The organism is Janthinobacterium sp. NKUCC06_STL (assembly GCF_019345455.1).
In the GTDB taxonomy this organism is placed as follows: Bacteria; Pseudomonadota; Gammaproteobacteria; order Burkholderiales; family Burkholderiaceae_D; genus Janthinobacterium; species Janthinobacterium rivuli.
This window is the reverse complement of sequence record NZ_JAHKQY010000013.1, coordinates 113756-171426: the sequence shown is the minus strand read 5'-3', so window position 1 is coordinate 171426 and position 57671 is coordinate 113756. Positions and strand designations below refer to the sequence as shown.

Sequence of the window (57671 nt, the reverse complement as noted above, 5' to 3'; positions counted from 1 at the left end):
TGTAGGCGTCGCACTCATTGCCCAGACGGTATTTCATGGTGTTGCCACCCAGGCCGAAGCAGCCTTGCGAACCGCCACCGCCCGAAGTATTGCTGCCGGCGCCAGCGCGCAGGTAGCCGTGGAAGCCTTCGGCGTCGGATGGGTACATGGGGTCGGCCATGGCGGAAGCGCTGGCGATGGCCAGGATGAGGGCAGGTAAGGTTTTCAATGCAGTGCGGTTCATGCGGTCTCCAGAAGAATGTAGGTGGTAGCGGTGGCGCCCCGGGGGACGGTCACCGCACGCGGTCTAATGCCGAAAACCAAGTCTAGCAGCGCTTTTTTAACCACCCTGATACAAAACGTGCAAGTGCTGATACTTTCTTTCAGAGTGTTGTTTTTGCCACATATCGATACTCTTGCGCATGGCAGGTTTGCAAAGGAGTATCGAATTGCGGTTTTGGAGTATCAGAAAGTATCAAAGTCCGGTGCTACATTGTGGTCGTGGTGCCAAGTACCTGAGCATTGCCAACGACAAAAAACACTGGAGACACACAATGAAACGTTCCGCCATTGCCGCGCTGATCGCCGGCTGCCTCAGCTCGTCCGCTTTCGCCGCTACCGACCTGGTCATCGCGACCGTCAACAACGGCCACATGATCGAAATGCAAAAGCTCAGCAAGTTCTTCGAGCAAGCCAATCCCGACATCAAGCTCAAATGGGTGACACTGGAAGAGGGCGTCTTGCGCCAGCGCATGACCACCGATATCGCCACCAAGGGCGGTCAGTTCGACGTGATGACCATCGGCCTGTATGAAACACCCATCTGGGGCAAGAAAAACTGGCTGATCCCCATCAAGCCGGACGCCAAATACGATATCGACGACTTGCTGCCCGCCATCCGCGAAGGGCTGTCCGGCGACGGCAAGCTGTACGCGTCGCCGTTCTATGGCGAAAGCTCGATGATCATGTACCGCAGCGACCTCGTCAAAAAAGCGGGCGTGACGATCGAGGACCGCCCATCCTGGAACCAGCTGCGCGACGTGGCGGCCAAGCTGCACGATCCGGCCAACGGCGTGTACGGCATCTGCCTGCGCGGCAAGCCGGGCTGGGGCGACAACATGGCGTTGATCACCACCATGGCCAATTCCTACGGCGGCCAGCTGTTCGACATGAAATGGAAGCCGCAATTTACCAGCAAGCCGTGGAAGGACGCGGTCAACATGTATGTCGACCTGATGAAGAAATACGGTCCGCCGGGCGCGGCCGCCAACAGCTTCAATGAAAACCTGGCGCTGTTCAACCAGGGCAAGTGCGGCATCTGGATCGACGCGACGATCGCCGCCTCCTTCATCACGGATCCCAAGCAAAGCAAGGTGGCCGACAAGGTGGCGTTTGCCCAGTCGCCCGTCGGCGTGACGGAGCGGGGCGCCAACTGGCTGTGGATCTGGTCGCTGGCCATTCCAGCCAGCTCCAAGCACCCGAACGAAGCGCAGCGCTTCATCAACTGGGCTACCTCGCCAGACTACGTGAAGCTGGTGGCCAAGGAAACGAGCTGGGCCAACGTGCCGACGGGCACGCGCAAGTCGACGTATGCGAGCCCCGAGTTCCAGAAAGTGGCGAAATTTGCCGCCGCCGAAGGCAAGGCCCTGGCCACCACGCGTGCCGTGCAAAGCACCTTGCCGCCATCGCCGTACGTGGGCGTGCAATTCGCGTCGATTCCCGAATTCCAGGTGATCGGCGTGGCGGCAGGCCAGCAGATGGCGGCAGCATTGCTGGGCAAAGTGACGGTGGACCAGGCGCTGGAATTGTCGCAGCAGACGGCGGAAAGAGAAATGCGCAAGGGCGGCTACTACAAATAACGCAGCGTCCTTGTCGAGTAGTTTGCTTACCCCAACGGCGTAAAGCAGGGGTCAGACCCGCCGGGTCTGACCCCAGATTTCACCTTGTCCCAAGAGAATATTATGAAACGCATTATCCCCCGGACTTTGCTGACGCCGGCCGTGGTCGCCGTCTCCGTCATTTCCGTGATCCCGCTGCTGATCACCCTGTATTACGCGTTCGTGCGCTATTCCATGCTCGATCCGAGCGGCCATCCATTCCATGGCCTGGCCAATTTTCACTTTTTCTTTACGGATGCCTCGTTCCTGCCGGCCTTGCAGAACACGTTTACCTTGCTGTTTTCCGTCATGCTGGTCACGGTGGTGCTGGGCACGGCGCTGGGCTTGCTGATCAATGAAGCCTTCCCGGGACGCGCCATTGTGCGCGTGCTGCTGATTTCGCCCTTCCTCGTCATGCCAGCCGTGAATGCCCTGATGTGGAAAAACATGCTGCTCAATCCGATCTACGGCCTGTTCGCGCAGATCAGTCTATTCTTTGGCGCCACGCCCGTCGACTGGCTCTCGGCCCACCCCCTGTTTTCCATCATCATGATGGTCTCGTGGCAATGGCTGCCGTTCGCCTGCCTGATCTTCATGACGGCCCTGCAGTCGATGGACCGGGAACAGCTGGAAGCGGCGCGCATGGATGGCGCCACGTATCTGCAGCAGTTGCGCTACCTCTACATTCCCCACCTGGGCCGCGCCGTCTCGGTGGTGCTGATGATCGAGATGATCTTTTTGCTGTCGATCTTTGCGGAAATCTTTACCACCACGGGCGGCGGTCCTGGCTTCGACACGACCACCATCACCTTCATGATTTACCAGCAGGCACTGCTGTCGTATGACGTGGGAGCGGCCTCGGCCGGCGCCCTGTTCGCCGTGCTCATCGCCAACATCGCCGCCTTCTTCCTGATGCGCGTCATCGGCAAGAATCTGTCGAAATAAGGAGACCTTGATGCATAGCAAACTCAATCTGTATGGCCGCACAGCCGCCGCCTGGCTGGTCGCGCTGCTGCTGTTCTTTCCCATCTTCTGGCTGGGCCTGATGGCCTTCAAGACGGAAGGGCAAGCCATTTCCACGCCGCCGCTGCTGTTCTTCACGCCCACGCTCGACAGCTTCCGCGAAGTGCTGGCGCGCGACAATTACTTCGGCTACGCGTGGAACTCGCTGTTTACCAGCGTGCTCTCGACGGCCATTGGCCTGTTGATCGCCATCCCGGCCGCGTATTCGATGGCCTTCTTTCCCACGGGCGGCACCATCGGCTTGCTGAAATTTATGCTCAGTTCGCGCTACATGCCCGGCGTGGGCGCCCTGATGCCCATCTATATCTGCTACCAGTACTTCGGCCTGCTCGACACGCGCATCGGCCTGACCATCATGTTCATGCTGATGAATTTGCCCATCATGATCTGGCTGCTGTACACGAGCATGAAGGAGCTGCCGCGCGAAATCCTCGAGGCGTCGCGCATGGATGGCGCCACCGTGTGGGATGAATTCCGCCATGTCGTGCTGCCCCTGTCCGTGGGCGGCATCGCTTCCACGGCGCTGGTGTGCATGGTGTGGTCGTGGAATGAATCGTTCTGGTCGCTGAACCTGGGCGCCTCCAACGCGGGCACCCTGGCCTGGCTCATCGCCTCGTATTCCAGCCCGGAAGGCCTGTTCTGGGCCAAATTGTCGGCCGCGTCGCTGATGGCGATTGCGCCCATCATGGCGCTGGGCTGGTTCTGCCAAAAACAACTCGTGCAGGGGATGACCTTCGGCGCAGTCAAATAAACTACAAAATAGAGACCCACATCATGGCTTACCTTCAACTAAGCAATATCGAAAAATTCTTTGGCGAGCACCGCGCCATCAAGGGCATCGACCTGGAGATCAAACAGGGCGAATTCGTCGTCTTTGTCGGGCCGTCCGGCTGCGGCAAATCCACCTTGCTACGCCTGATCGCAGGCCTGGAGCCGATCGACGGCGGCAAGCTGTCGCTCGACGGGCGCGACATCACCAGCGTGCCTTCATCGAAGCGCGACCTGGCGATGGTCTTTCAATCGTATGCGCTGTATCCGCACATGACGGTGTTCCAGAACATGTCGTTCGCCTTGAAACTGGCCGGCGTCGATCCCGCCATCATCCGCGAGAAAGTCGACAAGGCGGCCGCCATCCTCGACCTTGGGCGTTACCTGGAGCGCACGCCGAAGGAATTGTCGGGCGGCCAGCGCCAGCGGGTGGCCATCGGCCGCGCCATCGTGCGCGACCCGAAAGTGTTCCTGTTCGATGAACCGCTGTCCAACCTCGACGCGGCCCTGCGCGTGCAGACGCGCATCGAGATCGCCAAGCTGCACCGCGAACTGGGCGCCACCACGATTTACGTCACGCACGACCAGGTCGAAGCGATGACCCTGGCCGACAGGGTCGTGGTGCTGCGCGATGGGCAGATCGAGCAGCATGGCTCGCCATTGGAATTGTATGACCGTCCCGCCAACCGCTTTGTCGCGCAATTCATCGGCACGCCCAGCATGAACGTGGTGCCGGCCGATGCGGCGCCGCAGCTGCTGGCGCAGGCGGGCAGCGCGGCGCAGGCCGACGGCTTTGTCGGCATCCGCCCGGAACACGTGCACCTGGGCGCGGCGCAGCCGGGTAGCGTGCCCGTCACCGTCGACCTGGTGGAGTCCCTGGGCGTGGAAACCCTGACCTATGTGCGCTTGCCGAACAATGTGCAGGTGGTGTCGCGCGGCGCCGAGCGCAGCAGCCTGCAGCCGGGCCAGCAGACGCATCTGACGTTCGAGCCGGGCTTCGTCCATTATTTTGACCGCGCCGGCAAGACCTATGCCGCCGCCAAGGGAGTTTGAAATGAGCGCCATTGAACTGAAACAGGCGAACCTGGCCAAGCTGCCAGGGAACGTGACCGTGCCCGCGTACGTGCGCGAGACGCTCGTGCCCAGCATCGTGCACATCGGCGTGGGCGGTTTTTTTCGTGCCCACCAGGCCGTGTATCTCGACGATTTGCTGGCCTTGCCGGGCCAGGAACACGCGCAGTGGGGCTATTGCGGCGTGGGCTTGCTGGCGCACGATGCGGCCATGCGCGACGCCATGCGGGCGCAGGATGGCATATACACGGTGGTCGAGCGCAGCGCGGCCGGCGATACGGCGCGCATCGTCGGCTGCATCGGCGACTACCTGTATGCGCCCGACGAGCCGCAAGCCGTGCTGGACAAGCTGGCCGACCCTGGCACGCGCATCGTCGCGCTGACCATCACCGAGGGCGGCTATTATGTGAACCAGGGCACGGGCGAATTCGATGCGGCTCACCCCGATATCGTCTACGAACTGGCGCATCCGGAATCGCCGCGCTGCTCGTTCGGCTACCTGGCCGCCGCGCTGGCCCTGCGCCGCGAGCGGGGCCTGGCACCGTTTACCATCATGTCCTGCGATAACCTGCAAAATAATGGTGACGTGACGCGCAAGATGCTGCTGGCCTTTGTCGCCCTGCGCGACCTTGAGCTGGCGCGCTGGCTGGCCAGCGATGGCAGCTTCCCCAACAGCATGGTCGACCGCATCACGCCGGCCACCACGGATGAACACCGGGCGCTGGTGCGCGACAGCTTTGGCATCATCGACGCCTGGCCCGTCGTGTGCGAGCCGTTCCGCCAGTGGGTCATCGAAGACGAATTCCCGCAGGGCCGGCCGGCCTGGGAGCTGGTGGGCGCGCAGATGACGCACGACGTGCTGCCGTATGAAAAAATGAAGCTGCGCCTCTTGAATGCCAGCCACCAGGCACTGTGCTACATCGGCATGCAGCTCGGTTACACGTTTGCGCACGAAGCGATGGACGATCCTGGCATCCGCCTGCTCGTGCGGCGCATGATGGACGAGGAAGTGACGCCCTTGCTTGACGAAGTGGAAGGCATCGACCTGGCGCGCTATAAAGATACCCTGATCGAGCGCTTCTCGAACCCCGCCGTGCGCGACCAGCTGGCGCGCATCGGCACGGAAGGCTCGGCGCGCATCCCGAAATTCGTCCTGCCGTCTGTGCGCGAAGCGCTGGCCAAGGGGGGCGCCATCGAGCTGCTGGCATTTACCGTGGCGTGCTGGTTCCGCTACCTGGAAGGCCATGATGAAGCGGGGCGCGAGATGCCCTTGAACGATCCGTATGCGGCGCGCCTGCGCGCGCTGGCGCTGCAGGGCGGGGCGGACGCTGCGGCCTTGCTGTCCTTGCGCGAGCTGTTCGGCGAGTTGAGCGACACAGCCGCGTTCACGCAGGCGGTGAGCGATGCGCTGGCCAGCCTGTATGGGCTGGGCGCGCGCGCGGCGCTGGAACAGATCGTCGCCTGACGGGGAGGGTGCGCCATGCCACGCAAAGCCGATGCCTCGTTGCCGCAGATGGAGCTGGAACAGCAGCGCGACGCCACCCCCGGCTTCGAGCCGAAAGGCAGTTTTGGCTTCATCCGCTATCTGGAGCACGGCTTTCCGAATGCGCTGGTGCGCTGGCACTACCACGAGGAGTACGAACTGCACCTGATCGTCGAGACGAGCGGCAAGGTGTTTGTTGGCGACTACATCGGCCAGTTCACGCCTGGCCACCTGGTGCTGACGGGGCCGCGCGTGCCGCACAACTGGGTCTCGCTTGGCACGCCGCCGCAAGGCGTGGCCTTGCGCGACATGGTGATCCAGTTTTCGCATGCGCCGCTGGCCTCGATGGCCTCCGCCATTCCCGAACTGAAGGATATTTTTCCGCTGCTGCAGCGCGCCTTGCACGGCGTGGAATTCTTTGGCGTCAGCGAACAGTCGCTGCGCCGTTTCCGGCGCATCCGCGACAGCAGCGGCCTGCCGCGCTTCATCGAATTTTTGACCCTGCTGGGAGAACTGGCGCAGACCAGCGACTACCAGCTGCTGTCGACGGTGCCGATGCAATCGAGCGACGACGACGTGGCGCTGGCGCGCATCAGTTCGGCCATCAATTACATCGTGCACAATTACAGCAGCCAGTTTTCGCTGAGACAGCTGGCCGAGCAGGTGGACATGCCCGAGCGGACGTTTTCGCGCTTCTTTCGCAGCGCCACGGGCAACAGCTTCACGGACTTCGTCAACCGCCTGCGCATCAACAAGGCTTGCCAGCTGCTGATGGAGACGGAGAGGTATGTGAGCAACATCTGCTACGAGTCCGGTTTCAATAACGTGGCCAATTTCAACCGGCGTTTCCTGGAACTCAAGGGCATGACGCCGAAGGAGTTTCGCCAGCAGGCGCTGGGCCGTTTTGGCGCCTGAGGTTTTTTGAGGTACATTCGAGGGCGCAGGCGGGGACAGCCTGGGAGAGACTAGCATGGAACACCTATGGCAGAGGGACAGCGAGCGCAAGGCGCCCGAACTGGAACGCGAAAGCTACGATGGCATCATCAATTACCTGGAACATGGCTACCCCAGCTCGCGCGTGCGCTGGCACTGCCACGAGGAATATGAGCTGCACCTGATCGTCGCCACCAGCGGGCGATTGTTCGTGGGCGACTATATCGGCGAATTTTCGCCCGGCCACCTGGTGCTGACGGGCCCGCGATTGCCGCACAACTGGATTTCCAACGTCATGCCGGAAGGCGGCGTGGCCCTGCGCGACATGATCGTGCAGTTCGCCCACGCGCCCTTGGCGGGCGCCGCGCGCCTCATCCCCGAATTGCGCGAACTGCTGCCGCTGCTGGAACGCTCCAGCTATGGCGTGGAGTTTTTCGGGATGGGCGCGGAAGCGGAGCAGCATCTGGCGCGCATCCGCGCCACGCATGGCGCCGAACGCTTTGCCGCATTCGTGCAATTAATGAGCAAGCTGGCGCGCACGGCCAATTACCGCTTGCTGTCGAGCGCCTCCCTGCGTTCCTACGACGATGACGCCACCCTGGCCAAGGTCAATTCCGTCCTCAACTACATCACGGACAATTACCGCGAGCCGATTTCGGCGGAAATGCTGGCCGAGCAGGTGGGCATGTCGCTGAGTAAATTCTCGCGCTTCTTCCGCAAGGCGACGGGCAACAGTTTTACGGATTTTCTCAGCCGTTTGCGCATCAACAAGGCTTGCCAGCTGCTGATGGACACGGATCAATACGTCTCCAACGTTTGCTACGACGTGGGTTTCCAGAACGTGGCCAACTTCAATCGCCGCTTCCTGCAGGTGAAGGGCGTCACGCCGAAGCAATTCCGGCGCCAGGCCGATGGGCGCTTTGGCGGCATCGGCGGGCCCGTGGCGGATATGCCACAGGCATGAGGACTGTCACGGGCTTGTCACGTTGACTGGTTATGCTCCACGGCTTCAATCCCACCTTAGCCGAGGAATGCATGAACACTGCCGTAACGTCGATCCCGAAACTGACCCTGCTGGCCATCGCCGCCGGCCTGACCCTGGCCGCCTGTGGCGGCAGCGATAACACGCCGGCGGAGCCTTCCAGGCCCGTGGCGCAAACGGGCGTGTTCCTCGACGGCGCGGTGGAAGGACTCGATTACGTGGCCGGCAGCGCGGCCAAGGCCAGCACCAATGCCAAGGGCGAATTCATTTGCAACCCCGGTGATACGGTGGCCTTCAGCGTGGGCGGCCTGGCCCTGGGTTCTGCCCCATGCGGCGCCATCGTCACGCCGCTGGCGCTGGCCGCCAGCACCAATGTGGCGGACGACAAGGTCGTCAACCGCCTGCTGGCACTGCAATTGCTGGACGAGGACAGCGATCCGTCGAACGGCATCAGGCTGACGGCGGAAGTGAAGGCCGCGCTGGCCGGCAAGACCCTGGACTTTGCCGCCGCCCCGGCCGTCTTCAATGCGGCCCTGTCCACGCATCTGACTGCCGTGGGCGCGAAATTCGCCGGCCGCACGGTCGATGCGGAGCGCCGCGCCCTCGTGCGCGAGCATTTCGAAGACACGCTCGCCTCGAAAGCTGGCGCGCCCGTCAACGAGGTCCTGACGCAAGCCAATCCGGTGGGCGAAGTGAAAGTGACGGTGACGCGCTACCAGATCCAGGCGGCTGATAAATTCTACGTGCCGTACGAAGGCGCCAACGCCAAGATCAAGGGCGAATTCCCGAACGGCTTCCTGCCATCGTACGGTTCCGGCCTGGCTTACAAGGGCAAAAACGCGGCGGGCGACCTGGAATTCTACGGCTTGACGGACCGTGGCCCGAACGGCGACGGCCCGATCGTGCCCGACCCTTCGGGCAAGGGCACGATCGGCAGCAAGATCTTCCCGTCGCCCAGCTTCACGCCCTCGTTCGGCGTGCTCACGGTGGGCAAGAACGGCGCCGTCCTGTCATCGAGCACGCCGATCAAGGTATCGGCCACCGTTAACAGCTCGGGCTTGCCCGTGCCCGTGGGCGCCGTCGGCAACTCGGCCGAGATTCCCGTCATGGATGCGATGAAGTTCGACGCAAGCGGCAAGGCCGTCTTCAACGCGGGCGGCCTCGATTCGGAAGCCATCGTCGTCGATACGAAGCGCAATGCGCTGTGGGTGTCCGACGAATACGGCCCCTTCATCGTCAAGATCGATGCCGCCACGGGCATCATCCAGGCCAAATACGAGCCGGGCAAGGGCTTGCCGGCGCTGTTCGCCAAGCGCCGCGCCAATCGCGGCATGGAAGGCATGACCTTAGATACCAGCAACGACAAGCTGTACGCCTTCCTGCAAAGCCCCTTGTCTGACGGCACGGCGCCGTACACGGTGACGAAGAAGAATGAACAGGTCGAGCGCTTTGCCCGCTTCACGCGCTGGATCGAATTCGATCCGACGTCGGGTACCAGCGGCAAGATGTATGCGTATCCGCTCAATGCGGCCGACTACCAGGATGGCCGCACGGGCAACGCCAAGCTGGGTGACATGGTGGCGCTGGGCGGCGGCAAGTTCCTCGTCATCGAACAGGGCGCCGCGCCGTCGGGCAAGGTGTTCAATAAATTGATGCTGGTCGAACTGAAGGGCGCCACGGATATCGCGGCGGCCGCTTTCAACGCGGCGACGTCCGACCTGGAAAAGAGCAGCATGGGCGGCGCGGCCGTCAATGGCGCCGACTGGGCCGCCGTCACGCCGTTGAAGAAAACCCTGCTGCTGGATTTGAACGCCATCGGCTGGGCGGCGGAAAAGGCGGAAGGCCTGACCCTGATCGACGACTCCACCATCGCGCTGGCCAACGACAATGACTTCGGCCTGAAAACCAAGATCTTTGACGCGAACGGCGTGGAAGTCGATGGCGCCGACGTGACCAAGTGCACGGTCGATGCGAGCGGCACCATCGTCACGAGCAGCGCGGCCGGCTGCAACGCGGCCAACACCATCCGCGTGGCGCGCGGCGACGACCGCGAGCGTCCTAGCCGTTTGTGGATCGTGAAGTTTGCCAAGGCGCTTAATACGTATTGATGTGCTGCTGTGTCGGATTACGCGGCGCTGCGCGCCGCTAATCCGACCTACCATCCACTTGCACGATAAAAAGCCGCGCGGTGCATCTCTGCACCGCGCGGCTTTTTTACGTAGGTCGGATTAGGCCGAAGGCCGTAATCCGACATGTATCCGCTTACTTCTTTGTGTAGGTATTCAACCAATCCAGCACCGTGTGATGCCACAGCAGCGAATTGGCCGGCTTCAGCACCCAGTGGTTTTCGTCCGGGAAGACCAGCAGCTTGCTCGGGATGCCCTGGCGCTGCAGCGCCGTGAAGGTGCCCAGGCCTTGTGCGGTGGGGATGCGGAAGTCCAGGTCGCCCTGGACCACCAGCATCGGCGTCTTCCAGTTTTTCACGAAGTTGACGGGGTTGAACTGTTCGTGCTTGGCTGGCGCGTCGTAGTACGGGCCGCCGTTTTCCCATTCCGTGAACCACAGTTCTTCCGTCGCGTAAGCCATGCCGCGCTGGTCGAACACGCCGTCGTGGTTGACCAGGCATTTGAAGCCGTCCGGCCAGTTACCGGCGATCCAGTTCATCATGTAGCCGCCATACGACGCGCCCAGCGCGCAGCTGCGCTCGCGGTCCAGCCATGGAAACTTCTTGGTGGCCGCTTCCAGGCCCTTCTGCAAGTCGACCAGCGGCTTGCCGCCCCAGTCGCCGCTGATGGAGTCCGTGAACTTCTGGCCATAGCCGGTGGAGCCATGGAAGTCGATGAAGACGGTGGCGTAGCCGGCGCCTGCATACACTTGCGGGTTCCAGCGGTAGCTCCAGCTGTTGCCAAAGCTGCCTTGCGGGCCGCCGTGGACGAGGAAGGCGACCGGATACTTTTCGCCCGCCTTGGCATTCCACGGCTTCATGACGTGGCCGTAGACGGTTTCGCCATTCGCGCCGGCGAACGAGAACTGTTCATATTCGCCGAAACGCACGTCGGCCAGAGCCGCCGCATTCTGCTTCGTCAGCTGCACCATCGGTGCGTTTTCCGACTTGGCGTCGAGTTTGCGCGTGTACAGCTGCGCGCCCGACGTCAGGCTCGCTTGCGCCAGCACGATGGTATTGCCGCGCACGTCGAAGTCGCCCACGGCGCCCTTGCCCGTCAGCGCAGCGACCTTGCCGCTGGCCGCGTCGATGTGGAACAGACGGTGCTGGCCCACATCGTCGGCGGCGACGAGGAAAGCCTTGCTGTCCGGCGTCCAGCGGAAGTCGGCCACGGAACGGTCCCAGTCGTCGGCCACGGTGCGTTTCTTGCCGGTGGCGACATCCATCAGCACCAGGTGGAAACGGTCCGCTTCGAAGCCGGGCTTGGTCATGGCGACATAGGCCAGGGTGCGGCCATCGGGCGACCAGGTGGCTTTCGCATCCCAGGCCGGATTGTCGGCCGTGAGGTTGCGCGGCGCCTGGCCGCCAGTGGCAGGAATCGTGTAGACGTCGAAGTTGGTCGACCACGATTCCGTGCGGCCAGCCACGCGCACGGAGAAGGCGACCGTCTTGCCGTCCGGGCTGAAGTGGTATTCGCCGTTGTCGCCGAACGGTTTCGATGGCGCGTCGCCATCGAGGGTGCCGCTCAGGCTCACGGGCATGGCGCTGACCTTGCCGGTGGCATCGATCGGCGCCGAGTACAGCGCGTTGCGGCGGCCATCGGCCCAGGTATCCCAGTGGCGCACGAACATCTGGTCGTAGACCATGCCGCTCGCCTTGTTCTTGGCTTTTTCATCGAGGCGCTTTTTCGTGCAGGCGATGTCCGCGCAATCGAGGAAGACGCCCATGCTGAAGGCCAGGCGGTCGCCTTGCGGCGACAAACGGTAGGTGTCGACGTCCAGTGCCAGGTCGGTGACCTTGGCTGCTTCGCCGCCGTTCAGGGGCAGTTGCCATACTTGCGAGGAGCCGGAACGGCCCGAGAGGAAGTAGATGGCGTCGCCGTTCGGCGACCATTGCGGGTCGCTGGCGCTGGCATCGCCGCGCGTGAGCTGGCGTGGCGCTGCATTCGGTGCGCGCAGGTCGATCATCCACAGCTGCGTGTTGCCGCGGTTTTTATCCAGGTTGGTGGTGCGTACCGTGTAGACGACGCGCGTGGCGTCCGGCGACAGCACGGGGCTGCCCACACGTTCCATGGCCACCATGTCTTCCACGGTGAACCCGCGCGGCGCGGCCAAGGCCGGCACGGCGGCAGTGGTGGCCAGGGCGGCACTGAATGCTCCCAAGAGCAGCAGACGTAAACTCATTCAAACTCCCAATGTTATTGCGACGTTGTTGATGTGATATGAACGTGGCCGGCTGTACCGCCGGCAGGCCGACATCATAGCAATAAAGACGCGCCTGCTGCGGGAGTTGACCGCCGGTTAGCCGGCCGCCATTGCCAGTTGGTCGAGCGCCACGTGGCCCCGGAAACCGCCCTGGCTGGTGGCCGGCAAGCCAGCTTCGATGGCGTGGGCGAAGCGGATGCCGGGGTCCTGTTCCAGCGCGGCCAGCACGCGCGCCGTGTTCGGATAATCGGCCAGGCTGGCCAGCTGCAGCGGTTCTGCCCAGCGTGCCGTGGCCGCCAGGTAGGCGTCGGCGATGGTCGGCGCGTTATCGGAGGCGAGCCAGCTGCGGCCAGCGAGCAGGCGCTCCAGGTGCGCCAGGCTTTTGTTCACCTTCTCGATGGCCATCTCGCGCCAGACGGCCGCGCGCGCATCGTCCGGTGCCGCACGCGCGGCCTGGAAGGCGGGCATGAAGGCCGCGTGAAACGTCGTGTGCAAAAAGGACAGCACGCTGTTCAGGCGGTCGTATTGTGGCGTGCCTTGCGCAAAACCCAGGCTGCTGCCTGGCGCGCGGGCGGCCAGGTGCAGCAGGATCGCCATGCTTTCCAGCAGCGGCGCACCCGCGTGCGTGAGCAGGGCCGGCGTCTGGCTCAGGGGATTGATGGCGAGAAAGGCCGGATGCTGCTTGCTGGCCGGATCGCGCGCTTCCACGCGGGCCAAACGATACGGCAAGCCGCTCCATTCGAGGGCGGCAATGGCGGCAAACGAGCAGCCGAACGGGACGCTGTAGATCAGGGTGGTTTCCAAGTCGAAACTCCAAGTTGGGTGGGGAAGGGCAGTCTAAGGGCAATGGTTACTATTTGGAAGAAGGCAGAATAATGTGGTATAGGTACATTTTTTATACCAGGCGGGAAGCAAAGCATGAAAGACAATGTCTCCGGCTGCGCCGTGGAAGAAGCCATGCGACTGCTGGGCGGGCGCTGGAGAACCGTGCTGCTCAGCTATCTGATGGCGGGGCCGAAGCGCTTCAGCGAAATCCGCCGCGCCGTGCCGAATATCTCGCAGCGCATGCTGACCCTGGACTTGCGCGCGCTGGAAGAGGCCGGTTTGCTGACGCGCACGATTTATGCGGAAGTGCCCGTCAAGGTGGAATACCGGCTGACGGACGAGGGTTTGCGTCTGCGCGAACTGGTCGAGATGCTGCGCGGCATCGGCCTGCGTTTGCGCGGGCAGGCGGACGCGGGTGGCGCCTTTCTCGCGCCCGATGGCGAGGATCATTCTCAATAGAAACAGCTGTTGTTATGCAAAGTGCTAGACTGCCGGCCTTAGCTCACTACTCCCGATACCCATGCGCCTGACTTCCCTCGCCCTGACCGCCGCCGCCCTGTTCGCCGCCCTGCCGGCCCAGGCGGCCACCATGCCGACACTCGAACAAATCCACGCCGCCGTGCAGGCGGGCGTGGCCAAGACCCAAGCCAAGATGCAATCGGCTATGCCGGTACCGATCGCCGTCAAGGTGACCAGCCTGCAGGGCTGCCAGGAGTCGCAGGAAGTGCCGGGCGAGGTGGTGTGCCTGGTGGGCATGAGCGCCGGCATGCGCGATGCTTTTAATGTACTGCCATTGCGTAACGAGGGCGGCACCTGGGTCGGCGTCGAACGCAAGAACGCCAAGTTCACGGGGCCGTCGCCGGCCGAGGCGCAAGCGATGATACGCGCGTGGGCCAAGGAAGAAGTGGCGCGCAATCCGGAAGCGGCCAAGGACGTGCAGATGCAGGAAGCGCAAAGCACCATGCAGGTCAAGGCCGTCAACGAGTGCGATGTCAAGCGCAAGACAGGCTACCTCGTATGCGATACGGAATTGAGCGTGCCGAGCCGTCCGGAAGCCATCAAGACGGAACTGACCTTTATGCTGGAAAACGGCGCCTGGCGCTACGTGCCGCGCTAAGCCGCCGTTCGCGACGCCGTTCGCGCGTCCGCCTGATACTTCTTTCTCCATAGCGCCAGCCCCACGTCGGGGCGCCGGCGCTGGCACACTTCCCTTCTGCACAGTATGCCCAAGCGGCGGCCCATGAGGCCGCTGGCAGGCATGCGCCGCCATCATCGGCAGAATGCATGCAAAACTGTAAATTCTGCATGGTTTAATTGATATATTTATTGATTTAATATTTATTTGAGTGAAAGCGATAGAATTGGTGATTATTGTTGTATTTATTGCGATTCTGCCATATAAAATAAATATTCGGTTTAATCATTATTTTTCAGCGTATGATATTGATAATGCGCAAGTAAATGCCGCGATCTGACTGTGTGGAGAACCGTCGTGCTGAAAAAAATAACGAGTAGTGAACTGGTGCTGGGAATGTATGTCGAGCGCCTGGGCCGTTCCTGGCTCGATAACCCGTTCTGGACGCGTTCCTTCCTGCTCGAGTCGCCGGCTGACCTGGAACGTATCCGCGCGGCACGCCTCTGCGAGGTATGGATCGATACGGCGCGGGGGCTGGTGCCGCCGGTTGCCGTGCCGCCTTCCGCGCCGCCTGCCGTGCCGCTGGCTGCAGCTGCGCCGGCAACAGGTAGCGGCCCCGTCCCGAATGCGGCGCCAGCCAGGTCGCGCGACGAGGAACTGGCGCACGCCCGGCGCCTGATCGAACGTTCGCGCCAGGCCGTGCAGACCATGTTTGACGAGGTGCGCATGGGCAAGGCCTTGTCTGCGGCGCAGGCCTATACACTGGTCGACGATATCGCCGCGTCGGTGCTGCGCGGCGGTAACCTGCTGCTGGGCCTGGCGCGTCTGAAAACCGCCGACAATTACACGTATATGCATTCGGTGGCCGTGTGCGCGCTGATGACGGCGCTGGCCAGGGAGCTGGGCCTGGCGCCCGAGCAGGTACGCTCGGCCGGCCTGGCGGGCTTGCTGCACGATATCGGCAAGATGGCCGTGCCGACCGCCATCCTCAACAAGCCTGGCAGCCTCAGCGAAGCGGAATTTTCTTCCGTGCGCGCCCATCCGGCCGCCGGGCACCGCATGTTGCGCGAAGTGGGCGAGATCGATCCGGTGGCGCTCGACGTGTGCCTGCACCACCATGAAAAGCTTGATGGCAGCGGTTACCCGGAGGGGTTGCGCGGCGAGGAAATCAGCCTGTTTGCGCGCATGGGCGCCATTTGCGACGTGTACGATGCGATCACCTCGAACCGGCCGTACAAGCAGGGCTGGTGCCCGGCCGATTCGCTGCGCCGCATGGCCGCCTGGCGCGGCGGGCATCTCGACGCGCAACTGTTCGCCGCCTTCGTCAAATGCCTGGGCATCTATCCGCTGGGCACCCTGGTACGGCTGCAGTCGGAACGTCTGGCCGTGGTGGTGGGACAGGCGCCGGGCAAGCCGCTGACCGCGCCCACCGTGCGCGTCTTTTTTTCCATCCGCGCCGGCACGTGCATCGCGCCAGCCGTCGTCGACCTGGCCGCGCCGGGTTGCCAGGAGCGTATTGTTTCCACGGAAAGCGCAACCGATTGGCGCTTGCAGGACGTCGACCGTTACTGGGCCGGCGAAGCCGCCATGGCATGACGGCTGGCACAGCCGTAATAAAGTGCATTTTGTTAATAATAAAATATTAAAATAATGGTGCCAGTGCCGTGTCCGCTTTCCTGGCTGGCGACCGTTCCTTGTCCGCATACCCGTCACCGTACGGGCTACTTCTGAGGATGTGACCATGCGACTCAATCTTCCCGTCAGCGATACCGAAATCAATCTGAGCGATACCGAGACCATCGTCTCGACTACCGACTTGCAAGGCAATATCACGTATGCCAACCCGTATTTCATCGCCGTCAGCGGTTACAGCGCGGAAGAATTGATCGGTGCGCCGCAAAACATCCTCCGGCATCCGGACATGCCGGTCGAAGCGTTCGCCGATTTCTGGGCCACCATCCGCTCGGGCCGGTCGTGGAGCGGCATGGTGAAAAACCGCTGCAAGAACGGCGATTGCTACTGGGTGCTGGCGAACGTGACGCCCGTGGTGGAAGACGGCGTGGCTGTCGGCTACATGTCCGTGCGCACCAAGCCCACGCGCCAGCAGGTGGCGCAGGCGTCCGCCCTGTACGCGCGCATCAAGGCGGGGCAGGCCGATGGCATCGTCATCAGCCAGGGCGCTGCCGTGCGCACGGGTTGGCTTGCCAAGTTCGCGAGTCTGCGCGACTTGCCGCTGGGCAAGCGCATCGGCTGGAATCTGAGTTTGCTGACGGCCGTTCTGCTGCTGCAACTGGCGTGGAATGCGGGCGTGTTGCCCGATGCAAGCCACGGCTGGCTGACGGGCCTGTCCGTGATGGCCGTGTGCGCCACCCTGTATTTCTGGCACAGCTTGCACCGCGCCGTGCTGCAACCGTTGCAGCAGGCGCGCCAGGCCTGCGACGTGATGGCGGGCGGCGACCTGACGGGCGAACTCGATACGACGCGGCGCGACGAGATGGGGCAGCTGCTGCGCTCGCTGCGGCAGTTGCGCGTGAACCTGCATTCCATCGTCGGCGACGTGCGCGGCAATTTCTTGCGCATCAGCATGGCCAGCCAGGAAATTGCCGCCGGCAATATGGATTTGTCGGGCCGCACGGAAGCGCAGGCGTCGGCCCTGCAGCAGACGGCGTCGAGCATGGAGCAACTGGCGGCCACGGTGCAGCAAAACAGCGGCAACGCCGTGCAGGCCAGCGACATGGCGGGCAAGGTGCACGGCCTGGCCGGGCGCGGCGGCGAACTCGTCGGCCAGATGGTGGCGATGATGGCGGACATTAACGCTTCATCGAAGAAGATCGGCGACATTACAGGCATTATCGAAGGCATTGCCTTCCAGACGAATATCCTCGCCTTGAACGCGGCCGTGGAAGCGGCGCGCGCGGGCGACCAGGGGCGGGGATTCGCCGTCGTGGCGGGCGAAGTGCGCAGCCTGGCCCATCGCAGCGCGTCGGCCGCCACAGAAATCAAGCAATTGATCACGGCATCGCTGGCGCAGGTGCAGGCGGGCGCGAAGCTGGCGCAGCAGGCGGGCGCCAGCAGCGCGGAAATGCTGGGCGCCGTGCAGGGCGTGCACGGCATCATGGAAGAGATCGCCTCCGCTTCGCGCGAGCAAAGCCACGGCATCGGTCAAGTGAATATGGCCGTCACGCAAATGGATGAAGTGACGCAGCAGAACGCGGCGCTGGTGGAAGAATCGGCGGCGGCGTCCGCGTCGCTGCAAGACCAGACCTTGCAACTGGAGCAGGCGATGGCCCTGTTCAAGCTGGAACGGCGCAGGGGCGGCCAGGCTACCCCTTCGCGCGCGCCCGAGCGTCGCCGCGCTACAGCAGGCGCTCTGACAGCGCCTTGAAGGCAAGCTTGGGCACGACAAAGGCAAACGGTGCTGACACGGGCGGCAGTTGCCCCAGCAAGCCGCAGTCGGCGCGCACGGCCGTCAGCGCTTGCACCTGATCCACATCAACGGGCAAGTCGATTTCGCCAAAGACCAGCTTGCCGTTGCGTGGCACGGGGGCGATGGCCGCATCCTGGCAGGCGAGGAAGGCGACGGCGTCGCGCCAGTTGCCGAACAGCTGCTGCCAGCCGGCATCGAGGCCATGCTCCGCAACGATGTCCGCCTGCACGTCGAGCAGCGGCGCGCTGCCGGCGCCGCTGGCAATGCTGCAGCGCGCTTGCGTGGCCGTGACTTCCAGCGCCATGCCGGCGGCCAGGTGGGTCGGCAGGATGTCGCTGAACAGCCGCGTGCCCAGCGCATGGGGCAGGCTGTCCATGATATTTTTCAAAAAATACACGCAAGGCACGTCCGGCGCGCCCGCTGGCGTGTGGTCGAGGTACAAGCGCCAGTTGCTTTGCAGGGGAGACGGCAGCAGGCGGCGCAAGGGACCGAGCAGTGCCGGGCCGAAATGCCCGTGGCGGTAGGTCAGCACGGTGAACGGCGTCTTGCCGTCGCGTTGCCACAGGGTTGCGCCGGCGGGCAGCAGCCGCTGCGCGGCAGCGGCGTCGACCAGCCAGCTCACGTAGATGACATCGCGCACGTCGCTGTGCAGGGTCAGGAAGGGCAGGCGCGACATGACAGCCTGGCGTAGGTTGGCGAAGCGCGTGCTATTGGCGAGCGCGGCAAACAATCGCCCCGGCCAGCCCGCGCGCGGGTGACGGTAAGTGTTGTCTTGCAATTGGGAGCTTTCAGATGCGGTGATGCAGGCGGACGGCGCCGCCTGCCGGATGCCTTACGTGTTTACTGCATGTGCCAGCCGTGGCTGACCACAATCGACTGGCCGCTCAAGGCGTTCGATGGGAAGGCCGCCAGGAATACGGCCGTTTGCGCCACGTCCTGGGTGGTGGTGAATTCGCCGTCGATGGTGTCTTTCAGCATCACTTTCTTGATCACGTCTTCTTCGCTGATGTTCAGCTGGGCCGCCTGTTCGGGGATTTGCTTGTCGACCAGTGGCGTGCGCACGAAGCCGGGGCAGATGACGTTGGCGCGGATGCCGTCTTTCGCGCCTTCCTTGGCTACCACCTTGGCCAGGCCCAGCAAACCGTGCTTGGCGGCCACGTAGGCGCTCTTGAACGGCGAGCCTTCGTGCGAGTGCACGGAACCCATGTAGATGATGGCGCCGCCGCGGCCCGCCTTGATCATTTCGCGCATGCAGGCGCGCGTGGTAAGGAAGGCGCCGTCCATGTGAATGGCCAGCATCTTTTTCCATTGCTCGAACGGGTAGTCGACGACGGGGCTGATGATCTGGATGCCCGCATTGCTGATCAGGATATCGATGCCGCCGAAGTGGGCCGCGGCATCGGCCACGCCCTTGTCGACTTGCTCTTCGCTCGAGACATCCATGGCGACGGCAAACGCCTGGCCACCCGACTGTTTGATTTCCTCGGCCGTCTTGCTGGCCGCTTCCAGGGCCAGGTCGGCGATGACCACCTTGGCGCCCTGTTTTGCGTATTCAATGGCCATTTCCTTGCCGATACCACTGGCGGCGCCGGTAATCAGTGCGACTTTGTCTTTGAGTTGCATATTAATCCTTTGCATTGCGGGTTGGAGTGATCGTGGAAAACCTGACTATGGCAGTATAGCGAGAAAACGGGCTGTGCATGCCCCGCGCACGGCTAAACGGCTTGCTGCCTGTCAAGGATTTCCTGTAGCCGCCAGGCGCCGGGATTGGTGCCCGCCCAGGTGCGAAACGCGTGATTGAACGCGCTTTGTTCCTGGTAGCCGAGCAGGAAGGCGATGTCGACCAGTGACAAATGGGGCTCGCGCAGATAGTCGCGCGCCAGGCCGTACCTGGCCTGATCCAGCAGGGCCTGGAAACTGGTGCCCGCGTCGGCCAGCTTGCGTTGCAAGGTGCGCGGCGTCACGGCCAGGCTGGCGGCAACGGTGGCCAGCCGCGCGGAACCCTGGCGCAAGCCCGCCACGATGGCCGCGTGCACTTGCGCGTCGATGGCGCCGCCGGTGTCCGCTTCTGCCTGGCGCTGCGCCAGCAACTGTTCCGCATGCTGGCACAGCACGGGGTACAGGCTGACGTCGGCGTTTGGCACGGGCCAGTCCAGCAATTGCGCATCAAAGGTGGCCGTGTTGGCGGCGGCGTTGAAATCGGGCAGGCTGCCCAGCACGCGCACGTATTCGTCGCGGTGGGCCGCGTGGCGCAGCAAGTCGCCGCCGCCATCGTGGCTGAACGCCAGCCGGGCCGGCGGCAGTGGCATGCCGGCCAGCCAGTCGCCGCTGACTTTGACGCCGGCAAAGACGCTGTCGACCAAATGCCGGCTGGCGCCCGGGTAATTGCTGGTCCAGCCGTAATGCGCGACGGCGCCATCGCGCTGCAGGGTCGAGCGGCCCAGGTCGTGCGCCAGCCGTTCATAGCGGGCCGTCTGTTCCAGCACCTGGCCCACGTTGCTGCAACTGAGCAGTATCAAGCCATATGCGCTGTACGTGCCCATGCGCACCCGCTGGCCCACGTGCAGGCCGAAATGTGCATCGCCCGCCAGCTGCGCGCCCGCATCGAGCAGGCGCACGTAGTCGCGCGCGGGCAGGCCAGGCGCGGACGCTTCCAGATTGTGCGGCGCCACGCCGGCCGCTTGCGCCAGGGTGGCTGCCGCGATACCGTGCGCGCCGGCCGCTTCGAGCAGCGGCAGCAGATAGGCGCCGGCGACCCGGCCGTCAGTATTTGTCATGATGGAACAATGCGATTGTCATGAAAAACCAATACCCTTCGTCTGTGGCGGCATATGCTATCGGTCAAGCAAGAAAATCAAGCAAGAAAATCAAGCAAGAAAATCAGGCAGGGACAGTATAGCAAGCCGCCGTGGCGCGCAACTGGCCGAACACAGGGGATGTCGATGCAACGCTGGAATGGCTGGGGAGATGAAAGCATCACGTATGCGCTGAGCGAGGACGCGCTGGCGTTTCTGCGCGAGCGCCTGGGGCCGGGCAGCGCCATTGCCGATGCCACCTTCGACGACGCTTGCGCGCAAGTGCCCGCTTCGCGCCTGGCGCCGCATCCGCTGATCGACACTAAGCCTGCCACGCGCGTGCGCCATGCGCTCGGCCAAAGCCTGCCCGACTGGTTCAAATTGCGCCATGGCCGCATCGGCGCGGTGCCCGACGGCGTGGCCTTTCCCGACAGCGCGCTGCAGGTGCGCCAGCTGCTCGCGTATGCGCGCCAGGCCTGCGTGGCCGTGATACCGCACGGTGGCGGCACCAGCGTGGCCGGGCATTTGACGGTGGCGGCGGGGCCGCGTCCCGTGCTGGCGATCAGCCTCGCGCGCCTGTGCGCGCTGGGCCACCTGGACCGCGAAGCGCAGCTGGCCACGTTCGGCGCGGGCGTGTATGGCCCCGACCTGGAAGCGCAGCTGCGCGCGCAAGGCTACACCCTGGGCCACTATCCGCAGTCGTTCGAATATTCGACCCTGGGCGGCTGGATCGCCACGCGCTCGTCGGGCCAGCAGTCGTTGCGCTATGGCCGCATCGAGCAGCTGTTCGCGGGCGGCGAAGTGGAAACGCCGGCCGGCACCTTGCGCATCCCCACGTTTCCCGCTTCCGCGGCCGGCATCGACTTGCGCGAAATGGTGCTCGGCTCCGAAGGGCGGCTGGGCATCCTGACGCAGGCGACGGTGCGCGTCTCGCCGCTGCCGCCTTATGAGGCGTTCCACGCCGTGTTTTTCGCCGGCTGGGGCCAGGCGCAGGCAGCCGTGCGGGTACTGGCCCAGTCACGACTGCCGCTGTGCATGCTGCGCCTGTCGAACGCGGTCGAAACGCAAACCATGCTGACCCTGGCCGGGCATAAAAAACTGGTGGGACTGCTGGAACGTTATCTGTCGCTGCGCGGCTGCGGCGAAGGCAAGTGCATGCTGATGCTGGGCGTCAGTGGAGAAGCCGGCCCCGCGCGTGCGGCCCTGCGCGGCGCCCTGGCGCTGGCGCGGCGGCATGGCGGCGTGCACGTGGGACGGCACATGGGCGACAAATGGAAGCAGGGGCGCTTTCGCAACGTCTACCTGCGCAACGGGGCCTGGGAGCACGGCTATGTGATCGACACGGTGGAAACGGCCGTCGACTGGCCCCGCGTGGCCCCGATGATGGCGGCGCTGGAGCAGGCGGGTGTCAATGCGCTGGCCGCGCACGGCGAACAGGTGCACGCGTACACGCATTTGTCGCATGTGTACGCGCAGGGCGCCAGCGTCTACACCACGTATGTGTACCGGCTGGCGCCGACATTTGAAGACAACATGGCGCGCTGGCGCAGTCTGAAGGACGCTGCCAGCGCCGCCATCGTCGCCAACGGCGGCACCATCAGCCATCAGCATGGCGTGGGCACGGACCACGCGCCATGGCTGGCGGCCGAAAAAGGTGAACTGGGCATCGCCGCCATGCGCGCGCTGCTGCGCCAGTTCGATCCGCAGGGCATGATGAACCCCGGCAAACTGCTGCCCGAGGCGGGAGGCGGCTTGTGAACAGGGCGCAGTTGCCTGGCATCCTGGCGCGCGAGTGGGACATCTTGATCGTCGGCGGCGGCATCACGGGCGCCGGCATCTTGCTGGAAGCATCGCGTCGCGGCTTGACGGCGCTGCTGGTGGAACAGCGCGATTTCGCCTGGGGCACGTCGAGCCGTTCCTCGAAGCTGGTGCACGGCGGCTTGCGCTACCTGAAGCAGGGGCAGTTCGCCATGACGCGCGAATCGGTGCACGAGCGGGTAGCCTTGCTGACGGATGCGGCCGGGCTGGTCGAGCCGCAGGGCTTCGCCTTTGGCGACTACACGGGCAGGAAGCCGGGGCGGCGCCAGTTCATGCTGGGCCTGGCGATTTATGACGTGATGGCGGGCCGGCGCGCGCGCCGCTATGTCGATGCGGCGGATTTTGCCATGCTGGCGCCGCACATCCGGCGCGAAGATCTGCAGGGCGGCATGCTGTACCAGGACGCGAAGACGGACGATGCGCGCCTGGTGCTGCGCGTGCTGCAGGAGGCGCGCCGCCATGGCGGCGTGGCCGTCAATTACCTGGGCGTGGCATCGCTGTTACGTGAAGGTGGCAAGGTCGCCGGCGCCACCTTGAACGATGCGCTCGATGGCACGGTATCCACCGTGCGTGCGCGCCTGGTGATCAGCGCTACGGGCGCCTGGGCCGACGCCTTGCGGGGGCAAGTGGGAGAAGCGCCGAAACTGCGGCCCCTGCGCGGCAGCCATTTGCTGCTGCCGGCATGGCGTTTGCCGCTGGCGCAAGCCGTCAGCCTGATGCATCCGCACGATGGCCGCCCCGTGTTTGCGTATCCATGGGAGGGCGTGACCCTGGTGGGCACCACCGATGTCGACCACGGCGCCAGCCTGGACGTGGAGCCGGCCATCACGCGCGGCGAACTCGCATACCTGCTGGCCGCCTTGCGCTGGCAGTTCCCGCAGCTGGCGCTGGGCGAGGACGACGTGCTGGCCACGTTTGCCGGCGTGCGTCCCGTGATCGGCAGCGGCCAGCTTGACCCGTCGAAGGAAGCGCGCGAACATGCGCTATGGCTGGAAAACGGCTTGCTGACGGTGGCCGGCGGCAAGCTGACGACGTTTCGCGTGATCGCCCTGGATGCCTTGCGCCGCGCCGCGCCGCTGCTGCCGGGCTGGCAGGCGGATCTGCGTCCCTTGCCGATTTTCGACGCCACGCCACCGTTGTCGGGCAAGGCCCTGGCGCTCGATGGCGAGCAGCGCGAACGCCTGCTGGGCCGTCATGGCGCAGCCGCACAAGCGCTGTGTGAGGCGGCGCACGATGGCGAACTGGCGCCGATTCCCGGCACGCAGACCCTGTGGGCGCAGCTGCGCTGGGGCGCGCGCAGCGAGGACGTGCAGCACCTGGACGACTTGCTGCTGCGGCGCACGCGCCTCGGTTTGCAGCTGGCTGGCGGCGCGCTTGCTATCATGCCGCGCCTGCGCGCCATCTGCCAGCATGAACTGGGCTGGGACGACGCGCGCTGGGAAGAAGAACAGCAGCGTTACTTGGCCCTGTGGCGCCGCCATTACAGCGTACCGCAAGGCGAATAAAGCAACGATAAAAAAGGAGAGCATCATCGAGACCACCTTGTTTGGCCAGCCCCTGGCACTGGGCGACGCGCGCATCACCTACGACAGCCTGTCGCCGCTGGACTTGCGCCAGAGCGTTGACGTCCTCGTCGACGACCTGGGTGAAGACCTGCTGCAAATCACGTGCGCGAATGGCGACATCGTCGACGTGGGCTGGTATCCGGCCTGGAATGTACAGGGACGCTTGCGCGTGGTGGCAGTGCGGGGGCAGGCTTGGGAGGCGCCTGTCTTCAGCGCCCAGCCGGAAAAAGATCCGCAGGCGCTGCTGGCCGCGCTGCGCGCCGCGCTGGCCAGCCTGGGCTGAGGCCATGGCCAGCGCAGCCGGCCAGGGGCCGTACATTCTTGCCATCGACAATGGCACGCAAAGCGTGCGCGCGCTGCTGTTCGACCGGGACGGGAACCTGGCGGCGAAGGCGCAAGTGTTCCTCGAAGCGTATTACTCGGAGCACCCCGGCTGGGCCGAGCACGACGCCGACGGCTACTGGCAAGCCGTGTGCGAAGCGTGCCAGCAGCTGTGGCACAGCACGGACATCGCCAAATCGTCGGTGGCCGGCGTGGCCGTGACGACGCAGCGCGGCACGGTCGTCAACGTGGATGAAGAGGGCCAGCCCTTGCGGCCCGCCATCACCTGGCTGGACCAGCGCAGCACGCGCGATATCCCCCAGTTGGCGCCATGGTGGCGCGCGCTGTTTCGCGCCACGCGCCTTGATGGCACGATCACGTACTTTCGCCGCGAGGCCGAGATCAACTGGATCAGCGCGCACCAGCCCGACATCTGGCGCCGCACGCACAAATTCCTGCTGCTGTCGGGCTTTCTGAACCACCGCCTCTGCGGACGCTACGTCGATTCGACCGGCTCGCAAGTGGCGTATATTCCCTTCGACTACAAGCGCCATGCGTGGGCCGGGCGCTTCGACTGGAAATGGCAGGCACTTGCCGTTAAACCATCGATGCTGCCCGAGCTGGTGACGCCGGGCACGCGCATGGGCGCCATCACGGCATCGGCCGCCGCGGCGACGGGCATTTTGGAAGGCACGCCCCTGCTGGCGGCGGCCGCCGACAAGGCGTGCGAAGTGCTGGGCGCCGGCTGCGTCGAACCGCACGTGGCGTGCCTGAGCTACGGCACCACGGCCACCATCAACACGACCAACCGCAAATACGTGGAAGTGACGCGCTTCATTCCGCCGTATCCGGCCGCCATGCCGGGCGCTTACAGCACGGAAGTGCAGATATTCCGCGGCTACTGGATGGTCAACTGGTTCAAGGAGCAGTTCGGCGACCGCGAACGGGCTGCCGCGGCCGAGGATGGCACGGGCTTGTCTGCCGAAGCGCTGTTCGACCGCCTGGTCGAGGCCGTGCCGCCCGGCTCCATGGGCCTGATGCTGCAGCCGTACTGGAGTCCCGGCATCAAGGTGCCGGGGCCGGAAGCGAAGGGCGCCATGATCGGCTTTGGCGACGTGCACACGCGCGCGCACATTTACCGCGCCATTCTCGAAGGTCTCGCGTATGCGCTGCGCGAAGGCAAGGAGCGCATCGAGCGGCGCAGCGGCATCGCCATCACGGAGCTGCGCATCGCGGGCGGCGGTTCGCAAAGCGACGCCGCCATGCAGCTGACGGCCGACATTTTCGGCTTGCCGGCCGCGCGCGCCCACGTATATGAAAGTTCGGGTCTGGGCGCGGCCATCGCCGCCAGCGTGGGCCTGGGCTGGCATGCGGATTTTCCTGCCGCCGTGCAGGCGATGACGCGCAAGGGCAAGGTATTTCAGCCGCATCCCGAGCACAGCATGGTCTATGAAAAACTGTACCGGCGCGTGTACCGCAAGATGTATGCGCGGCTGCAGCCCCTGTACCGTGAAATCGCCGACATCACCGGCTATCCTGAAAAGTGACCGGCTAGCGCTGGACGAGCGCCTTGACCGTTTCCCAGGCCGCGCTGCCCGACTGTGTGACGCGCACCTGGTTGCGGCCCCCTTCCTTGGCCACATACAGGGCGCGGTCGGCGGCGACGAACAGCGCTTCGCGGTCGTCCAGCTGGTGCGGGCGGATGGTCGCCACGCCGATGCTGACGGTGATCCACGGTGAGGTGATCGATCTCGGGTGCGGCAGTTGCAGCGCCTCGATGTGCGTGCGGATGGTTTCGGCCAGGTGCAGGGCGCCTTCGGCATCCGTGTCGGCAAACAGCAGCACGAATTCCTCGCCACCGTAACGGGCCGCCAGGTCGCCCGGGCGGGCGGCGTGCGAGGCGATCGCTTGCGCCACCTGCTGCAGGCAGCTGTCGCCGGCCGGGTGGCCCAGGCTGTCGTTGTACAGCTTGAAGTGGTCGACGTCGAGCACCACCAGCGACACGGCGCCGCCGCCGCGCACGGCGCGTTGCCACTCTTTTTCCAGGAAGCTGTCGAAATGCCGGCGGTTGGCGATCTGCGTCAGCGGGTCGAGGTAGGCGGCGCGCTGCAGCGCGTCTTCCGACTGCTTGTGGTGCGTGATGTCGTGCAGCAGGCCGATATACAGGGGCTGGCGCAGGTACATCGGCGTGAGGGTCAGGTCCATGCTCAGCGCCTCGCCATTGCGGTGGCGGATCGCCACTTCGCGCGTGCCGTGGTTGTGCGCCTTTTCCGGATTGGCCGCGTGCATGGCGAAGTAATCGAGGTATTCCTGCGTCACCAGGGGGCTGAGCAGCTCGCCGATGAAGCGCCCGGACAGTTCATTTTCGCGGTAGCCCAGGTACTGGTCGCAGGCCGGATTGGTGTACTGGATGCGGCCGTCCGCCTCGATGATCAGCAAGCCCTCGGCCATGTTGTTGACGATGGTGCGCAGGCGCTCGGCCTGTTCCTGCTGGGTTTCATTGTTGCTGCGGATTTGCAGCTGCGCGCGCACGCGGGCGCACACTTCGGCCATGCGCAGCGGCTTGCTGATGTAATCGACGGCGCCGCAGTCGAAACCGGCCACCACATCTTCCGTTTCCGTCCTGGCGCTCATGAAGATGACGGGGATGCCCTGCGTCAGCGGGTGCTGCTTGAGGCGGCGGCACGTTTCGATGCCGTCCATGTCCGGCATCAGCACATCGAGCAGGATCAGGTCGGGACGGGCGCGCTGGGCGATCGCCAGCGCCCGTTCGCCGGACGTGGCAACATAGGTTTGATAGCCCTGTTCGCTCATCAGCTTGCGCAGCACCTCAAGGCTGGCCGGCGCATCGTCGACAATCAAAATGGCGGCGTCGCGCCGCTGGTAATGTTCCACACTGCCTGAACTCATTGCTTCCGGCCTTCTCGATGTACTTTGCGCTGCCAGCGTTTGCCGCACTGTCGGTGATGCTGACCGGATTCAAATCGGATACAGCGTTCAAATCATACCGCCTTGCCAATTTTTTGGGTAAAAAATCGACGTTGCGCAAGGTGGAAAGTATTATTTTTATACTATGTTTAAAAATAAATACACGCAGTTGCTGTCGTGAAGGCGGTTTTTAGGCGGAAAAGGCGCGTGCCCCCGGCGCCGGGGGCAGCTGGGACACGCCCCGCAGCTGCGGGGCGTGAAGAGGCGAGTTACATTTTTGCGGCGATCAGTTTGCCCAGGATGGCGATGCCTACACGGATGCGTTCCGGCGGCACCGTCACGAACGACAGGCGCAGGGTGTGCGTTTCCGGCGTGTTCGCGTAGAACGGCGCGCCCGGCACGAATGCCACTTTATTGGCGATGGCTTCATCGAGCAGTTTCATCGCGTCGATGTGCTTCGGCAGGGTGACCCAGATGAACATGCCGCCTTCCGGCTTGGTCCACGTGACGCCGGCCGGGAAGTGCTCTTCCAGCGCCGACAGCATGGCCTGGCACTGGTTGCCGTACAGGCTGCGGATGCTGGGGATATGGCGGTCCAGGAAGCCATCCTTGATCACTTCATGCACGACCATCTGCGTCAGCTGCGAGGTGTGCAGGTCGGCCGCCTGCTTGGCCAGCTCCAGGCGGCGCACCAGCGGCATCGGCGCCACCACGTAGCCGAGGCGGATGCCGGGGGTGAGCACTTTCGAGAACGAGCCCATATAGATCACGCCATCGGGATTCATGTTGATCATCTTCGGATACGGCTCGCCGCTGTAGCTCAGGGCGCCGTACGGATCATCCTCGATCAGCGGCAGGCCGTGGCGGGCGCAGGTTTCCACCAGTTCCACGCGGCGCGCCACGGACAGGCTGCGGCCCGTCGGGTTCTGGAAGTTCGGCAGCGCGTACAAGAGGCGCGCGCCATCGGCGACGGGATTGATCGACGACGGCACCAGGCCTTCGTCATCGGTGTCGACGGAAACGAATTCGGGACGGTAGACGGAAAACGCCTGCAGGGCGCCCAGGTAGCTGGGGGTTTCCACCAACACCTTGCTGCCTTCGTCGATCAGGACCTTGCCCAGCAAGTCCAGCGCCTGTTGCGAGCCGGACGTCATCAGCACTTGTTCCGGCATGATGGTGCCGCCATTGCCCGAGAGCGAATCGGCGATCCACTGGCGCAGCGGCAGGTAGCCGTCGGTCGGGCCGTATTGCAGGGCCACCTTGCCATTGTTCGACAGGACCTTGTCGAAGGCGGTCTTCATTTCTTCCACGGGGAAGGTGGCGGGCGAGGGCAGGCCGCCGGCAAACGAGATGATCTCGGGACGCTGCGTGATCTTCAGGATTTCGCGGATGAACGAGCTTTGCAGCTGTTCCGCGCGTTCGGCAAAGCGCCATTGGATCGGATTCGGATTTTCAATTTTCATACGAGTCTCACAGAAGATGCCGAGCTGCGCCGGCTGGATTTGTTGGCCCGCTTGTGGCGGTGCGTGCGCAAGCGGCGCCGGATAGGCGTCGCCATGGTGCTGCGGTATTGTACGGCCTGCACGCCGCCGTGCCCATCCGCACGCGCAAGGGCGTTGCAAATGGGCGTCAGGAAGCTTACTTCAGCTTGCGCCCGATCCCCACCACGGCGATCACGGCGCCGGCAAACAGCAGGCTTTCACCCGTCAGTGGCTCGTGCAGCAGCACGGCCGCGCCCACCAGGGTGAGGAAAGGCTGCAGCAGCTGCGTCTGTCCCACGCGCGCCACGCCGCCCAGCGCCATGCCCCGGTACCAGAAAAAGAAACCGATAAACATGGAAAACACGGAGATGTAGGCAAAACCCAGCCAGGCCGCGCCGCTGGCCTGCGCCATCAGCGCGCGCTGCGGCCAGGCGTTCCACAGCACCACGGGCAGTACGAAAGGCACGGCCAGCAGCAGCGCCCAGGAAATCACATGCTGGCCCGGCATGGCTTGCGCCAGGCGTCCGCCTTCCGCATAGCCGAGTGCGGCCAGCAGCACGGCGGCAAAGATCAGCCAGTCGGCCAGGTGAAAGCTGCCGCCGCCCTGGCGCAGCGCGAACGCCACCACCAGCGCCGTGCCGAGCAGGGCCATCAGCCAGAATCCCGGCGAGGGGCGTTCCTTGCCGCGCAGCACGGCAAACACGGCCGTGGCCAGCGGTAAAATGCCCACCAGCACGGCGCCGTGCGAAGCGGGCAGGCTGCGCATGGCGATCGACGTCAGCCACGGAAAGCCCAGCACGCAGCCCAGCGACACGAGCGCCAGCGGCAGCCATTGCTCGCGGCGCGGCAGTGGCGCGCGCTGCTGCCACAGCCACAGGCCGGCCAGACAGGCGGCCACCAAGGCGCGGCCCAGGGCGACAAAAGTGGGGTCGAGTTCGGCCACGGCCAGCCGCGTAAAGGGCAGGGTCAGGCTGAAGAGGGCGACGGCGATCAAGCCCAGCAACAGGCCTGTGCGGTCGGCGCCCAGGCGCAAGGGGTGACTGGAGGAGGAGGTGGTGGTGGCGTGCGATGGCATGGCTGTCCTGGTGCGGGTGTGTGAGATAAAGGCGGGCAGATGTGGATGAATGCGCCCGGTACTGCTATCCTAGGGCGCAATAGCAATACAGTACAAATACACTTCTACGCATAATTTCACATACTGTGATGGTCATATGAGCAATACACTCGCCTCTCCGTCTCTGCCCTTGCTGTCGCGCGCCTCGGGCGAAACCCTGATCGACCAGATCACGCGCTCGCTGGCGGCGCGCATCGACGACAAGCTGCTGCGCGGCGGCGCGCGCATGCCCTCGATCCGCCAGTGCGCCGCCAGCCTGAGCGTGTCGTGCGCCACGGTGGTGGCCAGCTACGACAAGCTGGTGGCGCGCGGCTACCTGGAATCGCGGCGCGGCGCCGGCTTTTTCGTGCGCGAGCGCTCGCCCCTGAACACGCCGGCGCCGCCCGCTGGCGCGCAGGACGCGGTGGCGCAGCCGATGGACGTGGTGTGGCTGATCCGTAACATGTTTCGCCAGACACCGTCCATCCCCGCGCCCGGCTCCGGCATGCTGCCCGCCGAGTGGCTCGATGGCGAACTGGTGGCGCGCGCCTTGCGCGACGTCAGCCGCCAGCCCGGCAGTTTGCTGCTCGGTTACGGCGCGCCGCAGGGTTTTTTGCCGCTGCGCCAGCAGTTGCAGCTGAAGCTGGCGGAGCTGGAAATCGCCTGCCCGCCCGAGCAGATCGTCACCACGGTGGGCGTGATGCAGGCGCTGGACCTGGTGGCGCGCGAGTTTGCCCGCCCCGGCGAGACCATTTTCGTCGACGATCCCGCGTACTGGCTGATGTTCGGTGCCTTTGCCGCCATGGGCATGCACGTCATCGGCATCCCGCGCCTCGGTGACGGCCCCGATATCGCCTTGCTGGCCGAGCTGGCGGCCCTGCACCGTCCCAGGCTGTACGTGATCAACTCGGTGCTGCACAACCCCAGTTCGACGTCGCTGTCGGCGGCCAAGGCGTTTCAGGTGCTGCGTCTGGCCGAACAGCATGATTTCCTCATCGTCGAAGACGATATTTATTGCGACATGCATCCCGGTGGCGCAGTGCAGCCGGCCACGCGCCTGGCCGCGCTGGACCAGCTGCGCCGCGTGATTTACCTGGGCGGCTTTTCCAAGAGCCTGGCGGCGAACCTGCGCGTGGGCTTCATCGCCACGTCCCCGGAACGGGCGCAGCGCCTGGCCGACCGCAAGATGCTGGCTACCCTCACCACCAGCGACATCGGCGAAAGGGTGGTGTATAAAATCCTCTCGCAGGGGCTGTACCGCAAGCATGCGGAACGCCTGCGCGCGCGGCTCGACAAGGTGCGCGACGATACCTACCGCAAGGTCGAACGGGCGGGTTTGCGCTTCGAGCCGGCATCGGCCGGCATGTTCGTGTGGGCCGATGCGGGCTGCGACACGAATGTATTGGCCGAAAAGGCGCTGGCCGAGGGACTGGTGCTGGCGCCGGGCAGCCTGTTTTCGCCGCGCCAGCTGCCGTCGACGCGCATGCGCCTGAACCTGGCCACGGTGCAGGACGAGCGCATCTGGGCGTTTTTCGACCGCACACTGGGCTGAAACAGCACATTTTTCGGGAGCTCTTGAAATCGCTTGTACCATCCCCAACTCCGTAGAATCCGTCCATCCACAAGACTATGAGGTAAAAATGGCTGTCTCCGAAAAGCAAACCCTGGGTTTTCAGACCGAAGTGAAGCAAATGCTGCACCTGATGATCCATTCCCTGTACTCGAACAAGGAAATCTTCCTGCGCGAATTGATCTCGAACGCGTCCGACGCGGCCGACAAATTGCGCTTTGAAGCGATCGATAACGACGCCCTGTACGGCAACGATCACGAATTGAAGATCAAGGTCAGCTTCGACAAGGATGCGCGCACCATCACCATTTCCGACAACGGCATCGGCATGACCCGCGACGAGGCGATCTCGCACCTGGGCACCATCGCCAAGTCGGGCACCAAGGAATTCTTCGGCAAGCTGTCGGGCGACCAGCAGCAGGACGCGGCCCTGATCGGCCAGTTCGGCGTGGGCTTCTATTCGGGCTTCATCGTCGCCGACAAGATCACCGTCGAAACGCGCCGCGCCGGCGCGGACGCCTCCGAAGGCGTGCGCTGGGAATCGGCCGGCGAAGGCGATTACAGCATCGAGACCATCGAAAAAACGGGCCGTGGCACGGACATCATCCTGCACCTGCGTGAAGGCGAAGACGAATTGCTGTCGAGCTGGAAGATCAAGTCTATCATCCGCAAATACTCGGACCATATCTCGCTGCCGATCGTGATGCAGAAAGAAGAGTGGGACGACGAGAAAAAAGAAACCGTCGTCAAAGACGAATTCGAAACCGTCAATCAGGCCAGTGCCCTGTGGGCCCGCAACAAGGCCGACATCACGCCGGAACAGTACGACGAATTCTACAAGCACGTGTCGCACGACTTCCAGTCGCCGCTCACGCACACGCATAACCGCGTGGAAGGCCGTAGCGAATACACGCAGCTGCTGTACATCCCGGCCAAGGCGCCGTTCGACATGTGGGACCGCAACAAGCGCGGCGGCATCAAGCTGTACGTCAAGCGCGTCTTCATCATGGACGATGCCGAGCAGCTGATGCCAACCTACCTGCGCTTCGTGCGCGGGGTGATCGACTCGGCCGACCTGCCGCTGAACGTATCGCGTGAAATCCTGCAGGAATCGCGCGACGTCAAGGTGATTCGCGAAGGCTCGACCAAGCGCGTGCTGGGCATGCTGGAAGAACTGGCGAACGCGGACGAGCAGGACAAGAAGGACAAGTACGCCGTCTTCTGGAAGGAATTCGGCCAGGTGCTGAAAGAAGGCATCGGCGAAGACGCGGCCAACAAGGAACGTCTGGCCAAGCTGCTGCGCTTTGCGTCGACCGCCAACGACAGCGACGAACAATTCACCTCGTTCGCCGATTACGTGGCGCGCATGAAGGAAGGCCAGGACAAGATTTACTACGTCACGGCCGACAACTACGCCGCCGCGAAAAACAGCCCGCACCTGGAAATCTTCCGCAAGAAGGGCGTCGAAGTGCTGCTGCTGACGGACCGTGTCGATGAATGGATGCTGTCGTTTATCCAGGACTTCGAAGGCAAGGAACTGGTTTCCGTCGCCAAGGGCGGCCTGGATCTGGGCGCGCTGGAAGACGAAGCGGAAAAGAAAGAGCACGAAGAAACGGAAACCTCGTACGCCGACCTGGTCGGCAAGATGAAGACCGTGCTGGCCGACAAGGCCAAGGACGTGCGCGTCACGTTCCGCCTGACCGATTCGCCAGCTTGCCTGGTGGCCGATGAAAACGAACTGTCGGGCAACCTGCTGCGCATGCTCAAGGCGGCGGGCCAGAGCGCGCCGGAATCGAAGCCGATTTTGGAAATCAACCCGAACCACCCGCTGGTGACGCGTCTGAAATGCGAAGACGCGGAAGGCGGCAAATTCGGCGACTGGGCCAACATCCTGTTCGACCAGGCCATGCTGGCCGAAGGCGGTTCGCTGGCCGACCCGGCCAGCTTCGTGAAACGCCTCAACGAATTGCTGCTCAATTCGGCGAAGTAATTCCCTTGCCGTAATCCGACACGGCGGCTGATGCATCAAGGCCGGCCCTTTCCTCGCGAAAGGGCCGGCTTTTTTCATGCGTGACGTTCAGCGCCGCATGCGCGTGCATCAAGCCCTGGCCGCGGCGACTTCAGGCATAATTGCCCCTTGTTGAATTTAATCCGTCGACGGCCGGCATGGCCGTTGGTGCAGGAGTCTGTCATGTCAGTGAGTACCCGCGACGCCCTTTTGAAAAGCGCAGAGATCCACCTGCGGTCGAAAGGCTACGCCGCTTTCAGCTATGCCGATTTGTCGGAGGAAATCGGCATACGCAAGGCCAGTATCCACCATCATTTCCCCACCAAGGAAAACCTCGGCGTGGCCTTGATCACGCAATATATCGAGGTGTTTACGAAAAAGCTGCAAGCGATCGATGCGGCGCATGCCGATCCGGTCGAACGCCTGCGCGAGTTCGGCGGGCTGTTCCTGGCCAGCGCCAACGATCATTTGCTGCCGCTGTGCGGCGCGCTGGCGGCTGAAATGGCGGCGCTGCCCGAATCGCTGCAGGCCCTGGGCCGGCAACTGATGGCGCAGCAGCTGGACTGGATGGAAAACAATCTCGTGCAGGCGGCGCAGCTGCATGGCTGGACCTTGCGGAAAGCGCCGAAGGATTATGCCTTCATGCTGCTCAGCGCCTTGGAGGGTGCCAGCTTTATCGGCTGGGCCCTGGGGCCATCGACCGATCCGCTGGCCGCTTTTCATTACCTGCTCGACAATCTGGCGTAGCGCAGGCCAGCCTGTTCAGGCCAACAGGGCTGGTTTGGCGATCATCAGCGCGCAGATGGTCAAAAACACGGCCAGCTTGATGCACAGCCAGATTCCCAGTCTGGCGTCCGCCTGCGCGTGTCCCTGTTCCACCTTCGCTTCTACCTTCGCTTCCACCTTGTCCGCCCAGAAATGGTCGATGGCTTGCGCGCCGATAAACAGCGCGAGCGACAGCCGCATCCAGCCCATGTGCAGCCAGGCCCATTCTTGCTGGTACAGCAGGACCAGTCCGCCAACCAGCAGTATCCAGCCTGCGACGGCGATCTGTTGATGGAGTTTATGTAATGTATCGCGGCCGGCAGGCTCGCGCATCAGATTCAGCAGGCGCGGTGTCAGCATCATCGGGCCGATGAAGGCAATGGCGGCGACGATGTGCAATATCAGCAGGAATGTATAGGTGTGCATGGCGTTCTCGTATCGGCAAGGACCGTTGTTTGCGGAACGTTTAGAATAAGTTTTCCTACCCACTTCCGCTACTCGCATTCATGGCAAAAACTGCAGCGCATGGAGAACCCCGCAAGCGGCCGTCCCAGGCCAGATCGGCTGCCACCGTGGCGGCGATGGTGGAGGCGGCTGCTCGCATTATCGAGGTGCGGGGATGGGCCGCGCTGACGACGAATCACGTTGCCGAGCTCTCTGGCGTCAGCATCGGCTCGCTGTACCAGTACTTCCCGTCGAAAGAGGCGCTGCTGGCCGAACTGGTACGCCGCGAACGCGCGCTGCTGCTGCACGACGTGGGTCTGGCCATGGCGCTGGAGGGCGAATTGCCGTCCGCGATAGAGCAAGGTGTGATGGCCGGCCTGGCGCACCAGTTCAGGCGACCCGCGCTTGCCCTCGCGCTGGAATCGGCGCCGTCGTCGCCATCCTTGCAGCGTGAGGACGAGGCCTTGCGGCAGGCGCTTGCCGGCCAGCTCGCGGGGCTGCTGGCGCGTCATGGCGTCGCGGATCCTGATATGGCCGCCGCCGACGTGATTGCGCTATGCCGCGGCATTATCGACGCCGCGGCGCTGCGGGGAGAAACGGATATGGCGTCGCTTGCGCGGCGCCTGGGACGCGCGGCCCACGGCTACCTGGACACGGCGGCGCCTGCGAGGGACGCCGCCGCCAGCGTTTAAGGCAGGATGCAGCCGTCCAGGCCACAGACCTCTCCGGCCGATGCGGCCAGGTCCTGCCGCGATTGCGCATGGAGGTTCTCCAACGCCTGGCTGAACACCTCTGGCGGCTGCGCGCCGGAAATGTGCGTCCCATTGCCAAAGACGAACAGCGGCACGCCGGAAGCGATGCGCGAGGCCTGGTACTCATCGTCCTGCACCTGCTGGCGCCATTGCGGTGTCGACCAGGCCTGCTCCACCACTTCGGCAGGCACGCCCGCCTGGGCCGCGAGCAAGGCGAGAGAATCGCGGTCGAACAGCGATTTGCCGTGCGAAGTACTCTGCGCATACAGCACTTCGGCCAGGCGCTGTTGCGATGCTGCGTCGCCGGCAGCCTTGACGAGCATGTGCGCATCCATGGTGTCGCCAAACAGCATGGTATCGAAGCGGTAGTCCAGGCCTTCCGCCGCCCCATGCGACTGCACCGAGTACAACATGCCTTCGGCGGCCAGCGGATCGCGAAACTTTTTCAGCAAGGCTGCCTTGATCGGCTCCGCTGGATGGCCGGGCGCGATGCGGTAGGCGCGCAGCCTGATCTGCACGGCGTCCCTGTGCTCGAAAGCAGCAAGGGCTTTCTCGAAGCGCCGCTTGGCGATCCAGCACCAGGGGCAGACGAAATCGGACCAGATGTCGACGACCAGCGTTTGTGGGATGTGTTTCATGGTTGCTCCTTGAATGGCGGCGGTATCACGCCTTGTATCAAGCCTTGTCAAATGCGTCCAGCACGTGGGTGCTGTAGACAAGCGCGGCACCGGCATTGAGGTTGATCGCCACGCCGAGCGCCTCGGCGATTTCCTCGGTGGTGATGCCGAGTTTCTTGGCGGCGGCAGCGTGGAAGGCGATGCAGCCGTCGCAGCGCGTGGTGACGGCCACGGCCAGCGCGATCAGTTCCCGTGTTTTCGCGTCGAGATGGTTGGTCTTGTCGCCGGCACCGCCCAATGCGGCGATGCCTTTCATGGTGTCGGGCGTCAATGCGTTCAGTTGCATCGCACGTGTGTTGATATCTTGCCGAGCTTGTTTCCAGTCTTCCATGATTTCCTCGCTGTATAGGCGCTTGCGCGCGGGTTGGTGGTTCGATGATTCCCGGGAGGGGAATCAGGCCTCGATTATTTCCAGGGTGGGCAGCATGCGGATGGCCTTCGAGAAATTGGCCAGGTTGACCGACGTTTTGGTCACGGCCTGGTGCAGCGCCTCGACGCGTTCGCGCGAAGCATCCGTGCGCAGTCTCACCACGTAGCTGACTTCGTCGTAGCCGGGATTGACGCTCTCGTCCAGGCCGAGGAAGCCGCGCAGGTCCAGCTTGCCGTCCGTTTCGATCTCCAGGCTGTGCACGGTGATGCCCATGGCCGCCGCATTGGCCGCGTAACCGACCGACAGGCAGGCGTTGAGGGCGGCCATCAGCAGCTCTTGCGGATTCGGCGCCGTGTTCTGGCCCAGCAATTCATGTGGTTCGTCCGAGGCGATCTCGAAATGGCGCGCATGCTTTTCACCGCCCAGCACATAGTGGCTGACGGTGGCCACGCTGCGCGTCTGGTGTTGCCAGCGGGTCTTGACGTTGAAACGGGCGTCGCCTTTGTCTGGATGGCCTGCCACGCCTTGGGCAAATTGCTGCAATGCTGCCACGTTGATGCCATTGAGCATGTTGGCGCCGGCCGCCGCGCCATACGCCGGATAGTCGGTATAGCCCTGGGACGGGGCGCCGCTGGCGCCGTAATAGGTCGAGCGGTCGCTGTCGGCCAGCGGCCAGTTGTTTTGCATACGCTCCACCAGATCCGGGTTGGAAATGAACGGCATGCCGAAGGCGATCAGATCGAGGTCGCCTTTTTCCAGCTCGCTGCGCGCCAGTTCCTGCGTGAAGCCGCCCGCGCCGATCAGGGTGCCGTGGTAGGCCTGGCGGAATTGCGCGCCAAAGCCCGGCGGCACTTGCGCCGCCGTGATGGTGGGCTGGTAGTTCAGGTGCACATAGGCCAGCTGCCTCGTATCGAGCGCCTGCGCCACGCTGCTCCACACCTGCGCTTCGTCGGCATAGGCGCGCATGTCGTACAGGCGGCCGAACGGCGAGATGCGCACGCCGACCTTGCCGCTGCCGATGGCGGCCGACAGGGCGTCTACCGTTTCGAGCAAAAAGCGCTGGCGGTTGGCGATGCTGCCGCCGTACTGGTCCGTGCGCGTATTGACGGCGCTGCTGAGGAACTGGTCGAACAGGAAGCCGTTGGCCGCCATGATTTCAACGCCGTCGAAGCCGGCGTCGATAGCGACTTTTGCCGCATGCACGAAGTCGGCGGTGACCCGCGCGATCTCGTCGACGGTCAGCGCGCGCGGCACGCTGGGCAGCACCGGTCCCGCCTTGCCCGCTTCGGTCCAGGCGTAGACGGTGGTGTTTTCCGCCGCCACGTTGCTGGGGCCGACGGGCGCCGCGTTGCCCGGCTGGATCGATACGTGCGACATGCGGCCCACGTGCCACAGCTGGGCGAAGATCTTGCCGCCCTTGGCATGCACGGCATCGGTCACCTGGCGCCAGCCCTGGCCCTGTATGTCGCTATGGATGCCGGGCGTGTACAAATAGCCGCGGCCTTCATCGGAGACGGGCAAGCCTTCGGTGACGATCAGGCCGGCCGAGGCGCGCTGGGCGTAATACAGCGCGGTGAGCGCGTCGGGATTGTTTTCCAGGGTGCGCGTGCGCGTCATCGGCGCCATGACGACGCGGTTGGCCAGTGAAATGTCGGACAGATCATAAGGGGTGAACAGTTGTTGCATGTGATGCCTCGCAAAGAGTCGAATGCGCCGTGGCGCGTAAGGATTGCCGGTTGAAATGCCGGGTTCGAAGTAAGTCTACCATCTAGTAGGTAGGCAAGTCAATCGATGTAGCGCCAGCAAAATCGCTATGATGCGGCTTTGCACGAGACGATACGGATGATTGCCATGAAGAACCGCCTGATGGTGGGCCTGGGTGCGCATGCGCTGGGCTGCCTGTTGTTTATTGTGTTGAGCTGGCTGGGTTTTTACCTGTACACGCAGCTGTTCGGCAGCCTCGGCTCGCGCGGCGTGACCGGCGGCCTGGCCTTGCTGCTCGTGTTTTATGTGTATGCGGGCACAAATTTGCTGCTGGCGCTGTTGCCGCCCGGCAGGTGGAAGCCGGTGCTATGCGGTTTGCTGGGCGCGGCCGTGCTCGCGTATCTGCTGCCCCAGCATCCGCTGCGGGCGATCTACTTCAGCGTGCTGGCGGGCGGCTTGAGCTGGCTGGCCGTGCTGGCCAGCGCGCGCTTAAGCGGATACCTGCGCGGCTGACAGCCCCGCAATAAAAGCGGCGACGGCGACGGCGGCCGCTTCCGGCGCCGCCTGCAGCAGCATGTGCGGCGCGGCGATGTCAACCAGTTGCGCGCCCGCTGCCTGCCGCAGTATCTGCACGGCGTTCGCCGGCGGCACCAGGCGGTCGTGGCGGGCGCGCAGATACAGCACTGGCAGGCTGCCGCGCGCGAAGCTGCGCGAGGCGTCCTTTTCGCGTATTTCCAGCACGGCGCGCAGGCGCTGGCGCAGCACGCTGGGCGGCACTTGCGCCAGCGCCGCTGCCAGTTCCGCCTGCAGTTGCGGCGTGGCGTGGGGCGCCAGCAGCGCCTGGCGCAGCGCGAAGCCGGGCATGGCGCCAAAGGGTACAAGGCCGAGCAGGTGGCGCAGCGGCGCCAGCATCGGGCGCGGATTGCGCACAAACGAACAGCACAGGATCAGCGCGCGCATGCCGGGCGGCGGATCGGCGCGCAACGCTGCCCCCAGCGGCCCGGAAAACGATTCGGCCAGCACGACGAACGGACGGCCCTGCGGCAGGCGCTCGCGCACGAACGCTTCCAGCGCCGCGTAATCGAGCGGCGCGGCCGGATAGGCGATGGCCAGGGTAGCGATGGCGGCCTGCGTGCGCAAGGCGGCGTCAAAACGGTGGAACAGGCTGGCCGTGCCATCCATGCCGGGCAGGAGGACAAGCAGGGGCGGGGCGTGGGCGGGTATCGTCATTGCGGCCATCATAGCAGCCGTGCTGGCATATGCACCGTCCGCCAGCCGCGCCGCATGGGCGCGGGCGCCATGCTAGAATCGCCGGCGCGCCATGCGTGGCCGTAATCGCGGTCTAATCCCCGACAGACAGAATCATGCATATCATTTTTTCGAATTACCGCACCCTGGGCGGCGCCTTGCTGGCAGCGGCCTGCGTCCTTTCCCAGCCTGCCCGCGCCACGGCGGCGCCCTCTGCGCCGGCCGGGAAAAGCCTGTCGTCCTTGCTGGCCGGCGGTCCCTTGCCGCGATTGAGCGAAGACCCGCAAGTGCGCGCGGCCCTGTTCGATTTCTTCGGTTACGCGCGCGGCAGCTACACGGAAGACGATGAATTGCTGCTGGCGCAGGCGCTCGAAGCGATCAGCGAAAAGCGCGACGCCACGCGCACCGTGCTGGCCGATGGCCGCCAGTTGCTCGCGTCGATGAACGACCGCAAGCAGGGCCGCGAACGCGGTGCCATGCTGCTCGACAAGCGCGGCGCCATCATCGCTTTTGGCCTCGTCAACGGGCATTGCCGCCTGGAGGGCCAGCCGCTGGCGAAGGTCTGCAATCCCGATCCGAATGCCGTGCTGACGGTGTTCCACCGCAAGGGCATGCTGGTCGGTGATGCGGCGCCCTTGCTGGCCTGGGCCCGGCAATTGCCGCCCATGCTGGCGCTGATCGCGGGCGACAAGGAAGCGGGCGCCGACGGGCAAAAGATCGCCAGCATTGAATATGTGCTGGCGCAGCCGGCCCTGCCGGGCTGGAACCGCGCCCAGCTGCCGCCCGCGTATCCGCCGGCGCTGCTGCCGCTGCTGCTCGATAAATCGACGGTGCTGACGTCGGCCGGCGCCGGCGTGTTTGCCTATCCGCTGACCCTCAAGGGCAAGAAACAGAACAATGTGCTCGACCATGCGGAAGGCCGCCCGCCGCGCGACCTGGAAGTGGCGCTGCGCAGCTATGCCAGTTTCGACACGGTGGTCGAGCGCTACCGCCAGTTGGCCAAGGGCGCCCGGCTGCAGCGCAACGAGCGCACGGCCTACCTCGATGGCAACATGGGGCAGGGCAGCTATCGCGTCTACATCCGCAACACGGGCGCCGATGGCGTGATGATCGACGTGGCCTTGTGGCAGCGCAAGCTGGCGGCCAGCCGCTGAATTCAATCAGGGCGCGCCTCTTCGTAGCCCAGTTGCGCCAGCTGCGCGGCGATGGCGTCGTCGCGGGTTTTCTTGCCCGTGCGCAGGCGCGCATGCGTGAGCGACGCGGGCAAACCATGCGCCAGCAAGGCGTCGATGTCGAGCATGGTTTCGGAGGCCGACAGCTGGCGCAGGGCGGGCAAGGCGGCAAGGCCGGGCAGGCTGTCGAGCGTCTTGCAGGTGTGCAGGCTAAGGCGTTCGAGCACGGGATTGGGTCCCAGCGCGATCTGCCGCAGCTTGATCTGGTCTTCCACCCATAGCGCCTGCAGCAGCGGGAAGCGGCCGATATCACCCAGGGTTTCCAGGCCGCGCACGCGTATCACTTCCAGTTTCCGCAACAGGGGCGCTTCGATGTGCGCGAGCGATTCGCGCCCGCCCAGCTGCAACAGCAGCCGGTCCAGGCGGGCCATCTCCGAAATGAAATCCAACGGCACCTTGTTCTTGATGCGGTATAGCGACAGCTCGTGCAGCGCCGGCAGGCCGGCCAGGGTGTCGATGTGCAGGTGGTGGCCCTCGATGACCAGGCTGGCCAGCTGCGCGTAGTGGCGCAGCGGCGCCAGGTCGATATTGTTTTTGGCCGACTCGCCCAGGTTCAGGTATTCGAGGCCGCGCAAATTGTCGAGCTGCAGGATGTCTGCCTGCGCCAGCTGGTACACGCCCAGGCTCAGGCGCTTCAGGTGGCGCAGCTCGCCCAGGGTTTCCAGATGGATGGCTTGCCAGTGGCAGTCGATGGACAGGCTGGCCACATGCGGCAGCGCGCGCAGGATGCGGGCGTCGAACACCCTCGGGTCGTAACCGTAGATGCGGATGGTCAGCGCCGTGCCGCAGGTGGCGGCCAGGGCGTCGAGGTCGGCCAGCAGCGGCTCCGGCTCGCCCAGGGTATCGAACTGCACCAGCACCTGCTGGCCGCCCGCGATGGCGGCGCGGATCGCCCTGGCGTCGATGCGCCCGGGGTTCTGGATGCGTAGCGGCTGTCTTGTTTGCGTCATGGTCACAGTCCTATCGGATAGTCGACTTTCCTGGGGGGAGGGCAGCCTTCCGGTCCCGGAAACGTCTGCTTGCCCGTGTCGTCGTAGCGCTTGCCGCACTCGACGAGCACGCGCTTGCGGAAGGTGTAGATGCTGGCCACCTTGCCGTTCGGGTGGTAGCAGATATTGTCGCCATCGCGGTCGGTCGAAGCGTAGCTGATCATGGTCTCGCCGTTGACCGTGCGCGTGCTGTGGCCGCTGCGCGGCTCCGTGCATTTGAGCTGGCCGCTTTCGTAATAGACGTTGAGGACGGAGGTGTCGGCGGCGCGGTCGACCAGCAGTTCGTCCTTGCGCTTGCCGTTCGGGTAGTTCGAATAGCCTTCCTGGCGCTGGCCGTACTGGAAGGCGTAGTAATACTGCGGCTTGCCGTCCGGGTAGTACATGTGGTGGTACTCGCATACGTCGTCGCGCGTGCTGCCGTACTCCTTGAAGGTGCAGCGGTGGATGTCGTTGAACAGCTTGCCGTCCTCATAGTACTCGCGCAGGTGCGTGAGCAGCCGGCCCTGGTCGATGACGGCCAGGCGTTCCGGCTTGCCGTTCGGGTAGTAGCGCGCGTCCAGGCCCTGCTTCTTGCCCATGTCCCACAGGGTGTCGAGACGCAGGATCTTGCCGCTGTCGTCGAACGCCTGTTCGCGCCCATCGAGCTGGCCGCTGCGGTAGGAGGCCGTGTAGACCGCGTATTCCTTGCCGGCCGGGCCCAGATAGCGCGTGCGACTGCCTTCGAGCACGCCGGCCTGGTAATGGTCGCGCAGGCGCAGCGCGCCTTGCGCATCCGTGTCGATCGCTTCGCCCTGTTTTTTGCCTTGCACGAAAGTGACGCTTTGCGTGGCCTTGTCCTTGAGCTTGAGCTTCCACGGCCCGTCGCGCAAGCCTTCGATGAAGCTGCCGTCGCCGTCTTCCGTGATCCACGCGCCATGGCGCGCGCCGTTGACGTAGTTGCCGCGCGTTTGCAGCTTGCCGCCCATGCTGCGTTCGTGCGGGCCGTTCAGCTGGCCGCCCGCGTAGGTGTCGAAGCCCGTCACTTCCTCTGCATCGGCATAGTTGACGACCGTCCAGCGGCCTTCGCGCTTGCCGGCCCGGTACATGCCGCTCTCGCTCTGCTTGGGATAGTTGAAGGACCACAGGCCTTCCTGCAGGCCGTTGACGAAGTGGCCTTTTTCGCTGCCTTCGTGCATGCCGTCGCGCACCCACAGGCCCTGGCGCTTGCCCTTCGCGTACTGGCCCCGCTCGACCACCGAGCCGTCGTCCCAGGCCAGGCTGTAGATGACGGAAGGGCCTTCCTGGCTGCCCGTGAACTGCTTCGGCGCCGTTTCCCACGTCACTTGCCACAGGCGGTAATTGCGCAGGATGCCGGCGCCGACATCGCTGTACAGGGTGTAGCTGGCGGTGAGAAAACGCTCGCCTTTTTTCTCGAAGGTTTTCTTGTAGATGATGGCGTCCTGGCTGCCGGCCGCCACGGGCTTGCCCTCATCGCTGTAGTAGCCGACGATGGTGCCCTGCGTATGGTCGATGGCGTCGAAGTCCGCATTGCCGCTCTTGCCGCGCGCGACGCTGTAGTCCATCGGCGCCAGTTTCGCCAGCGCCGCCTTGACCTGGCCCGCGTTGGGCGCGGCGCTTTGCGCCACGATGCGGTTCAACGCCGGCTGCAAGCCGTCCAGGCGCCGGTATTTGCCGGAACTGCGGTCGTAGCGGTAGGCGCGCAAGCCATTCTTGCCGTCCTGGCGGAACAGCACCAGCATGGTTTGCACGCTGTCGTTCGTCTCCTGGTCCAGCGAGGCGTAGAAGACGGAGCGGATGACGGCATTGCCGAACTGGTCGAGCAATATGGGTTTCGAGGTGCCGCTCTTGCACTCGCAGTAATAGCCGTTGACGCCTTCTTTTTCCTTGAGGAAGGCGACGTCAAGCCCGCTGTCCTGCGCGGCGCTGATGGCGGGATGGGCGAGGGTCTTGCCTTCGTAGAAGGGCGCGCCGTGGGCGAGGGCGGAGCAAAGCAGCAAGGGCAGAAGCAGACGTTTCATCGTGAGGCTGGCGCCGGGGCGCCGCAATGGAAAGGCCACGATTCTGCCTGCGTTCTTACTTACGGGCAAACGGGCGCGCGTCTATCGTGTGCGCGCCCACGTTCAGGGCTGGTGCGCGGCGCAGAAGTCCAGCAGCAGCTGTTCGCCGTCCGGCCACGGGCCGTAGCCGGCGTCGCCGTTGATATGGCCGGCGTCGCCGATCATGGTGAAATCGCTGCCCCAGGCGGCGGCAAACGCGCGTGCCCGCGCGAAGCTGACGTAGGGATCATCGCCGCTGGCGACCACCAGGCTGGGAAACGGCAAGGCTAGCAGCGGCATCGGCGCAAAGCCCGTCGTGCCGGCGGGGTAGGAGGGCGCTTCCACATCGCTGGGGGCAACGAGGAAGGCGCCGGCGATCTTGTGCGGCGAGCCGCTGGCCGCCCAGTGGGCCACCAGCGTGCAGGCCAGGCTGTGCGCCGCCAGCACGGGCGGGCGCTCGCAGGCGGCGATGGCGCGGTCGAGCTCCGCCACCCATTCGTCCTTGTCCGGCGTCTGCCATTCCCGGTGCGGCACGCGCGACCATTGCGGGTGGCGCGCTTCCCAATGGGTTTGCCAGTGCTGCGGCCCGGAATTCCACAAGCCGGCCAGGGTCAGGACGAGAGACGACATCATTTTTTCTCCTTTTGAAATGCCCGACAAAATCGTAGCGAGCGGCAGTGTATTGTGGCCGAGACGCGCAGCTGTGCGCATGCACAGTGAGCATCGCAGGCCGCAAGGCGCGCCGCGCAGTAGATTTGGCCTGGCATTTTTAGAGCTCCGTGCGAAGGGCAAACAGTTCGGGGAACAATACCACGTCGAGCATCTTGCGCAAATAGCTCACGCCCGCCGTGCCGCCCGTACCCGTCTTGAAGCCGATGATGCGTTCGACCGTCGTCACGTGGCGGAAGCGCCAGAAGCGGAAGGCCGTTTCCAGGTCGACTAGCTTTTCGGCCAGTTCGTACAGGGCCCAGTGTTTCGACGGGTCGCGGTAGACTTCCAGCCATGCCGCCTTGACGGAGGCGTCGGCGCTGGTCGGCAGGGTCCAGTCGGCGTTCAGGCGCTCGGGGGAGATGGGCAGGCCGCTGCGCGCCAGCAGCTTGATCGACTCGTCGTAGACGGAGGGCGCGCGCAGGGCGGCGTCCAGCACCGCATAGGTTTCCGGCGCCGTCGTATGCACGTTGAGCAGGGCCGCGTTCTTGTTCCCCAAAATGAATTCGATCTCGCGGTACTGGTAAGACTGGAAGCCGGACGAGGCGCCCAGGTAAGGGCGGATGGCCGTGTATTCGGGTGGCGTCATGGTGGCCAGCACGTCCCAGGCGTGCACCAGCTGGTCCATGATGCGCGCCACGCGGGCCAGCATTTTAAAGGCGGGCGCCAGGTCGCCGCTTTGCAGGTTGGCGCGCACGGCGTGCATTTCGTGCAGCATCAGCTTCATCCACAATTCGCTCGTCTGGTGCTGCACGATGAACAGCATTTCGTTGTGGTTCGGCGACAGCGGATGCTGGGCCGTCAGAATGCGGTCCAGCGCCAGGTAATTGCCGTAGCTCATGGATTCACTGAAATCCATCTGCGCGCCATGCCACTGCGCATCCTGGCCGCCCGCATGCATGGGACAGCCGCTGGTGTTTTCCTTGTTCATATTCTTGTCGTCGCTCATGGGATGCTTCAGGTGACGGCATCGCGCTTGGCGGCGATGTCGTAGGCTAGTGTGTCGAGGATGTCGCGCAGGATTTCCACGGCATCCCACACGTCGGCAAAGCTCGTGTACAGGGGCGTGAAGCCAAAGCGCATGATGGCCGGTTCGCGGTAGTCGCCGATCACGCCGCGCGCGATCAGCGCCTGCATCACGGCATAGCCGTGCGGGTGCGTGAAGCTGACCTGGCTGCCGCGGCGCGCATGCTCGCGCGGCGTGACGAGGCCCAGCGGATGGCTGGCGCAGCGCTGCTCCACCAGCGCGATGAACAGATCTGTCAGATCCAGCGACTTGCGGCGGATGGCTTCCATGCTCGTTTGCGCAAAGATATCGAGGCCGCATTCGACCAGGGCCAGCGAGAGTATCGGCTGCGTGCCGCACAGGGCGCGGGCGATGCCGTCGGCGGGCGCGAAGCCCGGCTCCATGGCGAACGGCGTGGCGTGGCCCCACCAGCCGGACAAAGGCTGGCGGAAGCGCGCCTGGTGTTTTTCAGGCACCCAGATGAAAGCGGGCGAGCCGGGGCCGCCATTCAGGTATTTATAGGTGCAGCCGACGGCCAGGTCGGCGCCGGCGCCGTTCAGGTCCAGCGGCACGGCGCCGGCCGAATGGGCCAGGTCCCACAGCGCCAGCGCGCCTTGCGCGTGGCAATGGCTGCTGATGGTGGCCATGTCGTGCTGGTAGCCGCTGCGGTAGTTCACGTGCGTGAGCATGGCCACGGCGCAATCGGCAGCGATGGCATGCGCCAGTTCTTCCGGGCTGTCGACCAGGCGCAGCTGGTAGCCGCGGTCGAGCCAGGCGGACAGGCCTTGCGCCATGTACAGGTCGGTGGGGAAGTTGCTGCGTTCGCTGACGATGATGCGCCGCGCCGCATGCGCGGGATCGCTGGCCTGCATCTGCAGGGCGGCGGCCAGGGCCTTGAACAGGTTGACGGAGGTGGTGTCGGTGATCACCACTTCGCCCGTGCCGGCGCCCAGCAGCGGGGCCAGGCGGTCGCCCAGGCGCTTGGGCAGGTCGAACCAGCCGGCCGTATTCCAGCTGCGGATCAGGTCCGTGCCCCATTCGGCCGTGATGACGTGCTGGGCGCGGGCCAGGGCCGCTTTCGGCCGCGCGCCCAGGGAATTGCCGTCGAGGTAAATCACGCCTTGCGGCAAGTCGAATTGCTGGCGCAGGGGCGCCAGCGGATCGTCGAGGTCGCGCGCGCTGCAGTCATGTCGAGAAATCATGGTGGCTTTCATATTAATACTTGTCTCAGTGGCACGATATTGCTTGAAGCTTAAAGTATTGTGCGGAAGCAGGCAGTGTAGCAAATTCACGCTGGAAAGCGGAATTTCCGCTCGGGTTGAAGCGCGGAAAGTACGTGCCTGCGGGGCGTCAACGAAAAAAATCACGATTTTTAAAAATATTTTCAAATAGCCCTAAAGTTCTGCGATTCGCCGCCGTCAACAATTACATGAACGGTGTCAAACCGACGGAAAAAGAATGCGGGTTTTTGAAATATTTTTCAAAAAAGCCCTAAAGTTCCCGCCAGAGCAGCCGTTATCTAGGTAGACAGGCTTGATTCCGATCAAGTTGTTGTAAAAAAGTGATATTTTTTACAGGCCAAAAATTGGCTAAATCCGGCCCAGAGCCAACCCTCCATACCCGCGCCGTTGCTGGCGCGCGACCATGATCGAGTAGTGTTTGTCAGACAAACACCTACGATCCCATCCGCTATTGCCCGACCAAAAATACAGCGCTACGCCTCTGTTGCATTTAATGTTGCTCCTGCAGAATGTATCTCACTGGCAACACACAACGCCAGCTGAATTCAACGGATTGAGGAGATGGAAATGACTGCTAACGACATGATGGCTGAGATTCGCGACGCTAACCTGAGCTACCTGATGCTGGCCCAGCAAATGATTCGTGCGGACAAGGTAACGGCCATCTTCCGTTTGGGCATTGCCGCCGAAATCGCCGAACTGATCGAAGGCATGAGCAATGCGCAGATCCTGAAGCTCGCTGGCGGCAACATGATGCTGGCCCGCTTCCGCTTCGACGACAGCGCCATCCTGGGCATGTTGACGAACTACAATAAAGACCGCTCGCTGGCGCAATCGCACGCAGCTATCCTGATGGCAGGCCAGGGCGTCGAAGAAATCGCTTGATTCAGTAATCTTCAGTCAGTAGCAGTTAGTTAGTATCAGTCAGTCGCGGAGTACACAGCATGGCCAAAAAAAGTGTCGTATCGGAAGCGCAGGAAATCCAGCTGGCCATCGAACTGATACAGCTGGGAGCCCGTTTGCAACTGCTGGAGACCGAAGTCTCGCTGTCGCGCGAACGCCTGCTGAATTTGTACAAGGAATTGAAGGGCGTCTCGCCGCCCAAGGGCATGCTGCCGTTTTCCACCGACTGGTTCATCACCTGGCAACCGAATATCCATTCCTCGCTGTTCATCAACATCCACAAATTCCTCGTCGACCACGCCGGCGCCACGGGCATCGAAGCCGTGATGAAGGCGTATAAACTGTATCTGGAACAGATGCCGCCCGAAGCGGGCGAAGAGCCGCTGCTGTCGCTGACGCGTGCCTGGACCCTGGTGCGCTTTTTCAGCAGCAAGATGCTGGACATGGCGCCCTGCGGCAAGTGCGGCGGCAAGTTCGTCGTCAACTGCCTCGACCTGAACGCCGATTATGTGTGCGGCCTGTGCCACATGCCTTCGCGTGCCGGCAAAACGAAGAAGGCGCGCGATGAAGCGGCCGCTGCCGCGCCACCGAGTGTCGCCGCCTGATATTGCCCGAATTACTGTCCCAATATAGCCTCAGAGAAAACCGGAGCGGTCGCCAGACCGGACTCCGGTTTTTTCATGGTGCTTTCGCTTACACTGGCGTTTTCTTCCGTTGACTGTCCCATGCTGCAACAAATCCTGCGCGCGCCCGCGCTCAAGGCCATCCTGATCCAGGTGCTGGCCTTTCCCTTGATGTTGCTATTGGTATATGGTCTGGCGCGCGCGGGCGTGGCCATGTCGCTGCCGGCCGTGGCGCTGGTGCAGGGCGTGCTGGCGGCGCTCATCACGTGGCGCGCGGGACTGGCGCGCTGGTGGTGCGCCATCGGCCTGCTGTTCGCGCCCGCCTTGCTGGCCGCCAGCCTGCTCGAGCTGCCGCCGGCCGTCTTCCTGGCGGCCTTTGTTTTCCTGCTGAGCCTGTATTGGTCCACGTTCCGCACGCAAGTGCCGTTTTACCCATCGGGGCCGAAGGTGTGGCAGGCCGTGGCGCAGCTGATCGCGGACCGTCCCGGCGTGCGGCTGATCGATATCGGCAGCGGCCTGGGCGGCCTGGTGCTGGACCTGGCGCGGCGCCGGCCCGATGGGCAGTTTTCCGGCATCGAGCTGGCGCCGCTGCCGTGGCTGGCAAGCCGCTTGCGCGCACGGCTGGCGGGCAGCCGCGCGCAGTTCCTGCGCGGCGACTACGAGGCGCTCGACTTCGGCCGCTACGATGCCGTCTTTGCCTACCTGTCGCCAGCGGCGATGGCGGCCCTGTGGCGCAAGGCGGAAAAGGAAATGTTGCCCGGTAGCATGCTTCTTAGTTACGAATTCCAGATCGCGGCACGCGCGCCCGATAAGACCATCGCCGCCACAGAGGGTGGCCCTTTACTTTACATATGGTGCTTTTAAGCAATTGTCTGCGTTATTTGCTTGCCCGTGGGGCAATCTCACGTTATTGTAGTTCCACACGGCATTTTCTCGGAATTGCATTGAAAAGCAGCGCATTTCAATTAACTTCCGGTTGCTTTTTTTGCCGCTGTCTTTGCCGGCGGCGCAGCCGCTAGAAGACAGAACAGGTTTGAACATGCCGGGCATACAGCCCCGGCCATTATTGGGAGTCAGGGCACTTGTTAGTCATAATCGGATACATCATCGTCTGCGCCTCGGTCTTTGGCGGCTTCGCAATGGCCGGCGGCCATCTGGCGGCGCTGTTCCAGCCGCTGGAGTTGCTGATGATCGGCGGCGCCGCCCTGGGCGCCTTCCTTGTTGGTAACAATAACAAGGCCATCAAGGCGACAATCGCCGCCTTGCCCAGCCTGTTCAAGGGTTCGCGCTATACCAAAGAGCTGTACATGGAACTGATGTCGCTGTTGTTCGAAGTGCTCAGCAAGGTGCGCAAGGAAGGCTTGATGTCGATCGAAGGCGATATCGACAAGCCCGAGGAAAGCCCGCTGTTTTCCAAGTACCCGGCCGTGCTGGCCGACCACCACATCGTCGAATTCATGACCGATTACCTGCGCCTGATGGTATCGGGCAATATGGATGCGTTCCAGATCGAAAACCTGATGGACAACGAAATCGAGACGCACCATCACGAAGGCGCCGTGCCGGCCCACGTGATCGCCAAGGTGGGCGATGGTTTGCCCGCGTTCGGTATCGTCGCCGCCGTGATGGGCGTGGTGCACACGATGGAGTCGGTGGGCATCCCTCCGGCCGAGCTGGGCATGCTGATCGCGCACGCGCTGGTCGGCACCTTCCTCGGCATCTTGCTGGCGTATGGCTTCGTCGGTCCGCTGGCCAGCCTGCTCGAGCAGAAGCTGGAAGAGTCGAGCAAGATGTTCCAGTGCGTGAAAGTGACCCTGCTGGCCAGCCTGAACGGCTATGCGCCGGCGCTGGCCGTGGAGTTTGGCCGCAAGGTGCTGTTCTCGACCGAGCGTCCGACGTTCAACGAGCTGGAAGACCACATCAAGAAATCGAAAACGAAGTAAGCAGTGAATATACGCCTGGACACCATGAGTCATTTGCAGCACACGGAAGGGGGACGCCATGGCCGATGAAGGCATGCGCCCGATTATCGTCAAGCGTATCAAGAAGACGGCTGGCGGACACCATGGCGGGGCGTGGAAAATCGCCTACGCCGACTTTGTCACGGCCATGATGGCCTTCTTCCTGCTGATGTGGCTGCTGGGCTCCACCTCGAAGGGCGACTTGAACGGCATTTCCGAATTCTTCAAGACACCGCTGAAAGTGGCGATGGCGGGCGGTTCCGGCAGCGGCGAGAGCAATTCCGTGATCCAGGGCGGCGGCCAGGACCTGTCGCGCCAGGATGGGCAAGTGCGCAAGGCGCAGGAAGAGCAGCAGCGCAAATCGTTCGACCTCAATTCCGCCAAGGCCGCGCTCGAACGCGAGGAAGGCAAGCGCCTGCAGGCGCTCAAGGCGCGCATCGAAGCGACCATCGACGCCAATCCCCTGCTGAAAAAATACAAGAACCAGTTGCTGCTCGATATCACCAGCGAAGGCTTGCGCATCCAGATCGTCGACGAGCAGAACCGTCCGATGTTTGCGCTGGCCAATGCGAACCTGCAACCGTACACCAAGGAAATCCTGCACGCCATCGGCTCTGTGCTCAATGAAGTGCCGAATCGCATCGGCCTGTCCGGGCATACGGATTCGACGCCCTACATGAGCGATGCCGGCTACAGCAACTGGGAACTCTCGGCCGACCGCGCGAATGCGTCGCGGCGCGAACTGGTGATTGGCGGCATGAAGGAAGAAAAAGTATTGCGCGTGGTGGGATTGGGCTCGGCCGCCCACCTGGACAAGCTCGATCCCTTCAATCCGATCAACCGGCGCATCAGCATCATCGTCATGAACAAGCGCACGGAAGAAAATGTCCTGCGCGATGGCTCGGCGATCGAGCTGCCGGTGACCGATGCCGCTTCCGCCGCTGTCGCTTCAGGGCTGGCGGCCGGCGCGCCGCCCGCGGCGGCGCCAGCCCCCAGCCCGGTAGCGGCGAAAAAATAACACGCAAGGCTGTCGACGCGTGATGTATTGAAACAATGAGACCTTTATGACAAGAAAGAAAATACTTGGCTCGCATGTAAAGCGCCTGCTGTCTGGCGTGTCGGACCATGGCCGCAAGCACTTGACAGAGGTGGAAACCGACCTGGTGCAGACCGGCATCTTGCTGGAAGAGGCGATCGAGAAGCTGTCCTTCAATTTCATGGCGATACATGCAGCCGTCGCTGCGCAGCAAGACACCATCGCGCTGCTGCTCGACGGCGGCATTCCGGCCGAGCAGCAGCGCGAAAAACTGCTGGCGTTGCAGGATGAGGTGGGGGGCTACGTGAATGCCGCCATCACCAGCCTGCAGTTCCAGGACATGACCAGCCAGCTGATCGAGCGCACCTTGAAGCGCGTGACGGGCTTGCGCGAGTTCCTCGGGACCCTGGGCGAGCATGGCGCGGAGATGTTGCCGGAGAGCGACAATGAAGAAATTGTCGCCTTGCTGGGGCGGGTCAGCATGGCGCTGGCGATTCAAAGCCTGGAGTTGCGCAGCGTGCTGCGCAAGGCTGTCAGTCAACAGCATTTGGAAAGTGGCGACATCGAGCTGTTCTAGCATGCCAGTGCTGAACGCTTGTGGTTGCATGGATTGATTAATCAAATACTCGGGCAGGATGCCCGGAATAAGTGGGAGCAAAGATGGCCAAAACGATACTTGCAGTGGACGATTCCAGCTCATTGCGCCAGATGGTGGCGTTCAGCCTGAAAGCCGCCGGTTACCAGGTGGTGGAGGCCGTCGACGGCCAGGACGGACTGGAAAAAGCCAAGCTGCAAACCGTGGACCTGGTCTTGACGGACCAGAACATGCCGCGCATGGATGGCCTGGAGCTGATCAAGCTGCTGCGCGAACTGCCGACCTACCAGAAGGTGCCCATCCTGATGCTGACGACGGAGTCGTCGGACGAGATGAAATCGAAGGGACGTGCCGCCGGCGCCAATGGCTGGCTGGTCAAGCCGTTCGATCCGCAACGCCTGATCGAAGTGGTCAAGAAGGTGATCGGCTGATGCCAGCCGCGCAGCACAACGATGCAATTGACGGAGTCACCCTATGACCATCGATATTAGCCAGTTTTTTCAGGTCTTTTTCGATGAGGCCGAAGAACTGCTGGCTGAAAAAGAACGGCTGCTGCTGGCCGTTGATATTGCGGCGCCCGACGCCGAAGACCTGAATGCCATTTTCCGCACCGCCCATTCGATCAAGGGCGGCGCATCGACGTTCGGCCTTTCCGACATGAGCGAGGTGACGCACATCCTCGAGTCGCTGCTCGACCGCATCCGCCAGGGCCAGATGGCCCTGACGGCGGAACACGTCGACGCCTTTTTGGCGGCCAAGGATATCCTCAAGATGCAGCTCGATGGCCATCGCCTGGGCAGCGCCGTCGACCAGGATGCCGTGGCCAATGTGCGCATGATGCTGCAGTCGTTCTCGCAGGACGTGCCCGTGGCCGCGCTCACGCCCGTCGCGCCGGCCTTCCATACGGCGGAAAAGGCCGCCGTCAGCCATGCCGGCGGCCATCGCATCCGCCTGGAACTGCCGCAGATGGAAGGGCGCGAAGTCGATGCGCTGGCGGCCGAACTGGGCTTGCTGGGCGACGTCGCCGTGTCCAGCTTGCCCGATGCGCGCAAGGTGCTGGAAGTGACGACGCATGAAAGCCTGGACGATATCTTGGCCATCTGCTCGTTCGTACTCAATCCGGACGACATGGTGATCACGCAGGCGCCGCCACTGGCGCCAGGCGAAGCCGAAGCGGCCCGCGCGGCGCAGGAAAAGGCGCAAGGTTACGGTTTCTTCGACCCGCTGCCAGGCGCGCCTGGCGCGGCCGATCCCGGCTATGGCTTCTTCCAGCCGCTCGAGGATATCCGCGCCGCCGCCGGCGTGCAGAGCGACGCCGAACAGGGCTACGGTTTCTTCCAGCCGCTCGAACAGATACGCGCCGACGCGGCCAAGGCGGGCAACGCCAGCGCTGCCGCCGCGCCGGTCGTGGCCAGCGCCGTGGCTGAAGCGGAGCAGGAAAAGAAACCGGCCAAGAAAGAAGGCGACAAGGCCGGCGCCGAATCGTCGTCGATCCGCGTCTCGATCGAGAAAGTCGACCAGCTGATCAACCTGGTGGGCGAACTGGTGATCACGCAGGCGATGATCGAGCAGCGCGCCAGCGCGCTCGATCCGATGCTGCATGAAAAACTGCTCGACAGCGTCAGCCACCTGACGCGCAATACGCGCGACTTGCAGGAAGCGGTGATGTCGATCCGCATGATGCCGATGGATTTCGTTTTTTCGCGCTTCCCGCGCATGGTGCGCGACCTGGCGACCAAGTTAGGCAAGAAGGTCGACTTCATCACGAATGGCGCCGCCACGGAACTGGACAAGGGCCTCATCGAGCGCATCGTCGATCCGCTCACGCACCTGGTGCGCAACAGTATCGACCATGGCGTGGAAATGCCGGCCGCCCGCGTGGCCGCCGGCAAGACCGAGGCCGGCCGCTTGTTCCTCTCGGCCAGCCACCAGGGTGGCAACATCATCATCGAAGTATCCGATGACGGCGCGGGACTGAACCGCGAACGCATCCTGGCCAAGGCCGCGCAGCAGGGCCTGGACGTGTCCGAGACGATGAGCGACGCCGACGTGTGGCAGCTGATTTTCGCACCCGGTTTTTCCACCGCCGAAGCGGTCACCGACGTGTCGGGCCGCGGCGTGGGCATGGATGTCGTCAAGCGCAATATCAGCGCCATGGGCGGCGTCGTCGACATCCGTTCGGCCAAGGGTTTCGGCACGACGATTTCGATCTCGCTGCCGCTGACCCTGGCCATCCTGGACGGCATGTCGATCCGGGTCGGCGACGAAGTGTATATTTTACCGCTGGGCTTTGTCATCGAATCGCTGCAGCCAGCCGTTGAGGATATCAAGGACATCAGTGGCAAGGGGCAGGTGGTGAAAGTGCGCGGCGAATACCTGCCATTGATCCCGCTGTACCAGATGTTCGACATCGCGCCGCGCTTTACCAGCCCTTCGGAAGGCATCTGCGTGATCCTCGAGACGGAAGGGCGCAAGGCGGCCCTGTTTGTCGACGACCTGGTGGGACAGCAGCAGGTCGTGGTGAAAAACCTCGAATCGAATTACCGCAAGGTGGTGGGCATCTCCGGCGCCACCATCCTGGGCGATGGCGGCGTGTCGCTGATTCTCGATGTCGCCGCCCTGATCCGTTCCTCTCGCCAGCTGGCCGACGAGTCCATTTTTTCGTAATACCGATAGATAAAGATAGGAAAACGCACCATGTCAGATACTCAACAAACGTCCGGAAGCAATGCGGGCGACGGCAAGGACATCGCCGGCCGTGAATTCCTGGCCTTCACCCTGGGCTCCGAAGAGTACGGCATCGATATCCTGAAGGTCCAGGAAATCCGTGGTTACGAAGCGGTCACCCGCATCGCCAACGCGCCTGAATTCATCAAGGGCGTGATCAACCTGCGCGGCATCATCATTCCCGTGGTCGACATGCGCATCAAGTTCAACCTGGGTACGCCCGTGTACGACCAGTTCACGGTGGTGATCATCCTGAACATCGGCGGACGCATCGTCGGCATGGTGGTCGACAGCGTTTCCGACGTCACCACCCTGACGCCGGAGCAGGTCAAACCGGCGCCGGAAATGGGCACCGCCTTCTCGACCGACTACATGATCGGCCTGGGCACCATCGACGAGCGCATGCTGATCCTGGTCGACATCGACAAGCTGATGTCGAGCAGCGAGATGGGCCTGATCGACAAGCTGGCGGCGTAAGCCGTCGCATGGCAGCAAGGCGGCGCCCGGTGCGCCGCCGTTTTGGCACGCAAAGAATCACTACAGATATGCATGTACCGGCGTGGCCAGAGGCGCGCCGGCAGGCTGCAAGGTCCGACAGAGACCAGGCCACAACACGGCGCCGTCCGGTTGAACGGGCGCCGTTCACATAAATATTGGAGACTGTAATGAGTTTGCGCGATTTCAAGATAGGCACCCGGCTGGGGATAGGTTTTGGCAGCATTCTCGCCATCCTGGTGGTGGTGATCGTTTCGGCGAATGCACTGAATTACCGTAACAAGGCCCAGTTGCTCACGGGCCTGGCGCTGGCAAGCGAAAAGAATACGCAGGCGTCGCTGATGAAAAGCGCGATGCTGGAAACCGGTATCGCCATGCGCAATATCGGTTTGCAGGGCGATGTGGCCCTGATGCAGGCGGAAGAGGGCAAGGTGCGCGAGCAGCGCAAGCTGTATGACGGCGCGCGCGGCAAGCTGGCCACCCTGGGCCTGTCCGAGGGCGAGAAGGCGCTGCTGGCCAATATCGCCAAGGTCGACGGCGAAGTCGATGCCGCCTTCAAGGAAGCGATGGGGCAGGTGCTGGCGTTTAACAGCGAGGGCGCGGCGAAGGTGATTGCCACCCGCATCGACCCATTGAACAAGACGACCCTGGCCGATATCAACAAGCTGCTCGACTTGCAGCACGTGGCGCAGCAAAGCTTCATGGATGACTCGCTGGCGGCCGACGCGCGCCTGATGATGGTGCTGTTCATCCTGGGCGGCGCGGCGGTGGCGATCGGCGCCTGGTGCGCCATCTTCATCACGCGCTCGATCACGGTGCCATTGTCCGGCGCCCTGGCCGTGGCGCAGAAGGTGGCGGCCGGCGAGCTGACGTCGCGCGTGGTGGTCGAAGGCAAGGATGAAACGAGCGCCTTGCAGCAGGCGCTCAAGGACATGAACGAGAGCCTGGTGCAAACGGTCAGCGACGTGCGCAATGGAACGGACACGATTACCGTGGCATCGCGCGAGATCGCCAGCGGCAATGCGGATCTGTCGGCGCGCACGGAAACGCAGGCCAGTTCGCTCGAAGAGACGGCATCGTCGATGGAAGAACTGACGTCGACCGTGAAGCAGAACGCGGACAACGCGCGCCAGGCCAACCAGCTGGCCGTGTCGGCGTCGTCGGTGGCGGAGCAGGGCGGCAAGGTGGTGGCGCAAGTGGTCGATACCATGGGTTCCATCAAGGACAGTTCGCGCAAGATCGTCGACATCATTGGCGTCATCGACGGCATCGCGTTCCAGACGAATATCCTGGCATTGAATGCGGCCGTCGAAGCGGCGCGCGCAGGCGAGCAGGGACGCGGTTTTGCGGTGGTGGCGTCGGAAGTGCGCAATCTGGCGCAACGATCGGCTGGCGCGGCGAAAGAGATCAAGGGCCTGATCGGCGACTCGGTCGACAAGGTCGATGCGGGCAGCCGCCTGGTGGACGAAGCGGGGCAGACCATGGGCCTGATCGTCACGTCGATCCGGCAGGTGGCCGACATCATGGGCGAGATCACGGCGGCGACGCAGGAACAGAGCCATGGCATCGAGGAAGTGAACCAGGCCATCGCGCAGATGGACCAGATGACGCAGCAGAACGCGGCGCTGGTCGAGGAAGCGGCGGCGGCGGCCGAAAGCATGCAGGACCAGGCGCAGAAACTGGCCGACGCCGTCAGCATCTTCAAGCTCGATGGCGAGAGCGCGGCGCAGGTGGCCCTGCCCGTACCCGCGCCAGCAATCAAGGCGGCGGCACGGCCGGCACCGAGCGTGGCGGCAAATACACGGCGGTTGGCAAAGACGGCGCAAGCCGGCACGCCAGCGCCCGCGAAAAAGCTGGCGGCAGCCGGCGGCGACGATTGGGAAGAGTTCTGACGCCAACCCGGTCCCGCTAGTTATACTTGCAAAGGCATTGGTCAGAGTAGTCATAGAGAGGTAAAAATAAAATGCCGCAAACTAAAACGGATTCGGTCAAGGAATTTGATTTCACTGGCAAGGACTTCGAACGGGTCCGCGCCATGATTTACAAGCGTGCCGGCATCGCGCTGGCCGACAGTAAGCAGGAGATGGTCTACAGCCGTCTGGCCAGGCGCTTGCGCGCGACCGGCATCTCCTCGTTCGTCCGCTACCTGGACGACCTGGAAGCTGGCCGCATGGGCGACGAGTGGGAAGCGTTCACGAATGCGCTGACGACCAACCTGACGTCGTTCTTCCGCGAGGCGCATCATTTTCCGCTGCTGGCCGAACATGTGAAAAAACTGAGCGGGCCGATCACCATCTGGTGTTCGGCCAGTTCCACCGGCGAGGAGCCGTATTCGATCGCCATGACGGTGTGCGAGGCGTTCAATACGCTCACGCCGCCGGTCACCATCATCGCCACGGACATCGACACGAACGTGCTGGCCACGGCTGCCAATGGCGTCTACAACCTGGACCGGCTCGACAAGATGCCGGCCGACCGTGCGCGACGCTTTTTCTTGCGCGGCAAGGGCGATCGCGAGGGGCAGGTGCGGGTGCGCCCGGAATTGCGCCAGATGATCACCTTCAAGCCGCTCAACCTGCTGGCCGACGGCTGGCCATTGACGGGGCAGTTCGACGTCATCTTTTGCCGTAACGTGATGATTTATTTTGACAAGGCGACGCAGCGCAAGATCCTGTCGCGCTTTGTGCCCTTGATGAAGCCGGATGCCCT

52 protein-coding genes and 1 pseudogene (2 of these 53 running past the window's edge) are annotated in these 57671 nt (G+C 63.7%); 33 read left to right on the top strand and 20 right to left on the bottom strand.

The features are described 5' to 3' along the window. The coding region annotated (locus KO539_RS27795; RefSeq protein ID WP_219313370.1) for a carbohydrate porin crosses the window boundary (this coding region is incomplete at its 3' end): on the bottom strand, positions 1-223 show 223 of its 253 nt. Its footprint begins 30 nt before the window's first position. Between the two features lie 310 nt (positions 224-533). Here KO539_RS27795 and KO539_RS27790 point away from each other — a divergent pair. From KO539_RS27790 to KO539_RS27755, 8 genes are all read left to right on the top strand, one after another. Next, positions 534-1838 (top strand): sugar ABC transporter substrate-binding protein, encoded by a 1305-nt coding sequence (locus KO539_RS27790; protein WP_176390914.1) that lies wholly within the window; start codon positions 534-536, stop codon positions 1836-1838. A 102-nt stretch (positions 1839-1940) separates the two neighbouring features. Then, positions 1941-2801: a carbohydrate ABC transporter permease gene (locus KO539_RS27785; protein ID WP_219313368.1), complete on the top strand. Its 861-nt coding sequence runs from the start codon at positions 1941-1943 to the stop codon at positions 2799-2801. A 10-nt stretch (positions 2802-2811) separates the two neighbouring features. Beyond that, positions 2812-3630, top strand: coding sequence for a carbohydrate ABC transporter permease (locus tag KO539_RS27780; RefSeq protein ID WP_035826517.1), 819 nt, complete (start codon positions 2812-2814; stop codon positions 3628-3630). A gap of 23 nt (positions 3631-3653) precedes the next feature. Next, the gene (locus KO539_RS27775) at positions 3654-4700 is read left to right on the top strand and encodes an ABC transporter ATP-binding protein (protein WP_219313367.1); all 1047 of its coding nucleotides are present in this window, start codon (positions 3654-3656) and stop codon (positions 4698-4700) included. Between the two features lies 1 nt (position 4701). Continuing rightward, positions 4702-6183 carry a mannitol dehydrogenase family protein gene (locus KO539_RS27770; protein WP_219313365.1) on the top strand — a complete coding sequence of 494 codons (1482 nt, stop codon included), beginning with the start codon at positions 4702-4704 and terminating at the stop codon, positions 6181-6183. A gap of 15 nt (positions 6184-6198) precedes the next feature. After that, the gene (locus KO539_RS27765; RefSeq protein WP_219313363.1) at positions 6199-7116 is read left to right on the top strand and encodes an AraC family transcriptional regulator; all 918 of its coding nucleotides are present in this window, start codon (positions 6199-6201) and stop codon (positions 7114-7116) included. A 55-nt stretch (positions 7117-7171) separates the two neighbouring features. Beyond that, positions 7172-8098: an AraC family transcriptional regulator gene (locus tag KO539_RS27760; RefSeq protein WP_051959516.1), complete on the top strand. Its 927-nt coding sequence runs from the start codon at positions 7172-7174 to the stop codon at positions 8096-8098. 71 nt (positions 8099-8169) lie between these two features. Then, complete coding sequence (locus KO539_RS27755) at positions 8170-10224, top strand: esterase-like activity of phytase family protein (RefSeq protein ID WP_219313361.1); 2055 nt, start codon at positions 8170-8172, stop codon at positions 10222-10224. Between the two features lie 154 nt (positions 10225-10378). Here KO539_RS27755 and KO539_RS27750 read toward each other — a convergent pair whose 3' ends face one another. Together KO539_RS27750 and KO539_RS27745 are read right to left on the bottom strand one after the other, a co-directional pair. Continuing rightward, positions 10379-12463 (bottom strand): S9 family peptidase, encoded by a 2085-nt coding sequence (locus KO539_RS27750; RefSeq protein WP_225240657.1) that lies wholly within the window; start codon positions 12461-12463, stop codon positions 10379-10381. Between the two features lie 117 nt (positions 12464-12580). Continuing rightward, complete coding sequence (locus tag KO539_RS27745; RefSeq protein ID WP_219313359.1) at positions 12581-13288, bottom strand: glutathione S-transferase family protein; 708 nt, start codon at positions 13286-13288, stop codon at positions 12581-12583. A 114-nt stretch (positions 13289-13402) separates the two neighbouring features. Between KO539_RS27745 and KO539_RS27740 the strand changes: the two genes are divergently transcribed. The 4 genes from KO539_RS27740 (at position 13403) to KO539_RS27725 (ending at position 17829) form a co-directional block, all read left to right on the top strand. Beyond that, a complete protein-coding gene (locus KO539_RS27740) occupies positions 13403-13768 on the top strand; it encodes a helix-turn-helix domain-containing protein (protein ID WP_219313357.1) in 366 nt (121 codons plus the stop codon). Between the two features lie 61 nt (positions 13769-13829). After that, positions 13830-14426: a hypothetical protein gene (locus tag KO539_RS27735; RefSeq protein WP_219313355.1), complete on the top strand. Its 597-nt coding sequence runs from the start codon at positions 13830-13832 to the stop codon at positions 14424-14426. Positions 14427-14801: 375 nt separating this feature from the next. Next, positions 14802-16040, top strand: coding sequence for an HD-GYP domain-containing protein (locus KO539_RS27730; RefSeq protein WP_219313353.1), 1239 nt, complete (start codon positions 14802-14804; stop codon positions 16038-16040). 145 nt (positions 16041-16185) lie between these two features. Next, on the top strand, positions 16186-17829 hold the full coding sequence (locus KO539_RS27725; protein ID WP_219313352.1) for a methyl-accepting chemotaxis protein: 1644 nt from the start codon (positions 16186-16188) through the stop codon (positions 17827-17829). Here the strand turns inward: KO539_RS27725 and KO539_RS27720 are convergent. The 3 genes from KO539_RS27720 to KO539_RS27710 form a co-directional block, all read right to left on the bottom strand. Beyond that, positions 17801-18649, bottom strand: a complete 849-nt coding sequence (locus KO539_RS27720; RefSeq protein ID WP_219313350.1) for a DUF2071 domain-containing protein — start codon at positions 18647-18649, stop codon at positions 17801-17803. The genes KO539_RS27725 and KO539_RS27720 overlap by 29 nt on opposite strands. 62 nt (positions 18650-18711) lie before the next feature. Further along, entirely contained in the window at positions 18712-19494 is a 783-nt protein-coding gene (locus KO539_RS27715; RefSeq protein WP_070257772.1) for a 3-hydroxybutyrate dehydrogenase, read from the bottom strand. Between the two features lie 92 nt (positions 19495-19586). Next, positions 19587-20648, bottom strand: coding sequence for an AraC family transcriptional regulator (locus tag KO539_RS27710; protein ID WP_219313348.1), 1062 nt, complete (start codon positions 20646-20648; stop codon positions 19587-19589). Between the two features lie 165 nt (positions 20649-20813). Between KO539_RS27710 and KO539_RS27705 the strand changes: the two genes are divergently transcribed. From KO539_RS27705 to KO539_RS27690, 4 genes are read left to right on the top strand one after another with little or no spacing between them, the layout of a single operon-like run. Continuing rightward, entirely contained in the window at positions 20814-22424 is a 1611-nt protein-coding gene (locus KO539_RS27705) for an FAD-binding oxidoreductase (protein WP_219313346.1), read from the top strand. Then, positions 22421-23989, top strand: coding sequence for a glycerol-3-phosphate dehydrogenase/oxidase (locus tag KO539_RS27700; RefSeq protein ID WP_219313344.1), 1569 nt, complete (start codon positions 22421-22423; stop codon positions 23987-23989). The genes KO539_RS27705 and KO539_RS27700 overlap by 4 nt, the downstream gene beginning before the upstream one ends. Positions 23990-24026: 37 nt before the next feature. Further along, positions 24027-24332, top strand: a complete 306-nt coding sequence (locus KO539_RS27695; RefSeq protein WP_219313342.1) for a hypothetical protein — start codon at positions 24027-24029, stop codon at positions 24330-24332. 4 nt (positions 24333-24336) lie between these two features. After that, the gene (locus KO539_RS27690; protein WP_219313340.1) at positions 24337-25917 is read left to right on the top strand and encodes an FGGY-family carbohydrate kinase; all 1581 of its coding nucleotides are present in this window, start codon (positions 24337-24339) and stop codon (positions 25915-25917) included. Between the two features lie 4 nt (positions 25918-25921). Here KO539_RS27690 and KO539_RS27685 read toward each other — a convergent pair whose 3' ends face one another. From KO539_RS27685 to KO539_RS27675, 3 genes are all read right to left on the bottom strand, one after another. Continuing rightward, a complete protein-coding gene (locus KO539_RS27685) occupies positions 25922-27280 on the bottom strand; it encodes a diguanylate cyclase domain-containing protein (RefSeq protein ID WP_219313338.1) in 1359 nt (452 codons plus the stop codon). A 287-nt stretch (positions 27281-27567) separates the two neighbouring features. Next, on the bottom strand, positions 27568-28761 hold the full coding sequence (locus tag KO539_RS27680) for a PLP-dependent aminotransferase family protein (protein ID WP_035826548.1): 1194 nt from the start codon (positions 28759-28761) through the stop codon (positions 27568-27570). Between the two features lie 175 nt (positions 28762-28936). Further along, on the bottom strand, positions 28937-29854 hold the full coding sequence (locus KO539_RS27675; RefSeq protein ID WP_219313336.1) for a DMT family transporter: 918 nt from the start codon (positions 29852-29854) through the stop codon (positions 28937-28939). A 136-nt stretch (positions 29855-29990) separates the two neighbouring features. Here KO539_RS27675 and KO539_RS27670 point away from each other — a divergent pair, with 136 nt between their 5' ends. From KO539_RS27670 to KO539_RS27660, 3 genes are all read left to right on the top strand, one after another. Continuing rightward, on the top strand, positions 29991-31424 hold the full coding sequence (locus KO539_RS27670) for a PLP-dependent aminotransferase family protein (protein ID WP_219313334.1): 1434 nt from the start codon (positions 29991-29993) through the stop codon (positions 31422-31424). An 88-nt stretch (positions 31425-31512) separates the two neighbouring features. Continuing rightward, positions 31513-33432, top strand: coding sequence for a molecular chaperone HtpG (gene htpG, locus KO539_RS27665; protein WP_219313332.1), 1920 nt, complete (start codon positions 31513-31515; stop codon positions 33430-33432). Positions 33433-33633: 201 nt separating this feature from the next. After that, a complete protein-coding gene (locus KO539_RS27660) occupies positions 33634-34197 on the top strand; it encodes a TetR/AcrR family transcriptional regulator (RefSeq protein ID WP_219313330.1) in 564 nt (187 codons plus the stop codon). 15 nt (positions 34198-34212) lie between these two features. Here KO539_RS27660 and KO539_RS27655 read toward each other — a convergent pair whose 3' ends face one another. Continuing rightward, positions 34213-34641, bottom strand: coding sequence for a hypothetical protein (locus KO539_RS27655; RefSeq protein ID WP_219313328.1), 429 nt, complete (start codon positions 34639-34641; stop codon positions 34213-34215). 155 nt (positions 34642-34796) lie between these two features. Here KO539_RS27655 and KO539_RS27650 point away from each other — a divergent pair, with 155 nt between their 5' ends. Next, a complete protein-coding gene (locus tag KO539_RS27650; RefSeq protein ID WP_257626515.1) occupies positions 34797-35351 on the top strand; it encodes a TetR/AcrR family transcriptional regulator in 555 nt (184 codons plus the stop codon). Here KO539_RS27650 and KO539_RS27645 read toward each other — a convergent pair. From KO539_RS27645 to KO539_RS27635, 4 genes and pseudogenes are all read right to left on the bottom strand, one after another. Continuing rightward, positions 35348-36049 (bottom strand): DsbA family oxidoreductase, encoded by a 702-nt coding sequence (locus tag KO539_RS27645; RefSeq protein ID WP_219313324.1) that lies wholly within the window; start codon positions 36047-36049, stop codon positions 35348-35350. The genes KO539_RS27650 and KO539_RS27645 overlap by 4 nt on opposite strands. 37 nt (positions 36050-36086) lie before the next feature. Then, the gene (locus KO539_RS27640; RefSeq protein ID WP_035826564.1) at positions 36087-36419 is read right to left on the bottom strand and encodes a carboxymuconolactone decarboxylase family protein; all 333 of its coding nucleotides are present in this window, start codon (positions 36417-36419) and stop codon (positions 36087-36089) included. Between the two features lie 63 nt (positions 36420-36482). After that, positions 36483-37028, bottom strand: a complete 546-nt coding sequence (locus tag KO539_RS30450) for an OsmC family protein (protein ID WP_225242246.1) — start codon at positions 37026-37028, stop codon at positions 36483-36485. Between the two features lie 21 nt (positions 37029-37049). After that, positions 37050-38144: pseudogene (locus tag KO539_RS27635) on the bottom strand (alkene reductase); the annotation flags it as partial. A 165-nt stretch (positions 38145-38309) separates the two neighbouring features. Here KO539_RS27635 and KO539_RS27630 point away from each other — a divergent pair. Then, positions 38310-38675, top strand: coding sequence for a hypothetical protein (locus KO539_RS27630; protein WP_219313320.1), 366 nt, complete (start codon positions 38310-38312; stop codon positions 38673-38675). Here KO539_RS27630 and KO539_RS27625 read toward each other — a convergent pair. Continuing rightward, the gene (locus tag KO539_RS27625; RefSeq protein WP_219313318.1) at positions 38652-39392 is read right to left on the bottom strand and encodes an alpha/beta fold hydrolase; all 741 of its coding nucleotides are present in this window, start codon (positions 39390-39392) and stop codon (positions 38652-38654) included. The two genes, KO539_RS27630 and KO539_RS27625, sit on opposite strands and share 24 nt — an antisense overlap. Positions 39393-39526: 134 nt before the next feature. Here KO539_RS27625 and KO539_RS27620 point away from each other — a divergent pair, with 134 nt between their 5' ends. Continuing rightward, a complete protein-coding gene (locus KO539_RS27620) occupies positions 39527-40564 on the top strand; it encodes a hypothetical protein (protein WP_219313316.1) in 1038 nt (345 codons plus the stop codon). 2 nt (positions 40565-40566) lie between these two features. Here KO539_RS27620 and KO539_RS27615 read toward each other — a convergent pair whose 3' ends face one another. The 5 genes from KO539_RS27615 to kynU form a co-directional block, all read right to left on the bottom strand. After that, positions 40567-41592, bottom strand: coding sequence for a hypothetical protein (locus tag KO539_RS27615; protein WP_219313314.1), 1026 nt, complete (start codon positions 41590-41592; stop codon positions 40567-40569). A 2-nt stretch (positions 41593-41594) separates the two neighbouring features. After that, a complete protein-coding gene (locus KO539_RS27610; protein ID WP_219313312.1) occupies positions 41595-43649 on the bottom strand; it encodes a toxin-antitoxin system YwqK family antitoxin in 2055 nt (684 codons plus the stop codon). 102 nt (positions 43650-43751) lie between these two features. Then, positions 43752-44297, bottom strand: a complete 546-nt coding sequence (locus KO539_RS27605; protein WP_219313386.1) for an alpha/beta hydrolase — start codon at positions 44295-44297, stop codon at positions 43752-43754. A gap of 139 nt (positions 44298-44436) precedes the next feature. Beyond that, positions 44437-45324: a tryptophan 2,3-dioxygenase gene (gene kynA, locus KO539_RS27600; RefSeq protein WP_219313310.1), complete on the bottom strand. Its 888-nt coding sequence runs from the start codon at positions 45322-45324 to the stop codon at positions 44437-44439. Between the two features lie 8 nt (positions 45325-45332). After that, on the bottom strand, positions 45333-46583 hold the full coding sequence (kynU, locus tag KO539_RS27595) for a kynureninase (protein WP_219313308.1): 1251 nt from the start codon (positions 46581-46583) through the stop codon (positions 45333-45335). 606 nt (positions 46584-47189) lie between these two features. On the opposite strand from kynU, the gene flhD reads away from it, so the two are divergent. From flhD to KO539_RS27540, 11 genes are all read left to right on the top strand, one after another. Then, positions 47190-47507 carry a flagellar transcriptional regulator FlhD gene (gene flhD, locus KO539_RS27590; protein WP_034758381.1) on the top strand — a complete coding sequence of 106 codons (318 nt, stop codon included), beginning with the start codon at positions 47190-47192 and terminating at the stop codon, positions 47505-47507. Between the two features lie 59 nt (positions 47508-47566). Next, positions 47567-48130 (top strand): flagellar transcriptional regulator FlhC, encoded by a 564-nt coding sequence (gene flhC / locus KO539_RS27585; protein ID WP_219313306.1) that lies wholly within the window; start codon positions 47567-47569, stop codon positions 48128-48130. A gap of 120 nt (positions 48131-48250) precedes the next feature. Next, positions 48251-49012, top strand: a complete 762-nt coding sequence (locus KO539_RS27580; protein ID WP_219313304.1) for a class I SAM-dependent methyltransferase — start codon at positions 48251-48253, stop codon at positions 49010-49012. Between the two features lie 218 nt (positions 49013-49230). Next, positions 49231-50091 carry a flagellar motor stator protein MotA gene (gene motA / locus KO539_RS27575; RefSeq protein ID WP_034758373.1) on the top strand — a complete coding sequence of 287 codons (861 nt, stop codon included), beginning with the start codon at positions 49231-49233 and terminating at the stop codon, positions 50089-50091. Between the two features lie 58 nt (positions 50092-50149). Further along, a complete protein-coding gene (motB, locus tag KO539_RS27570) occupies positions 50150-51127 on the top strand; it encodes a flagellar motor protein MotB (protein ID WP_099380614.1) in 978 nt (325 codons plus the stop codon). Between the two features lie 46 nt (positions 51128-51173). Further along, positions 51174-51722: a hypothetical protein gene (locus KO539_RS27565; RefSeq protein ID WP_034758366.1), complete on the top strand. Its 549-nt coding sequence runs from the start codon at positions 51174-51176 to the stop codon at positions 51720-51722. A gap of 83 nt (positions 51723-51805) precedes the next feature. Next, positions 51806-52171 (top strand): response regulator, encoded by a 366-nt coding sequence (locus tag KO539_RS27560; protein WP_034758362.1) that lies wholly within the window; start codon positions 51806-51808, stop codon positions 52169-52171. A 43-nt stretch (positions 52172-52214) separates the two neighbouring features. Further along, entirely contained in the window at positions 52215-54407 is a 2193-nt protein-coding gene (gene cheA / locus KO539_RS27555; RefSeq protein WP_219313302.1) for a chemotaxis protein CheA, read from the top strand. 30 nt (positions 54408-54437) lie between these two features. After that, positions 54438-54944, top strand: a complete 507-nt coding sequence (locus KO539_RS27550; RefSeq protein WP_034758356.1) for a chemotaxis protein CheW — start codon at positions 54438-54440, stop codon at positions 54942-54944. A 188-nt stretch (positions 54945-55132) separates the two neighbouring features. Next, complete coding sequence (locus tag KO539_RS27545; protein WP_219313300.1) at positions 55133-56854, top strand: methyl-accepting chemotaxis protein; 1722 nt, start codon at positions 55133-55135, stop codon at positions 56852-56854. A 71-nt stretch (positions 56855-56925) separates the two neighbouring features. Continuing rightward, positions 56926-57671: the 5' portion of a CheR family methyltransferase gene (locus tag KO539_RS27540; RefSeq protein ID WP_035826600.1), read on the top strand. It continues 127 nt past the right edge of the window; 746 of the gene's 873 nt are visible here — the first part of the coding sequence; the start codon lies at positions 56926-56928; its stop codon lies beyond the right edge, outside the window.

Excerpts from the sequence above, each read along its gene's own strand:
- KO539_RS27580 (WP_219313304.1), top strand. The coding sequence starts at position 48,251 with ATGCTGCAACAAATCCTGCGCGCGCCCGCGCTCAAGGCCATCCTGATC.
- KO539_RS27760 (WP_051959516.1), top strand. The coding sequence starts at position 7,172 with ATGGAACACCTATGGCAGAGGGACAGCGAGCGCAAGGCGCCCGAACTG.
- KO539_RS27625 (WP_219313318.1), bottom strand. The coding sequence starts at position 39,392 with ATGACGATACCCGCCCACGCCCCGCCCCTGCTTGTCCTCCTGCCCGGC.
- motB (WP_099380614.1), top strand. The coding sequence starts at position 50,150 with ATGGCCGATGAAGGCATGCGCCCGATTATCGTCAAGCGTATCAAGAAG.
- KO539_RS27550 (WP_034758356.1), top strand. The coding sequence starts at position 54,438 with ATGTCAGATACTCAACAAACGTCCGGAAGCAATGCGGGCGACGGCAAG.
- KO539_RS27735 (WP_219313355.1), top strand. The coding sequence starts at position 13,830 with ATGCGCCTGACTTCCCTCGCCCTGACCGCCGCCGCCCTGTTCGCCGCC.
- flhC (WP_219313306.1), top strand. The coding sequence starts at position 47,567 with ATGGCCAAAAAAAGTGTCGTATCGGAAGCGCAGGAAATCCAGCTGGCC.
- KO539_RS27740 (WP_219313357.1), top strand. The coding sequence starts at position 13,403 with ATGAAAGACAATGTCTCCGGCTGCGCCGTGGAAGAAGCCATGCGACTG.
- KO539_RS27680 (WP_035826548.1), bottom strand. The coding sequence starts at position 28,761 with ATGAAAATTGAAAATCCGAATCCGATCCAATGGCGCTTTGCCGAACGC.
- cheA (WP_219313302.1), top strand. The coding sequence starts at position 52,215 with ATGACCATCGATATTAGCCAGTTTTTTCAGGTCTTTTTCGATGAGGCC.
- htpG (WP_219313332.1), top strand. The coding sequence starts at position 31,513 with ATGGCTGTCTCCGAAAAGCAAACCCTGGGTTTTCAGACCGAAGTGAAG.
- KO539_RS27725 (WP_219313352.1), top strand. The coding sequence starts at position 16,186 with ATGCGACTCAATCTTCCCGTCAGCGATACCGAAATCAATCTGAGCGAT.
- KO539_RS27545 (WP_219313300.1), top strand. The coding sequence starts at position 55,133 with ATGAGTTTGCGCGATTTCAAGATAGGCACCCGGCTGGGGATAGGTTTT.
- KO539_RS27640 (WP_035826564.1), bottom strand. The coding sequence starts at position 36,419 with ATGGAAGACTGGAAACAAGCTCGGCAAGATATCAACACACGTGCGATG.
- KO539_RS27610 (WP_219313312.1), bottom strand. The coding sequence starts at position 43,649 with ATGAAACGTCTGCTTCTGCCCTTGCTGCTTTGCTCCGCCCTCGCCCAC.
- KO539_RS27705 (WP_219313346.1), top strand. The coding sequence starts at position 20,814 with ATGCAACGCTGGAATGGCTGGGGAGATGAAAGCATCACGTATGCGCTG.
- KO539_RS27645 (WP_219313324.1), bottom strand. The coding sequence starts at position 36,049 with ATGAAACACATCCCACAAACGCTGGTCGTCGACATCTGGTCCGATTTC.
- kynA (WP_219313310.1), bottom strand. The coding sequence starts at position 45,324 with ATGAGCGACGACAAGAATATGAACAAGGAAAACACCAGCGGCTGTCCC.
- KO539_RS27765 (WP_219313363.1), top strand. The coding sequence starts at position 6,199 with ATGCCACGCAAAGCCGATGCCTCGTTGCCGCAGATGGAGCTGGAACAG.
- KO539_RS27780 (WP_035826517.1), top strand. The coding sequence starts at position 2,812 with ATGCATAGCAAACTCAATCTGTATGGCCGCACAGCCGCCGCCTGGCTG.
- KO539_RS27685 (WP_219313338.1), bottom strand. The coding sequence starts at position 27,280 with ATGAGTTCAGGCAGTGTGGAACATTACCAGCGGCGCGACGCCGCCATT.
- KO539_RS27615 (WP_219313314.1), bottom strand. The coding sequence starts at position 41,592 with ATGACGCAAACAAGACAGCCGCTACGCATCCAGAACCCCGGGCGCATC.
- KO539_RS27770 (WP_219313365.1), top strand. The coding sequence starts at position 4,702 with ATGAGCGCCATTGAACTGAAACAGGCGAACCTGGCCAAGCTGCCAGGG.
- KO539_RS27605 (WP_219313386.1), bottom strand. The coding sequence starts at position 44,297 with ATGTCGTCTCTCGTCCTGACCCTGGCCGGCTTGTGGAATTCCGGGCCG.
- KO539_RS27620 (WP_219313316.1), top strand. The coding sequence starts at position 39,527 with ATGCATATCATTTTTTCGAATTACCGCACCCTGGGCGGCGCCTTGCTG.
- KO539_RS27560 (WP_034758362.1), top strand. The coding sequence starts at position 51,806 with ATGGCCAAAACGATACTTGCAGTGGACGATTCCAGCTCATTGCGCCAG.
- KO539_RS27785 (WP_219313368.1), top strand. The coding sequence starts at position 1,941 with ATGAAACGCATTATCCCCCGGACTTTGCTGACGCCGGCCGTGGTCGCC.
- flhD (WP_034758381.1), top strand. The coding sequence starts at position 47,190 with ATGACTGCTAACGACATGATGGCTGAGATTCGCGACGCTAACCTGAGC.
- KO539_RS27690 (WP_219313340.1), top strand. The coding sequence starts at position 24,337 with ATGGCCAGCGCAGCCGGCCAGGGGCCGTACATTCTTGCCATCGACAAT.
- KO539_RS27565 (WP_034758366.1), top strand. The coding sequence starts at position 51,174 with ATGACAAGAAAGAAAATACTTGGCTCGCATGTAAAGCGCCTGCTGTCT.
- KO539_RS27650 (WP_257626515.1), top strand. The coding sequence starts at position 34,797 with ATGGTGGAGGCGGCTGCTCGCATTATCGAGGTGCGGGGATGGGCCGCG.
- KO539_RS27670 (WP_219313334.1), top strand. The coding sequence starts at position 29,991 with ATGAGCAATACACTCGCCTCTCCGTCTCTGCCCTTGCTGTCGCGCGCC.
- KO539_RS27775 (WP_219313367.1), top strand. The coding sequence starts at position 3,654 with ATGGCTTACCTTCAACTAAGCAATATCGAAAAATTCTTTGGCGAGCAC.
- KO539_RS30450 (WP_225242246.1), bottom strand. The coding sequence starts at position 37,028 with ATGCTCAATGGCATCAACGTGGCAGCATTGCAGCAATTTGCCCAAGGC.
- KO539_RS27715 (WP_070257772.1), bottom strand. The coding sequence starts at position 19,494 with ATGCAACTCAAAGACAAAGTCGCACTGATTACCGGCGCCGCCAGTGGT.
- KO539_RS27630 (WP_219313320.1), top strand. The coding sequence starts at position 38,310 with ATGAAGAACCGCCTGATGGTGGGCCTGGGTGCGCATGCGCTGGGCTGC.
- KO539_RS27790 (WP_176390914.1), top strand. The coding sequence starts at position 534 with ATGAAACGTTCCGCCATTGCCGCGCTGATCGCCGGCTGCCTCAGCTCG.
- KO539_RS27755 (WP_219313361.1), top strand. The coding sequence starts at position 8,170 with ATGAACACTGCCGTAACGTCGATCCCGAAACTGACCCTGCTGGCCATC.
- KO539_RS27660 (WP_219313330.1), top strand. The coding sequence starts at position 33,634 with ATGTCAGTGAGTACCCGCGACGCCCTTTTGAAAAGCGCAGAGATCCAC.
- KO539_RS27710 (WP_219313348.1), bottom strand. The coding sequence starts at position 20,648 with ATGACAAATACTGACGGCCGGGTCGCCGGCGCCTATCTGCTGCCGCTG.
- KO539_RS27750 (WP_225240657.1), bottom strand. The coding sequence starts at position 12,463 with ATGAGTTTACGTCTGCTGCTCTTGGGAGCATTCAGTGCCGCCCTGGCC.
- KO539_RS27655 (WP_219313328.1), bottom strand. The coding sequence starts at position 34,641 with ATGCACACCTATACATTCCTGCTGATATTGCACATCGTCGCCGCCATT.
- kynU (WP_219313308.1), bottom strand. The coding sequence starts at position 46,583 with ATGATTTCTCGACATGACTGCAGCGCGCGCGACCTCGACGATCCGCTG.
- KO539_RS27675 (WP_219313336.1), bottom strand. The coding sequence starts at position 29,854 with ATGCCATCGCACGCCACCACCACCTCCTCCTCCAGTCACCCCTTGCGC.